Here is a 57,671-nt window from a genome sequence, read left to right on the forward strand (position 1 = left end):
AGTGTTCGAGAAGCTGCAGAACCAGCTGTTCGACGAACTGGCGCTCAACAGCAGCGACAGCCAATTGCTGGGCCAGGCCCGCGAGGTGTTCGAGCTGAACCGCCAGCTGCTGTCGATCCGCTACCTGGTGCGCGGCTTCGTCTTCCAGCAGACCCCCGAATCCGAGCAGCCGGCCCTCGCGGCGCTGGCCACCATGCAGGCCGACCTGCAGAAGGCCATCGCCGGCACCAGCGGCGAGCGCCTGGAAGCCCTGCAGAGTGCGCAGCAGTCCTTCGCCGCCTATCAGGACGCCATCCGCCTGTTCGGCAACGGCGCCGCTGCCAGCCGCCAGGCCAGCGCCACCATGGCCGACCACGCCCAGGTCATGCGCGACCTCAGCCAGGCGCTGTACAGCCAGCAAGTGGACGAGCGCAGCGGTGACGCCAGCGCCGCCAGCGGCCAGTTGCTGGTCACCACCCTGTTCGCCGTGCTCCTGGCCATCGGCGCCGCCTGGGTCATCACCCGGCAGATCATCCAGCCGCTGCGCCAGAGCCTGGCCTTCGCCGAACGCATCGCCCAGGGTGATCTCGGTGGCCAACTGCAGGCCGACCGTCGCGACGAGCTCGGCCAGCTGCAGCGCTCCCTGCAGGCCATGGCCGGCAACCTGCGCCAGTTGATCAGCCACATCGGCGACGGCGTCACCCAGATCGCCAGCGCCGCCGAACAGCTCTCCGCCGTCACCGAGCAGACCAGCGCCGGGGTCAACAGCCAGAAGGTCGAGACCGACCAGGTCGCCACCGCCATGAACGAGATGGCCGCCACCGTGCAGGAAGTCGCGCGCAACGCCGAGGAAGCCTCCGAAGCCGCCCTCGCCGCCGACCGCGAAGCCAATGCCGGCAACCGCATGGTGCTGGAGGCGGTGCAGCAGATGGACCGCCTGGCCACCGAAGTGGCGCGCTCCACCGAATCGGTGCAGCAGCTCAAGCGCGAGAGCGAGAAGATCGGCAGCGTGCTCGACGTGATCAAGGCGGTGGCCGACCAGACCAACCTGCTGGCCCTCAACGCCGCCATCGAGGCCGCCCGCGCAGGCGAAGCCGGCCGTGGCTTCGCCGTGGTCGCCGACGAGGTACGCGGGCTGGCCCAGCGCACGCAGAAATCCACCGAAGAAATCCAGGAGCTGATCGGCGGCCTGCAGAACGGCACCCAGCAGGCCGCGAGCATGATGGAAAGCAGCCGCGCCCTCACCGACAGCACCGTGGAACTGGCGCGCCGCGCCGGTGATTCCCTGGCCAGCATCACCCGCACCGTGTCCACCATCCAGGCGATGAACCAGCAGATCGCCGCGGCCGCCGAGCAGCAGAGCGCAGTGGCCGAGGAGATCAACCGCAGCGTGATCAGCGTGCGCGACGTCTCCGAGCAGACCGCCGCTGCCAGCGAAGAGACCGCCGCCTCCAGCGTCGAGTTGGCGCGCCTGGGCAACGAGCTGCACACCATGGTCGGGCGCTTCCGCGTCTGACAAAACGGAGCCCCGGGGGTAGGATCACGCAGTCATCCTTCCCTCAAGGCCCCCGTCATGCGCCCCCTGACCGTCGACCTCGACGAACTGGCCTTCGCCCTCAACACCGAAGGCCTCGACCACTACCTCGACCTGCTCAGCGGCAAGCTGCTGCTGATCCCCGAGGAAGACCCCGACCCGGAACTGGACGCCCTGCTGCGCGCCGAGCCCGAGCGCTTCCTGCTGGTGGAGCCGCTGACCCCGGGCGAGAGCCTGCGGCTGATGCAGGAATTCCTCCACGAGGTGTCCCACCCCCACGCCTATACCGCCCTGGAACAGGCCCTGGCCGGGCGCAAGCCAGTGCGCACCTTCAACCACGTGCTGATGGAATACCCGGTGCTGCTGCAGGCCTGGCAAGGCTTCGAAGCGGCGCGCCTGCGCGAACTGGCCCAGGACTGGCTGGAAGAGAACGAACTGCAGCCGGCCACGCCGCTGCACTGAGCAAGCCCCCCACGAGACCGCCAGCCGATAGGCCACGCACCTGCCACGCGCCGGGGTGCGTGGTCGCCAGCTTCGTTGCCGCAACGGCAACGACAAACGAGCGCCGCGCAGCCACTCTCCACATCGTGTCGCACCGGGGCCGTTACCGGCAGCCTGGCCGGGTTGCTGGCGGCTGACAAACCGTGCAACAATTGCAATCAATTCTCATTAACTATAAGCCCTGATGACCGCGGGACACCCCCGGCGGCGTGGTGACAAGCCTTTGAGCGCATCTGCCTATCTCACCTCTCCATCGCTGGAAACCCTGTACTGCGACCATCACGGCTGGCTGCAGGTCTGGTTGCGCCGGCACCTGGGGCATGCCAGCGATGCCGCCGATCTGGCCCACGACACCTTCCTGCGCCTGATCGGCGTCGCCAACCCGCCCCGCTTCGCCAGCATGGCCGAGGCTCGCGCCTACCTGCGCACTACCGCCAGGAACCTGTGCATCAATCTGTGGCGGCGCCAGGAGATCGAGCGCGCCTGGCTCGACACCCTGGCAGCTCTACCCGAGGGCGAGTACCCCTCGGCCGAGCGCGAAGCCGTGGTGTTGCAGGCCCTGGAGGAGATCGGCGGGATGTTGCAGGCGTTGCCTGCCAAGGCGGCACGGGCTTTTACCCTCGCCGTGGTATGCGAGATGACCGACGACGAAGTGGGTGCCGAACTGGGGGTTTCCGGGCGCATGGTCCGCAAGTACGTGGCCCAGGCGATGCTTGCCTGCCTGACGCTGCGCGCCAGCGAGACCGCAGCCGCGTTGCGCCAGGAACCGCTCTGCCGATGATGCGCACAGGCAACGACGCGCCCTTGCCGCCGCATGCCGTGCTGGAGCAGGCGGCCTATTGGTACGCCACCCTGCGTGATGGCCAGGCCAGTGCCCAGCAGCGTGCCCGCTGGCAGGCGTGGCTGGGCGCGGACCTGGCCCACGAGCAGGCCTGGCGCTATGTCGAAGGCATCAGCCGTGATTTCGAGCCGCTGCGCGGTCGGCCCGATGCGCGCCTGGCCGCCAATACCCTGGAGATCGCCAGCGGGCGCATGCATTCGCGTCGCCGGGTACTGACCGGGATGGCGGCTATCACCAGCGCCTCCCTGTGCGGCTGGCTGGGCTGGCGCGAGGCGCTGCTGCCATCCAGCCTGATGGCCTGGGGCGCCGATCATCGCACCCGCACGGGCGAGCAGCGCGAGATGACCCTGGCCGATGGCACCCAGGCCTGGCTCAACACCGCCAGTGCCATCGACCTTGCGTTCAGCGACCGCGCGCGCTGCATCACCCTGGTGCGCGGCGAACTGTTCGTCGCCACCGCCAAGGGCGCGAGCCCCTTCTATGTCGACACCGAGCATGGACGCCTGCAGCCGCTGGGGACGCGCTTCAACGTGCGTCGTGATGGCGAGCGCACCTGGCTGGCCGTCTACGAAGGCGCCGTGGAGATTCGCACTACTGCGGGCGCTGCTCGCATCGTCGGCGCCGGCCAGCAGGCCCATTTCGCCGCCGACCGCATCAGCGACCTGCAGACCGCCGACGCCGCCCGCGAGGCCTGGACCCAGGGCACGCTGCTGGCCGACAACATCAGCTTGCGCGAGGTGGTGCAGGAGCTGCGCCGTTATCGCCACGGGCACCTCGGTGTGGCCGACGACGTGGCCGACCTGAAGGTCTACGGCAACTTCCCCGTACAGGACTCCGAGCGCGTGCTGCGCATGCTGGCATCGGCATTGCCGATCCGTATCGAACAGCCTCTGCCCTGGTGGGCGAGCATCGAAGCCCGGCACTGAACGCCTGCCGGCAAAAAAAATATATCGGAAAAGGGTTCCGGGTTTTGCCTGCTCGCTGGTTTACCCAGTGAGAAGACATGAAACCTCGCCGGACCGGTGCCCCGAGCACCCGCGCTGCAGCGCCTGCCGAGGGTCTTCGTTCATCAACCCTTGCTCCCCAGAGGAACGCTGTCCATGCCCCATCGCCGTCACCAGCGCGCTGCCCGCCCGGGTGTTGCTGCACACGTTTTCGCCCTGCGTCCGTTGACCCTGGCGCTTCACCTGGCGCTGCTGGGCGGCGCCCTGAGCCTGGCGAGCTGGTCACCGGTCGCCCTGGCCGAAGACAGCGCCGCGACCGCCTCCGTGCGCAGCTACGACATCCCCGCCGGCCCGCTGGCCAGCGCGCTCACGCGTTTCTCCCATGAGGCGGGCGTGTACCTGGTGGGAGCCGGCAGCCTGGCCGAAGGCGTGACCAGCCCGGGCCTGAAGGGCAACTACTCGGTACCGGCCGGCCTGGCCATGCTGCTTTCCGGCTCGGGCCTGGAAGCGGTCCAGCAGGACGACGGCAGCTATGGACTGCAGATGGCCACTGCCGGCGAGGCGTTCCGCCTCTCGCCCATCCTGGTGAACAGCCAGGCGAAGGTCGATGAAACCTCCAGTTCGATCGTGGCCCAGGAGCTCTGGGTCGGCGGCAAGGTGGCGACCAGCATCCTCAATACACCGGCTTCCGTCTCCGTCGTCACGCAGAAGGAAATCGAGCAGCGCAGCGCCAGTACCACCGAAGAAATCCTGCAATACACCCCGGGCGTCATCACCGACTACTACGGCACCGACGACCGCAACGACTACTTCAACATCCGCGGCTTCCAGGCCACCACCTACCGCGACGGCCTGACCCTGGGCTCGATGCGCGGCGTACGCGAAGAGCCCTTCGCCTATGAGCGCGTGGAAATCCTGCGGGGCGCCAACTCCACGCTGTTTGGCCCGGCAGACCCGGGCGGCTCGGTGAACTTCGTGACCAAGCAGCCGCGCTTCAGCCAGTTCGGCCAGGGCTACGTGACCTACGGCTCGTTCGACCATGTCGAGTCCGGCCTGGACATGGGCGATGCGAACGACGACCAGACCCTGGCCTATCGCTTCACCGGCAAGTTCCAGGACAGCGACCGCGAGTACGACCACTCCCAGGACGACAACAACTTCCTGATGGGGGGCCTGACCTGGGCGCCGACCGCCTTCACCTCGGCCACCCTGGTGGTGGACCACCTGCGCCAGGACAGCACGCCCAACAGCGGCGGCTACCCGCTGGACAAGGAATACGATCGCGACGAGTTCTTCGGCGAGCCGAGCTACAACTTCCACGACGTCGAGCGCACCAGCATCAGCGGCACCTTCACTCACGACTTCGACAACGGCTTCGTGTTGCGCAGCAACCTGCGCCACAGCGACCTGACCGACGACTTCGGCTACGTCTACATCAGTGACTCCGCCGCGCGAACGGGCACCACGGTCAATCGCTACCTGTTCGGCACGGACAAGGAGTCCGAGCAGCTCAACGGCAACCTGATGCTGCAATACGACGCCCGCTTCGAGAACCTCGACAGCAGCACCATCGTCGGCCTGGAATACCTCGACGCCTCCACCGAGGACAGCTCGATCTATGCCCTGACGAGCCCCATCGATATCGCCAACCCGGTCCACACCGGGGTGCCGTCCGGCGTTGCGCCCTACAGCGCCAACGATCAGGACAACACCATCAAGTCCGTCTTCCTGCAGCAGAACCTGTCGCTCTTCGAGCGCTTCATCGTGACGGCGGGCATGCGCAACGACTCGATGGACGTTTCCAGCACCAACATCGCCGGGGTCAAGTCCTCGGACAGCTACTCGGAGAACTCCTTCCGCGGTGCCCTGACCTACATGGTCACCGACGAAGTCTCCACCTACGTCAGCATGGTGGAGTCCGTGGCCCCGCCGGTGGTCGGCACCACGCCCGAACGTGGCAAGCAGTACGAGATCGGCGTGAAGTACTCGCCGCTGGCGATGAACGCGCTGTTCTCGGCCGCGATCTATGACCTGACCCAGGAAGACATCACCATTGCCGTGGTGCAGCCGAGCGGCGCCATCGAGCGGGAGACCGTGGGTGAGTCGCGCGTGCGCGGTCTCGACCTGGAAGCCAAGGCGGAGCTGACGGAGAACCTGAGCCTCGTCGGCGGCTACTCCTACATGGACAGCGAGGTGGTTCGCGGCACGCTGCGCAACGGTACCTCGCTCAAGGGCAATGAGCTGGTCACCGCGCCCAAGCACTCGGCATCGCTGTGGAGCTACTACAGCCTGCCGGGCACGGACGTCAGCGTCGGTCTCGGTGCGCGCTACATTGGCGCCTACTACTTCGATGCGGCCAACAGCGGCCAGAGCGACGGCACCACGCTGTTCGATGCGGCGCTCAACTACAAGATCGCCAAGGGCACCGACCTGGCGCTCAACGTCAGCAACCTGCTCGACGAACAGCACGTGGTGGGCTCCGGTACGGCGGACTACTACAACCCGGGCCGCGAGCTCACCGCCAAGGTGAGTTACAACTGGTAAGCCGGCGTGGCGTTGCCCGGGTAACGCCACCCATGAAAAAGGGCCGCATCGCGGCCCTTTTTTCGTTACAGCACCTGGCGCAGGAAGGATTGCGCGCGCGGGTCCTGTGGCTGGTCGAAGAACTGCACCGGCGGCGCGTCCTCCAGCAACTTGCCGTGGTCGAAGAACAGCACGCGGTCGGCCACTTCGCGGGCGAAGCCCATCTCGTGGGTGACGCAGACCATGGTCATGCCCTCGACGGCCAGCTGCTTCATCACGTCCAGCACCTCGCCGACCATTTCCGGGTCCAGCGCCGAGGTGGGCTCGTCGAACAACATCACCTTGGGTTCCATGCACAGGGCACGGGCGATGGCCACGCGCTGCTGCTGGCCACCGGAGAGGCGCGAGGGGTACTCGTCCACCTTCTGCGAGATGCCGACCTTGGCCAGCAGCGCCCGGGCCTTCTCCTCGCGCTCGGCCTTGCCGCGCTTGCGCACGACCTTCTGCGCCAGGCAGAGGTTCTCCAGCACCGTCATGTGGGGGAACAGGTTGAAGTGCTGGAACACCATGCCCACCTCGCGGCGGTAGGCATTCACGTCGGTCTTCGGGTTGGCGAGGTCGACGCCGTCGATGCTCACCGAGCCGGAGTCCAGCTCTTCCAGGCCATTGAGGCAACGCAGGAAGGTGGACTTGCCGGAACCGGACGGGCCGATCACCACCACCACTTCGCCACGGGCCACCTGGGTGGTGACGTTATCCACCGCGCGCACCTCATGGCCACGGGCATCGAAGACTTTTATCAGCTCACGGACTTCAATCACTTTGCGCAAGCCTCCGTTCCAGGCGGTTGGCGATCTGCGACAGGGGCAGGTTGATCACCAGGTACAGGGCGGCGACGCAGAACCAGATCTCGAAGGTCGAGAAGGAGGTGGTGATCGCCTCGCGGCCGCTCTTGGTCAATTCGGTGATGGCGATGACCGACACCAGCGAGGTGTCCTTGACCAGGCTGATGAACTGCCCGGCCAGGGGCGGCAGCACGCGTTTGAAGGCCTGGGGCAGGATCACGTGGCGCATCGACTGCCCGGAAGACAGGCCGAGGGAACGCGCCGCCTCGTTCTGCCCACGGGCGATGGACTGCACGCCGGCCCGGACGATCTCGCCGACGTAGGCGCCGGTGAACAGCGCCAGCGCCGCCACCCCGGCGAACTCGCGGGACAGGTCGAGCACGGTGCCGATGAAGAAATAGAAGATGAAGATCTGTACCAGCAGCGGCGTGCCGCGCACCAGCTCGACATAGACGGTGGAGAGGTCGCGCAGGGTGGGGTTCGGCGAAAGCCGGCAGAGGCCGGTGAACAGGCCGATGGCCAGGCCGAAGGCACCGGAAAGGACGGATATCCACAGGGTGGTCCAGAGGCCCCAGAGCAGCGGCCCGGCGGCCCAGTGGCGGGTCACGCCAACCACATCGCCCTCGGCGACGTCATCGCCCTGGGAAACCTGCAGGCTGTCCTTGGCGATGACCAGCTGCTGTTCCTCGCCGGCATCGTTGACCAGCGTCACCCGGGCGTTGGCGCCCTCCTCGGCGATGACATCGACCCGCGCGTACTCGGCGGCGCGCTGGGCTTCTTCGGCGTGGTAGGCGAAGTACTGCGGCACGCGGTTCCAGCGCCACTCGTACGAAATCAGGGAGGTTGAATACCAGAGGCCATAGGCGACCACGACCAGGATCAGGCCGGTCAGTACGTGCCAGGGCCAGGTGCGACGTTGTTTTCTAGTCACGGGCTATCTCTTTCATGGCGGGAGGCCATAGAAGGCAAAAAGGCAGGCCCGGCCTCGTGAGCCGGAACCTGCCGTCTGCAGCGTGAAGCGTCAGGGCTTCGCGGCTGCGATTACTCCATATCCTTCAGCCAGGCGGTGTTCTTGAACCATTTGGCATGGATGCGATCGTAGGTGCCGTCCTTCTGGATCTGGTGCAGCCAGTTGTTGATCCAGTTGATGCTGTCGTAGTCACCCTTCTTCAGGCCGAAGGCCAGGGGCTCGTAGGTGAAGGGCTCTTCCAGGTACACCAGCTTGCCGGCGCCGGCCTTGTTCACCGCGACCACGTTGTAGGGGGCGTCGTAGATGAAGGCATCGGCCTTGCCGTTGACCACGTCCATCACCGCTTCCTGCTCGTTGTCGAAGCCGTTGTACTTGGCCTTGGCGATCAGCTTCTTGGCGACCATCTCGCCGGTGGTGCCGATCTTCGAGGTGATGCGGTACTGGGCGTCGTTCAGGTCCTTGTAGGACTTGATCTTGCCTTCCAGCTCCTTGCGGATCAGCAGGGTCTGGCCGACCACGATGAAGGGCTCGGAGAAGTTGAGGCGCAGGTTGCGCTCCTGGGTCAGGGTCATGCCGGAGCCGATCATGTCGAACTTGTCGGTCAGCAGGGCCGGGATGATGCCGTCGTAGCTGGTGGAAACCAGTTCCAGCTTGACGCCCATCGCCTTGGACATGGCCTTGAGCAGGTCGACTTCGAAGCCAATGATCTCGCCACGCTTGTTGGTCATTTCGAAGGGCATGTAGGTCGGGTCCATGCCGACGCGGAGGGTGCCGCGCTTGACCGCATCATCGACGACGCCAGCGTGTGCCAGGCCGGTGACGGCGCAGGCGGAGAGCAACAGGGATGCGAGAAGCTTCTTCATTCTTACTCCTGATTGGGCAGATCGTTTTATTGTTGGCAGCCCACGGACGACGGGCAGGCGGCAGATGCTAACCGCCCGCGCCGTGGATGGCGAGTCAGAAGCAAGAAGTACGCCAGATTCGGACGGGTGGAGCGCGAGGCCTAGCTTTCCAGCAGGAAGGTGACCGGGCCGTCATTCACCAGGTGCACCTGCATGTCGGCGCCGAAGCGGCCGGTCGCCACCTGCGGGTGCTTGAGGCGCGCCTGCGCCACCAGGTAGTCGAACAACTCCTCGCCCAGGGCGGGCGGGGCGGCGCTGGAAAAGCTCGGGCGCAGGCCGCTGCGAGTGTCGGCGGCCAGGGTGAACTGGGACACCAGCAGCAGGCCGCCCCCCACCGCGCCGAGGGAGAGGTTCATCTTGCCCTCGGCATCGGCGAACACACGGTAGTTGAGCAGCTTGTGCAGCAGCTTGTCGGCGCTGGCCTGGCTGTCCTGGGGCTCGACACCCACCAGCACCAGCAGGCCCTGGTCGATGGCACCGACGGTTTCGCCAGCGACGTCCACGCGGGCCGCGGAGACCCGTTGCAGCAAGCCCTTCATCAGGCCTCTTCTTCCGGCGGCAGGTCCAGCAGGCGGCGGGCGATCTGGTCGGTGGCGCGCACCAGCGCATCGGTGATGCCCGGCTCGGACGCGGCGTGGCCGGCATCACGGACGATCTGCAACTCGCTGTTGGGCCAGGCCTGGTGCAGTGCCCAGGCATTGTCCAGCGGGCAGATCACGTCGTAGCGGCCGTGCACGATGATGCCCGGCAGGTGGGCGATCTTGTGCATGTCGCGCAGCAACTGGTTGGGCTCGAGGAAGGCATCGTTGACGAAGTAGTGGCACTCGATGCGGGAGATGGACAGCGCGCGCATCGGCTCGCTGAAGCGCTCCACCACCGGGCCGCTGGGGCGCAGGGTGGCGGTGCGACCTTCCCAGGTGGACCAGGCCTTGGCGGCGTGCATCTGGGCGATCTGGTCGCTGCCGGTCAGGCGCTTGTGGAAGGCCTGCAGCAGGTCGCCCTGCTCGTCGGCCGGGATCGGCGCGACATAGTCTTCCCAGTAGTCGGGGAACAGGCGGCTGGCGCCACCCGCCTGGTAGAACCAGGTGATCTCCTGGGGACGGCAGAGGAAGATGCCACGCAGGATCAGCGCCTGCACACGTTCCGGGTGTGCCTGGGCATAGGCCAGGGACAGGGTCGAGCCCCAGGAGCCACCGAACAGTACCCACTTGTCGATGCCCAGGTGCTCGCGGATGCATTCCAGGTCGGCCACCAGGTCCCAGGTGGTGTTCTTCTCCAGGCTGGCATGGGGCGTCGAACGGCCACAGCCGCGCTGGTCGAAGGTGACGATGCGGTACAGGTTGGGGTCGAAGAAGCGGCGGCTCAGGGCGTCGCAACCGGAGCCCGGGCCGCCGTGGATGAACACCACCGGCAGGCCGTCGGGCGAACCGCTCTCGTCGACGTAGAGCACATGCGGTTCGTCCACCGCCAGCTCGTGACGGGCGTAGGGCTTAATCTCCGGAAACAAAGTCTGCATTCTGGGCTCCGATACTCTGCGTAAGCTCGACCCCTTGCGGGTCTCCGCCACCTGTCCTGCCGGGCATCATAACGAGGAAAAGGGAGTTAGGCATGTCACCTGGGAAGATGATTTTCGCGATCGCATTGATTCTAGTCGCGCTCACCGGGTGCGGCCGCGATGATCCCGCCGCTGCGCTGGATGCCGCGGTACAGCAGCTGCAGGACAACCTCGAAGCGAAGAAGACCAGCGCGGTGATCGACCAGTTGCACCCGCAGTTCAGCGCCCAGCAGGAGTTCGACCGTGAATGGGCCAAACGCACCATGACGCTGTTGTTCCTGCGGCACAAGAATGTGCGCATCCTGGCCCTGGGCAAGGCCAACCGCATCGACCCGACCTACAGTACCAAGGGCTACACCGAGGCCCAGGTGGGGCTGGCCGGCGCCGAGGGGTTGCTCCCCGACGCCGCGCGACACTACGCCGTGAAGCTCGAATGGTGGCTGGAGGACGGCGAATGGAAACTGGCACGGCTCACCTGGGAATAGCCCCCAAGCTGCAACACCGCATCCGCGCCGCCGGCCTGCTGGTGGAGGCCGGGCGCATCCTGCTGGTCAAGCACGTGGTCGGCGACGACACCTACTGGATACCACCGGGCGGCGGCTTCGAATCGGATACCGATGCCTGCACCCGCGACACGGTGAAGCGCGAGTTCTTCGAAGAGACCGGGCTGGTGGTGGAAGTCGGCCCGCTGGTCTACGTCCGCGAGTTCGCCGAACCGGCCATGGGCCGCTTCCATATGGAGCTGTTCTACCGCATCGACGCCCACCACGGCGAACCCACCCTGGCCAACCTCAAGGGCCTGGGCGGCGACGAGTTCGACATCCGCGAGCTGGCCTGGATCAGCCGCGAAGAACTGGCCGCCCTGCCCTTCTACCCCGCCGAGCTGCTGGACGACACCTGGGACCGCATCGCGCCCACCTTGCCCACCATCCGCCATCTCGGGTTGCAGACCTAGCCCGGAACGGCTCCTGTGGGAGCGAATTCATTCGCGAAAAAAACGAACGGTGGGCTGAAGCGGAGCGCCGCCCGGCCCACCCTACGAGAGTGCCGCTCCGGCCATCGATGGGATTCGCTGCGCTCTTCCCATCCTACGAAAGCCCTTCACCGCATGCCCCTGTAGGGGCGAATTCATTGGCTCTGTCTGCGTTAAGTGTTGCTAGAAGAATTGAGCCCAGCTGATTGCCGAGCTCTGGTGATGTCTCTGGTTTCGCCCCCCCGGGCGAGTCTCTTTTGGCAGTCGTCGGGATGCCGAACCACAAAAAAGGAACCAAAAACGCTTGCCCCATCATCCGGCCCGACTGCGTCGGGTTCCCTCACTCCATCGCCGTTACTCGCTACGCTCGCCCTTCGGGCCGCACTGAAGTGCGTTCGCCGCAAGCGTCGTCTGGGGGCCGGCGCGATGGGCCATCCATGGCCTGGCGCGCCTCTCGCGGCATCCATGCCGCTCGTCCCCCGGCGCAACGACTGCGTTCGGCCTCCTGGAGGGGCGTTGGCGGCTGCCCCACCTTTCTTCGTCCAGCGCATCGCCACGTGGTGCGCACGGGCTTTCGTAGGATGGTGTAGAGCGAAGCGAAACCCATGCGGTGGCGGTGGCACGAACCCTTGGGTGCCCGGAAAAGGCCGTGCTTGAGCGCTTGCATTAAAACCACAACAGCTAACGCAAACAGAGCCAATTCATTCGCCCAAGGGCCGCGAAGTGACCCCGGACCGCAACTATTTCCCGTACCGCTCCCGCCCCCAGGCGAGCATTGCCAGCAGCAGTTGGCGGATGACCTTGCGGGTGGGCACGGCGAGGTCTTCGCGGAAGGCGAAGGGTTCGACTTCGTTCATGTAGGTGCGCTGGGCCAGTTCCAGCTGCACGGCGTGGATGTGCTGGTCGGGCTGGCCATAGTGACGGGTGATGTGGCCGCCCTTGAAACGCCCGTTGAGCACATGGCTGTAGCCCTCGGCGCGGGCGCAGACGCTGACCAGCGCATCGGCCAGGCCGGGGTCGCAGCTGGCGCCGGCGTTGGTGCCGAGGTTGAAGTCCGGCAGGTAGCCATCGAACAGGCGCGGGATGAAGGCGCGGATGGAATGGGCGTCGAACAGCAGGGCGTAGCCGAACTCGCGCTTGAGCCGCGCCAGCTCCTCGGCGATGTGGCCGTGATAGGGCCCCCAGATGCCTTCCAGGTAGCCGGCACGCTCCTCGGCCGAAGGCTCCGCGCCGTCACGGAACAGCGGCTGGCCGTCGAACATCACGTCGGGGAACAGACCAGTGGTGGCGGTGGCGTAGAGCGGCTTGTCGTCCGACGGGCGGTTGAGGTCGATGACGTAGCGCGAGTAGTTGGCGGCCAGCAACCCGGCACCCAGTTCGGCGGCGAAGTCGTAGAGCAGCGGGATGTGCCAGTCGGTGTCGATCAGCGAGCGTGCGCCGTCAACCAGGCCGGCTTCCACCGCCGGGGTCAGGCAGGTGCCGGGGTGCGGCATGCTGATCAGCAGCGGCACGCGGCCGGGGGTGAAGTCGAGGACGTTATCCAAGGTCGATCTCCTGTCCGTGGCGCACCACCCGCTTGGGCAGATCGCCACCGAGCCAATAGGCCAGTTGCGCCGGGCGCTCGATGTCCCAGGCGACGAAGTCGGCGAGCTTGCCCGCCTCCAGGCTGCCGCATCGCTCGGCCAGGCCCAGAGCGCGGGCGGCGTTGAGGGTGACGCCGGCCAGGGCCTCTTCCGGGGTCAGGCGGAACGAGGTGCAGGCCATGTTGAGCATCAGGCGCAGCGACAGCGCCGGCGAGGTGCCGGGGTTGAGGTCGCTGGCCACCGCCATGGCCACACCGTGGCGGCGCAGGGCGTCGATGGGCGGCAGCTGGGTCTCGCGCAGCAGGTAGAAGGCGCCGGGCAGCAGCACGGCGACGGTGCCGGCGGCGGCCATGGCGATGGCGTCTTCCTCGGTCATGTACTCCAGGTGGTCGGCCGACAGCGCGCCATAGCGCGCCGCCAGACTGGAGCCGTGCAGCGACGACAGCTGCTCGGCGTGCAGCTTGACCGGCAGGCCCAGCCCGCGCGCGGCCTGGAACACCCGCTCGACCTGGGCCGGGGAGAAGGCCAGGTGCTCGCAGAAGGCATCCACCGCATCCACCAGGCCTTCACCGGCCAGCTGCGGCAGGATCTCGGTGCATACCCGCTCGATGTAGTCATCGGCACGCCCGGCGTATTCCGGCGGCAGCGCATGGGCGGCCAGGCAGGTGGTGGTCACCGTCAGCGGCAGCGTTTCGGCGAGGCGCCGGGCGACCCGCAGCATCTTGCGCTCGCTGGCCAGGTCCAGGCCGTAGCCGGATTTCACCTCCAGGGTGGTGACGCCGTCGCGCAGCAGCTGCCGGGCGCGCGTCACCGCGCTGGCCAGCAGTTCATCCTCGCTGGCCTCGCGGGTGGCGCGCACGGTGCTGGCGATGCCACCGCCCTTGGCGGCGATCTCGGCGTAGCTGACACCCTCCAGGCGCTGTTCGAACTCGGCGCTGCGGTCGCCGCCGAACACCAGGTGGGTGTGGCAGTCGATCAGCCCCGGGGTGACCCAGGCGCCGCCCAGGTCGATGCGCTCGGCGCCCGTGGTGTCGGGCGCCTCGGCCAGCGGACCGACCCAGCGGATCAGCTCGCCGTCGGTGAGCAGGGCCCCGTCCTCGATCATCGAGTAGCGCCCGCCCTGCAGGGTGGCGAGACGGCAGCCGTGCCAGAACCTCTTCATTGCAATCCTCCTGTCCGTGTGGAAACCGTTTCCAGGGCCGGCCCGTCGCGCAGCAGCGTCACGGCCGAACCGATGTCGGGGGCCAGCCAGCGGTCCTCCTCGTAGGCGGGCACCCGCTCACGCAACAGCGCCCGGGCGGCCGCAGTGCCGGCACCGGTGGCCAGCTCGCCGAGAAACTCCTGGGCCTGGGCGGCCAGCAGGTACTCGATGGCCAGTATCTGCCGGCAGTTGCCCAGAGCGCGGCCGAGCTTCAGCGCGGCACTGGTGCCCAGGCTGAGGTGGTCTTCCTGCAGGCCAGAGGTGACGAAGTTGTCCACCACCGCCGGTTGCGCCAGGTGGCGGTTCTCGCCGGCCAGGGCGGCGGCCACGTACTGCAGGATCATCATCCCCGAGTTGACCCCGGGGCGGCTGACGAGGAAGGCCGGCAGGCCGCTGACCAGCGGGTTGACCAGGCGATCCAGGCGCCGCTCGGCGATACCGCCCAGCTCGGCCACGGCTATGGCCAGGAGGTCGGCGGCCATGGCCACGGACTCGCCATGGGGGTTGGCCTGGGAGATCACCCGGTAGTGGTCCGGCGTGCCCAGCACCAGCGGGTTGTCGTTGGCGGAATTGAGTTCGGTCTCCACCTGGCGCGCGGCGTGGTCGAACTGGTCGCGGCAGGCGCCGTGCACCTGGGGGATCGAGCGGATGCTCAGGGCGTCCTGGGTGCGCAGGCCCTGGCTGGCGGCGATCACCTCGCTGCCGGCGAGCAGTGCGCGCAGGTTGGCGCCGACCTGCTGCATGCCTGGGTGCGGCTTGAGTTCGAGTATCGCCGGGTCGAAGGCGGCGAGCTGGCCGCGCAAGGCCTCGAAGCTCATGGCGCCGATCACGTCGGCCCAGCGCAGCAGGTGCTCCAGGTCGGCCAGGGCCAGGCAGGCCAGGCCGGTCATGCAGGGCAGGCCGTTGACCAGGCAGAGCCCGTCCTTGGCGCCCAGCTGCAGCGGTTGCAGCCCTTCGGCGGCCAGCGCCTGGGCGGCCGGCACCACGGCGCCGCGATGGCTCACCTCGCCGACGCCCAGCAGGGCGATGCCGACATGGGCCATGTGGGTCAGGTAGCCCACCGAGCCCTGGGACGGCACGCGCGGGGTGATGCCGCGGTTGAGCAGGTTGAGCAGCCCTTCCACCACCTGCGGCTGCAGCCCGGACTTGCCCTGGCTGTAGTTGGCGATGGCGCAGCAGATGATGGCGCGGGTCTGCTCGTCCTCCAGAACCGGGCCGACGCCGCAGGCGTGGCTGAGCAGGGTGTTGCGCGACAGCGCGGCGAGCTGGTCGCCCTCCAGCAGGATGTCGCTCAGGGCCCCCAGGCCGGTGCTGATGCCATAGGCGCGCTCGCCACGCTCGACGATGCGGCGGACGATGGCGTGGGCGTTGTCGATGCGTGCCCAGGCAGCTGGCGACAACTCCAGGCGGTGGCCGCCTCGGGCCACGGCCACCACGTCGCGCCAGCGCAGCGCGCCGTCACCGAAGACGGTGGTTCCGAGGGCGGCGGGGTTGGTCTTCACGATGTCCATGCCGCCCTCACAGGTTGGCCACGCGGCGCTGGACGAAACGGTCGACGTAGTCGTCAGCGGGCTGGTGGAGGATTTCACGGGGCGCGCCGACCTGGATCAGCTGGCCGTCCTTGAGGATGGCGATGCGGTTGCCGATGCGCACCGCCTCGTCGAGGTCGTGAGTGATGAAGACGATGGTCTTGTTCAGGCCCTTCTGCAGCTCCAGCAACTGGTCCTGCATGTCGGCGCGGATCAGCGGGTCGAGGGCGCTGAAGGCTTCGTCCATGAGAATGATGTCGGTGTCCGCCGCCAGCGCCCGGGCCAGGCCCACGCGCTGGCGCATGCCGCCGGACAGCTGGTGCGGGTAGGACTTCTCGTAGCCGGCCAGGCCGACCGTGGTGATCCAGTGCTGGGCGCGCTCCTGGCACTGCGCCTTGCTCTCGCCGCGCACCTTGAGGCCATAGGCGACATTGTCCAGCACGCTCTTGTGCGGCAGCAGGCCGAAGCTCTGGAACACCATGCTGATCTTGCGCCGACGGAAGTCGCGCAGGGCCTGCATGTCGTAGCGCAGGATGTCCTCGTCATCCACCAGGATCTCGCCGCTGGTGGGGTCGATCAGGCGGTTGAAGTGGCGCACCAGGGTGGATTTTCCCGAGCCGGACAGCCCCATGATGACGAAGATTTCCCCCGCCTCGATGGACAGCGACAGGTCGTTGACCCCCACCACGCAGCCGGTGGCGGCCAGAACCTCGGCCTTGCTGCGCCCCTGGCGGATCAGCGCCATGGCCTCCTCCGCACGCGGGCCGAAGATCTTGTAGACGTTCTTCACCTGGATCTTGCTCATTGGCTGGCCTCATGGCGGGAGCGGCCGTAGGCCTGGGTGATGCGGTCGAAGACCACGGCGAGGATGACGATGGCCAGGCCCGCCTCCAGGCCCTTGCCGACGTTGAGCGTCTGGATGCCGATGAGCACGTCCTCGCCCAGGCCCCGAGCGCCGATCATGGAGGCGATCACCACCATCGACAGCGCCATCATGGTGGTCTGGTTGACCCCGGCCATGATGCTCGGCAGCGCCAGCGGCAATTGCACGCCGAACAGTTGCTGCCAGCGGTTAGCGCCGAAGGCGTTGACCGCCTCCATCACCTCGCCGTCCACCTGGCGGATACCCAGGTCGGTGAGGCGGATCAGCGGCGGTGCGGCGTAGATCACCGTGGCGAAGATGGCCGGTACCTTGCCCAGGCCGAAGAGCATCAGCACCGGGATCAGGTACACGAAGCTGGGCATGGTCTGCATGATGTCCAGCAGCGGCATCAGCAGCGCCCGCAAGCGGTTGCTGCGCGCCGAGAGGATGCCCAGCGGGATGCCGATCAGCACCGAGATGAAGGTGGCCACCAGCATCAGCGCCAGGGTCTGCATGAGCTTGTCCCACAGCCCCACCGCGCCCACCAGGAACAGCAGGCCGGTGATCACCAGGGTCGGCAGGACGCGGCGGGTGGCGTGCCAGGCGATGGCCGCCACCAGCGCCAGCATCAGCCACCAGGGCGTGGCGCGCAGCAGCCACTCCAGGTTGACGATGGCCCACAGCAGGGTGTCGGAGATGTGCCGGAACACATCCCCGTAGTTGGTCACCAGCGCATCGACCCAGCGGTTGACCCAGTCAGCGATGGAAAATGTGAAGCGTTCGGGAAACATGGGGAGCTCTCTCCGGATGGGTGGATGCGGCTGGCGGTTTCAGGCGGTCAGAGCGAGGCGTCGACCTTCTTCGCCGCATCCTCGCTGACCCAGGCGTGCCAGACCTCCGGGTGCTCCTTGAGGAAGGCCTTGGCGAGCTTGTCCGAGGCGATCTTCTCCTTGGCCATGCGTGCCAGGTTCTGGTTCAGCAGGTCGATGGGCAGGTTGACCTTCTTGAGCATTTCCACCAGTTCGGGCGCCTCATCGTGGAAGACCTTCGACAGGCCCACCTGGATGGTCACGCGCTTGTCGACGCCGGGCTTCTCGTCCAGTTTCACCAGGTCGGCCTGGCCCATCAGCGGCGTCGGCGACCAGTAGTAGAAGAGAATAGGCTCGCCACGGCGGTAGCTGGACAGCACCGCGGCATCCAGCGCCGGGCCGGTGCCGGGGCGGAAGTTGGTGAATGTGTCTTCGAGGCCGTAGTCCTTGAGCATCTCGCTGTTTTCCAGCTCGCAGGTCCAGCCGGCCGGGCAGTTGTAGAAGCGGCCCTTGGACGGCTCTTCCGGGTCGCGGAACAGCTCGGCGTACTGGCCCAGGTCGGCGATGGCCTTGAGCTTCGGCGCCTTGGCTTCCAGGCCGCGCTTGGCGTCGCCTTCCACCAGGTAACGCGGCACGTACCAGCCTTCCACGGCGCCGACGATCGGAGCACCCACGCCCACCACCTTGCCGGCCTTCTCGGCCTTGTTCCAGGCGTCGCTACGGCCGATCCACTCCTCGGCGAAGATCTGGATGTCGTTGTTGCCCAGGGCCTGCTCCATGGTGATGGAGTTGCCCGGCAGGCTGTCGCTCTCGCAGCCGTAGCCTTGCTTGAGGATGATCTGCAGCAGGTCGGTGAGCAGCATGCCGCTCTCCCAGTTGAGGCCGGCGAACTTCACCGGTTTGCCGGCTCCGCACCAGCTTTCGGCCTGGGCGGTCCCATGGCCCGCCAGCAGCCCCACGGCACACACCAGGCCCAGCATTTTCTTGATGAATCGCATGTTCCGACGCTCCTTGAACTTGGTAAGGGTTAAGGCAGAGCAAATGCCCGGAGGGCAGGCCATCGGTTTCCGGGCAGGAAACCGGCAAGAGCCGGTTCCCGTACGTCGGCGACGACGAATTATCGTGAATGGCGGGTACGCCCAGGCGCCCCGCTCATCCCGCGTACGACCACTCAGTCATCCAGACTCAACACGGACGGCATCTCCTGCCGCCCCTCACCAGCGCCCGGCCGCACCCAGATGAACCAGGCGATGACCAGCAGGGCGATCCACACCGCGCCTACCTGCAGCGCGGCCTCACAGCGGTCACCGCTCCAGGCGGTGACCTGACGGATTGAAGTCCCCTCTACAGCACCATCGCCGCCACCCAGCCGAAGGCCAGCAAAGGCAGGTTGAAGTGCAGGAAAGTCGGTATGACAGTGCCCCATATGTGATCGTGCTGGCCGTCGGCAGCCAGCCCAGCCGTCGGCCCCAACGTGGAGTCGGAGGCTGGCGACCCCGCATCGCCCAGGGCAGCAGCAGTGCCCACCAGGGACAGGGTCGCCAGAGGCGAGAAGCCGAAGCCTATCGCCAGTGGCACGTAGATGGCGGCGATGATCGGCACGGTGGAAAAGGACGAGCCGATACCCATGGTGATCAGCAGCCCTACCAACAGCATCATGAACGCCGCCAGCGCGCGGTTGCCGCCCACCAGTTCGGCGGAATGGGCCACCAGGGACTGGATTTCACCGGTGGCCTTCATCACCCCGGCGAATCCCGAGGCGGCGATCATGATGAAGCCCACCAGGGCCATCAGCCGCATGCCCTGGAGGAAGACCCCGTCCTGTTCGTTCCAGCGGATCACCCCGCTCATGGACACCAGCGAGAACCCCACCAGGCCGCCAAACACCATCGAGCCGGTCCAGAGCTGCACCACCAGGGCCAGTACCAGCGCCAGCAGCACCATCGTCAACTGCCGGCGAGACAGGCGCGCCGGGGCCTCGCCCTCCTCCCCCGCCACCGGCCGGTCGGCATAGACGCGAGGCTGGCGGTAGCTCCAGAGCAGCGCCAGTAGCAGGCCGAACACCATGCCAAGCGCCGGGATCAGCATGGCAACCGGCGCCATCTCGCGGGACACCAACTGGCCACTGCCGGCACCGTTGATGTTGGCCACCAGGATGTCGTTGAGAAAGATCGAGCCGAAGCCCAACGGCAAGGTCATGTAGGTGGTCGTGATGGCGAAGGTGATCGCGCATGCCACCGCCCGGCGGTCGAGTTGCAGCCGGTTCATCACGTGCAGCAGGGGCGGCACCAGCAGGGGGATGAACGCAATGTGCACCGGCACCAGGGTTTGCGAGGCGACGCCGGCCAGCACCATGGACAGCAGGATGGCCCACTTGATGAAGCGCCCCCCGCCCTCGCCCAGCCGGCTGGTCAGGTTGGTGGACAACCGCTGGGACAGGCCGGTACGGGACAACGCTATGGCGAAGGCCCCCAGCGTCGCGTACGCAAGGGCCACGGGGGCACCGCCACCCAGGCCTTCATTGAAGGACTTCACCACCGTTTCCATCGGCAGGCCGGCGAACAGCCCGCCCACCAGTGCCGAGGCGATCAGGGCGAAGACCACCGAGACCCTCAGCATGCACAAAGCAACCATGACCAGTACGGCCAGGATGATCGCGTTCATAACCACTCCTTGTTCTTGTTCTGTCAGACGGGCCGAGCGCACGGCCCGCTGGGGTGGGGGGTGGGCTCAGAGGCTCGGTAGCAAGCCCGGCGGCACCAGGGCATTGAGGCAGCCGCTGGCCAGCAGCGCGCTGGCGGCCTCGATGTCCGGGGCGAAGAAACGATCCTCCTGGTAGTAGGGCACCTGGCCGCGCAGCAGGGCGCGGGCCTCTTCCAGCTTCGGCGAGCTCTTCAGCCCTTCGCGGAAGTCCAGACCCTGGCAGGCGCCCAGCCACTCCACGGCGAGGATGCCGCGCACGTTCTCGGCCATGGCCCAGAGGCGCTTGCCGGCGTTCGGCGCCATGGAGACGTGGTCTTCCTGGTTGGCCGAGGTGGGCAGGCTGTCGACGCTGTGCGGATGGGCCAGCGCCTTGTTGTCGCTGGCCAGGGCGGCAGCGGTGACCTGGGCGATCATGAAGCCCGAGTTGACCCCGCCGTTGGCTACCAGGAAGGGCGGCAGCTGCGACATGTGCTTGTCCATCATCAGCGAGATGCGCCGCTCGGACAGCGAGCCGATCTCGGCGATGGCCAGGGCCAGGTTGTCGGCGACCAGGGCCACGGGCTCGGCGTGGAAGTTGCCACCGGAGACCACGTCACCCTGCTCGGCGAACACCAGCGGGTTGTCGGATACGGCGTTGGCCTCCACCTCCAGCACCTCGGCGGCCTGGCGCATCTGGGTCAGGCAGGCGCCCATCACCTGCGGCTGGCAGCGCAGGGAGTACGGGTCCTGCACCTTGTCGCACTGGGCGTGGGAGCGGGCCACCTCGCTGCTCTCGGTGAGCAGCGCGCGGTAGGCGGCGGCGGCGTCGATCTGCCCGCGCTGGCCACGGGCGGCATGGATGCGCGCATCGAAGGGCGCCCGCGAGCCAAGCATGGCCTCGACGCTGAGGCCACCACACACGGTGGCGGCGGCGAACAGGTCCTCGGCCTCGAACAGCCCGCGCAGCGCATAGGCGGTGGAAGCCTGAGTGCCGTTGAGCAGGGCCAGGCCCTCCTTGGCGGCCAGGGTCAGCGGCTCCAGCCCGGCGATGGCCAGGGCTTCGGCGGCCGGCAGCCACTGGCCCTTGTGGCGGGCGCGGCTCTCGCCGAGCAACAGCAGGGACATGTGCGCCAGGGGGGCGAGGTCGCCGGAGGCGCCCACCGAGCCCTTGAGCGGAATGTGCGGGTAGACCTCGGCGTTGATCAGGGCGATCAGCGCGTCGATCACCTTGCGACGGATGCCGGAGAAGCCACGGGCCAGGCTGTTGACCTTGAGCAGCATGATCATCCGCACCAGGGCGTCGTCCAGCGGCTCGCCGACACCGGCGGCGTGGGACAGCACTAGGGAGCGCTGCAGCTTCTCCAGGTCCTCGCGGGCGATGCGGGTGGAGGCCAGCAGGCCGAAGCCGGTGTTGATGCCGTAGGCGGTACGGTCCTCGGCGATGATGCGCTCGACGCAGGCGACGCTGGCCTCGATGGGCGCGTCGGCGCTGGCGTCCAGGCTCACGCGTACCGGCCCGAGGTGGACCTTGCGCAGTTGGGCCAGGGTCAGTTGGCCGGGGTGCAGATGGAGGTCGAACATGCTCATTCCCCCTTGCCGATCATCGGCAGGTTGAGGCCCTGCTCGCGGGCGCAGTCGATGGCGATGGGGTAGCCGGCGTCGGCATGGCGCATCACGCCGGTGCCCGGGTCGTTGGTCAGCACGCGGGCGATGCGCGCGGCGGCTTCGTCGGTGCCATCGCAGACGACGACCATCCCCGAGTGCTGGGAGAAGCCCATGCCCACGCCACCGCCGTGGTGCAGCGACACCCAGGTGGCGCCGCTGGCGGTGTTCAGCAAGGCGTTGAGCAGCGGCCAGTCGGACACGGCGTCGGAGCCGTCCTGCATGGCTTCGGTCTCGCGGTTGGGGCTTGCGACCGAGCCGGAATCGAGGTGGTCGCGACCGATGACGATGGGCGCCGACAGCTCGCCGCTGCGCACCATCTCGTTGAACGCCAGGCCCAGCTTGGCGCGCTGGCCCAGGCCGACCCAGCAGATGCGCGCCGGCAGGCCCTGAAAGGCGATGCGTTCGCGGGCCATGTCCAGCCAGCGGTGCAGGTGGGCATCGTCGGGGATCAGCTCCTTCACCTTGGCGTCGGTCTTGTAGATGTCCTGCGGGTCACCGGAGAGCGCCGCCCAACGGAAGGGGCCAACGCCGCGGCAGAACAGCGGGCGGATGTAGGCCGGGACGAAGCCGGGGAAGTCGAAGGCGTTGGCAACGCCCTCTTCCTTGGCCATCTGGCGGATGTTGTTGCCGTAGTCGAAGGTGGGGATGCCCTGCTTCTGGAAGTCGAGCATGGCCTGCACGTGCACGGCCATGGACTGCTTGGCGGCCTTGACCACGGCAGCGGGTTCGCTCTGCGCGCGGTCGCGGTACTCCTCCCAGGTCCAGCCGGCCGGCAGGTAGCCGTTGAGCGGGTCGTGGGCGCTGGTCTGGTCGGTGACCATGTCCGGGCGCACGCCGCGGCGCACCAGCTCGGGGAGGATCTCGGCGGCGTTGCCGTGCAGGGCGATGGAGATGGCGCGGCCTTCGGCGGTGTACTTGGCGATGCGCGCCAGGGCGTCGTCGAGGTCACTGGCCTGCTCGTCGACGTAGCGGGTCTTCAGACGGAAGTCGATGCGGCTCTGCTGGCATTCGATGTTCAGCGAAGAGGCGCCGGCCAGGGTCGCCGCCAGGGGCTGGGCGCCGCCCATGCCGCCGAGGCCGGCGGTGAGTACCCAGCGACCGGCGAGCTTGCCGTCGTAGTGCTGGCGGCCCGCCTCGACGAAGGTTTCATAGGTGCCCTGGACGATGCCCTGGCTGCCGATGTAGATCCAGCTGCCGGCGGTCATCTGGCCGTACATGGCCAGGCCCTTGGCGTCCAGCTCGTTGAAGTGTTCCCAGGTCGCCCAGTGGGGCACCAGGTTGGAGTTGGCGATCAGCACGCGCGGGGCGTTGGCGTGGGTCTTGAACACCCCGACCGGCTTGCCGGACTGCACCAGCAGGGTTTCGTCCTCGTTCAGCTCCTTGAGGGTGCGGACGATGGCGTCGTAGCACTCCCAGTTGCGCGCAGCACGACCGATACCGCCGTACACCACCAGCTCCTTGGGGTTCTCGGCCACTTCCGGGTCCAGGTTGTTCATCAGCATGCGCAGCGGCGCTTCGGTCAGCCAGCTCTTGGCGTTGAGCTGGGTACCGCGGGGAGCGCGGATCTCGACATCACGGAATTTGGTCATGGCAGGCTCCTGGGAGACGTGGAGTGCAGATGGACGGGTTCGTGCCCGGGATATCTACACACATATGAACTTGTACATACAAGCATATGCAAGTGAAAGGCCAGTTCGGAGAAGCGCTCCTCACTGCATCGCAAGGAACCGCTGTACGCCGCGAATGGCGGGGCCCAGAGCAAACGCGAAATGTTCGGGGGTGGACCGCAAGGAAGGTAGCCGACCTGTTACCGGGTCGCTTTCCTGGGGCAAAGAGCCTCCTTCGGCGCACGGTAATGGGGCATTCGGTAACGCGGCGGGGGAAAAGGGGGGGGGGAACACAGGTGGAGCCGGGCGATGTTCCGCCGAGGCACGAAAGCGGGACCAGGCCATGAACCGTTGGGCCTCGCTGCGCTCGGCGCCAACCTACGGCATCGAGTCCAACGTGGAGAACAAGGGGATCAGCGTGGTTGCAGCTCGATCAGGCAGCAATCCACCACGGCCAGCGCATCGAGCACCAGCTCGCGCAGCGTGCCATTCCCTTCCAGGTGCAGGCAGTCATGGCGACCGAGGTGCAGTGTTTCGCCCCCGTCCAGGCGCGCTTCCAGCCCTTCGCCGGCGCTGAACAGCAGCAGGGTGTCGGCGGCGCTGAACAGGCGTAGCGGCCCGTTGACGCGCTGCCACTGCAGGCGGCCGGTGAAGCGCTGCGGGGCATAGATGAGGTTGAAGTCGCGGATGGCGCCGCCCAGCAGCTCGCACTGCACGCGACTGCCGCCGTCGAAGGCGAAGGCGTCACCGGCCGTCAGCTCGCGGGACGGGACGTTGTCCACCACCAGGCGCATGCCGGCGCCCTCCAGCACGGTGATGACGCGCTGGTAACCGGTGAAGGCGGAAAAGGGCCCGGGCTGGCCGACATCGGCGATGGACAGGCGCCAGCCGAAACCGTCGAGGTCGGCGCCGCCGTCGCGGAGGATCTCCTGGGTGGAGCCGGCGCCGTTCTTCCACGGCATGCGCGGGTAATCGGCGGCGCGCAGCACGCGGGGCAGGCTCATGAGCCGAACCGCCCTTCGAGGCGGTAGCGCGAGCCCGGGTAGAGCAGGCGTGCGCTGGTGACGGTATTGCGGCCCGACCAGGTGCGGCGGCGGATCAGCAGGCAGGGTTCGCTGCGCTCGATCAGCAGCAGGCGGCACTCGTCGGCCTCGGCGAGGATCGCCTCGACCACGTGCTCGCCCTCGGTGAGCGGCGCCACCTGGGACAGGTAGGCGTGAGGCGTCTGCTGGGTGAAGTCCTGCTTGAGGTAGTCCGGCGCCACCGTGGCGTTGACGTAGCGGTCCTCGATCTGCACCGGCACGTCGTTCTCGTAATGCACGATGAGCGAATGGAACACCCGCTGCCCCTCGCGCACGTCCAGCGCCAGGGCACGCTCGGAGCCGGCCAGTTCCTCGCCCAGGGCGATCACTTCGCAGCGGTGCGCATGGCCCCGCGCAGTGATTTCCTCGGCGATGTTGTGCACCTCGAACAGTGCCGCCTGGCCCTTGGGCTCGGCGACGAAGGTGCCGACGCCCTGCATCCGCACCAGGTAGCCGTCGGCAGTCAGCTCGCGCAGGGCGCGGTTGACGGTCATGCGGCTGACGCCCAACTCGTTGACCAGCTCGCTCTCGGAGGGCACGCGATGGTGCGGCGGCCAGGTGCCGTCGTCGATCTGCCGGCAGATCATCTGCTTGACCCGTGCGTAGAGCGGCGCAGGCGCCTCGCCGGGCTGGACGGCGAAGGACGGGATATCGACAGGCGGATTGGGCACGGGAACACTCCTTGGCGGCACGCTCGGCTGGTCGGCCGGGGAACAGGGCGAGTTTACGGTCTCGATATACGTCTGTATATGTATATACAAATAACAACCCTCGCAGGTCGCCAATCATGCCAGCCTTCTTCACCGAACGAGCCCTGTTGCCCCAGGGCTGGGCCAGGGACGTCCGTTTCGAGGTGGCCGCGGATGGTCGCCTGAGCCGCGTGGAAGCAGGCGCCACGGCCGATGGCGCCGAGTGTCTGAACGGCCCGGTGGTACCGGGCATGCCCAACCTGCACTCCCACGCCTTCCAGCGCGCCATGGCCGGGCTGGCCGAGGTGGCGGGCGACCCCAACGACAGCTTCTGGACCTGGCGCGACCTGATGTACCGCCTGGTCGGCCGCATGGAGCCGGAGCAGGTGGAGGTGATCGCCCGCCAGCTCTACATCGAGATGCTCAAGGCCGGCTTCACCGGCGTCGCCGAATTCCATTACCTGCACCACGACCGCGACGGACGCCCCTATGCCGACCCGGCGGAGCTCGCCCTGCGCATCAGCCAGGCCGCCAGCCGCACCGGCATCGGCCTGACCCTGCTGCCGGTGCTCTACAGCCACGCCGGCTTCGGCGGCCAGGCGCCCAACGAGGGCCAGCGCCGCTTCATCAACTCCACCGATGGCTACCTCGCCCTGCAGCAGCGCCTGCGCGCAGCACTGCCCGCCGGGCAGGTGCTGGGCACCTGCTTCCACTCGCTGCGGGCGGTGACACCGGAGCAGATCGGCGCCGTGCTGGCGGCGGACCCGGGCGACACACCCATCCACATCCACATCGCCGAGCAGCGCAAGGAAGTGGACGACTGCCTCGCCTGGAGCGGCCGCCGCCCGTTGCAGTGGTTGTACGAGAACGTCGACGTGGATCCGCGCTGGTGCCTGGTCCACGCCACCCACGCGGAAGCCGACGAGGTCGAAGCGATGGCCCGCAGCGGCGCGGTGGCGGGCCTGTGCCTGACCACCGAAGCCAACCTGGGCGACGGCATCTTCCCGGCGGTGGACTACCTGGCCCAGGGCGGACGCTTCGGCATCGGCTCCGACAGCCATGTGTCGGTCAGCCCAGTAGAAGAACTGCGCTGGCTGGAATACGGCCAGCGCCTGCGCGACCAGCGCCGCAACCGTCTGCACCAGGCGAATCAGCCCCGCGTGGGCGACGCCCTCTACCAGGCGGCGCTGAGCGGTGGCGCCCAGGCCCTAGGCCAGCCCACCGGCGCCCTGGCAGCAGGCCAGCGTGCGGACTGGCTGGTGCTGGACGGCAACGACCCCTACCTCGCCACCGCCCAGGACGACGCGCTGCTCAACCGCTGGCTGTTCGCCGGCGGTGATCGCCAGGTGCGGGACGTGATGGTGGCGGGACGCTGGGTGGTGCAGGACGGCCGTCACCCCGAGGAAGAGGCGACGGCGCGGGAGTTCGCCGGCGTGTTGCGATCCCTGTTGGGCTAGGGGATCAACGCGGCATCTTGTCGTCCGGCGTACGCCAGATCAGGCCATCGGTGTCGTAACCCTGGTCGCGGGCCAGCTTCAGCAGGTGCGCGCGAGTGTGTTCCGGCACCTCGGGGGTGCGTGACAGCAACCAGAGGTAGGTGCGGTCCGGGTGGCCCACCAGCGCGGTCTGGTAACCGTCATCCAGGTAGAGCACCCAGTACTGGCCCTTGGTGAGGTCCGGCGCCAGGCGGCTGAACCAGTTATCGAAGCGCACCCAGAGCTTGTCGGTCTGCCCGGCGACCTGGGGCACGGCCTGGCCCTGGGCTTCCTGCCATTCGCCTTCGGCGGTACGGCAACGGTTGAGCACGCCGACCGCGCCATCCGGCTGCAGGCTGTAGTGGGCTTCGGATTGTGCGCAATGGCGCTGGAAGAACATCGGCAACCGCGCCAGTTCGTACCAGGTGCCCTGGTAGCGTTGCAGATCCACCGAGCCCACCGTGCGCGGTGGCGCAGCGGGCTCGCTGGAGCCGGCGCAACCGGCCAGCAGCAGCGCGCCAAGCAGCAGCGCAAGACGGATCATTTCAGGCCCTGCCCTTGGTACATCATCACCTTGTCGCCGGCGAACTGGATGCTGATGAAGGCCTTCTGGTCGCCCCAGGTGCAGCTGGTCAGGCCCACGGCGCCGGAGCACTCGGTGGGTTCGCCGATGATCTGCTCGACCTCGGCCTTGGCCATGCCGGCCTTGATCTTCGAATAGTTCTCCTGGTTGATCTTGTTGCAGGCGACGAGCGCGACGCAGACGGACAGCAGGGCGAGGATGCGCAGTTGCATGAATGACTCCGTGGTGTGGGGAATACCGCGGCAAGCTTGGCACAGCGCCACGGGGAATGCCCATTGGAGTCAGAAGCGCGAGCCGGGTTCCTTGAGGAAAGCGGCTTCCTCGACGCTGGAGGCACGGCCGAGGATGGCGTTGCGATGGGGGAAGCGGCCGAAGCGGGCGATCACCGCGTGGTGGCGCACGGCGTAGTCGAGGAAGTCGTCGAACAGCTCGCGCTCGGCAGGGGAAACGGCATCGCGCAGGGCGGTGTAGCGCTGCACGGCCAGTTCCTGGGTGGCCAAATCCTCGGCGTGCTCGAAGACGATCTCGACGAACACCCGGCGGATCGGCGTGAGCTGCGCATCCAGGCCCCGGGCGATGCCGTCGCGCACCAGTGCCAGGGCACGGCTGTCGCCGGCATAGGCGCGGGGCTGGTCACGGAAGAGCATGCGCGGCAGCTGGTCCAGCAGCAGGATCAGCGCCAGCCAGCCCTCGGGCTGTTCCGCCCAGTCGGCCAGGCCGCCGTCCAGCGCCTGCTCCACCTGGGGGCCGAAGCACTGGCGGGCGTGTTGGTCCTGGCTGTCGCGCTTGCCGAACCACAGGCCCTGGCGCGCGGCAGCCGTCTCGGCAGCGTCGGCGAAATCGCCGAACCACCAGTCGAGCAATGGCTGCCAGGGCTGCATGGCTTATTCCTGGTGGTAGCCGGTAACGCGCTCGACTTCTTCCTTGGAACCCAGGAACACCGGCACGCGCTGGTGCAGGGAGGTGGGCTGGATGTCGAGGATGCGCTGGCGACCATCGGTGGAGGCGCCGCCGGCCTGCTCGATGATGAAGGACATCGGGTTGGCTTCGTACATCAGGCGCAGCTTGCCGGGCTTCTCCGGCTCACGGGCGTCCCAGGGGTACATGAACAGGCCGCCACGGGTGAGGATGCGGTGCACGTCGGCCACCATGGAGGCGATCCAGCGCATGTTGTAGTTCTTGCCCAGCGGGCCTTCCTTGCCGGCCAGCAGCTCGTCCACGTAGCGCTTGACCGGGGCTTCCCAGTGGCGCTGGTTGGACATGTTGATGGCGAATTCAGCGGTGGCGGTCGGCACGCGGATGTCGTCGTGGGTCAGTACGAAGCTGCCCAGCTCGCGGTCCAGGGTGAAGCCCTTGACGCCGTCGCCCAGGGTCAGCAGCAGCATGGTCTGCGGGCCGTAGATGGCGTAGCCGGCGGCCACCTGCTTGGTGCCCGGCTGCAGGAAGGCCTGCTCGTTGAGGCTGTCGTTCTGGGAGAGGTACTCGTCCGGGCAGCGCAGCACCGAGAAGATGGTGCCGACCGAGACGTTGACGTCGATGTTGGAAGAGCCGTCCAGCGGGTCGAATACCAGCAGGTACGCGCCCTTGGGGTACTTGCCGGGGATCTGGTAGGCGTTGTCCATCTCTTCGGAGGCCATGCCGGCCAGGTGGCCGCCCCACTCGTTGGCTTCCAGGAGGATTTCGTTGGAGAGCACGTCGAGCTTCTTCTGTACCTCGCCCTGTACGTTCTCGGTGCCCATGCTGCCGAGCACGCCGCCGAGGGCGCCCTTGGAAACGGCATGGCTGATTTCCTTGCACGCACGCGCCACGATCTCGATGAGGAAGCGCAGATCGGCAGGGGTGTTGTGGCTACGGGTCTGCTCGATCAGATAGCGACTCAGGGTTACGCGGGACATGGAAGAGGCTCCGGAGGGGAAGTAAAAACGCGCGCAGTTTAGCGCGACTCGCGCCGCAATGCTGCAAGCCGCTCGGCAGCCTTCTGCAATGCCCGGAGCAGAGGCGCCGGAGGCCTTCTGGGCGGCACGCAGAAACATCTGACGCAGCAAACGCCAACTGGTTCAGCGACGGCTCAGAGACTCACCCGGGCCAGCGCGCAGACCTGGTTGCGGCCGTTGCGCTTGGCGTCGTACAGCGCGGCATCGGCCACCTGCAGCAGCTCGTCGAGGCTCTGCCCCTGGCTGGGCCAGATGGCCAGGCCGGCGGACAGGGTCACGTGCAGCTTGCCGCCACGGGTGGCCAGGCCGGTATCGGCCAGTTCGCGACGGATGGCTTCCAGGCGCAGGCGCGCCTCTTCGCTGTCGGCCCCGGGCAGGATCAGCAGGAACTCCTCGCCGCCGATGCGGAACACCGCGTCGGTGCTGCGCAGGCTGCATTCCAGGAAGCCGGCGACGCCCTTGAGCACGTCGTCGCCCACCAGGTGGCCGTGGCGGTCGTTGAGCTGCTTGAAGTGATCCAGGTCGATCAGGGCCAGGGCGATGGGGGTTTCCTCACGGAGGCTGCGGGCCTGCTCGCGGGCGAAGAATTCGTTGAGGTAGCGGCGGTTGTAGAGCCCGGTGAGCGGGTCGCAGAGGGCCTGCTCCTGCAACTGCTCATGCAGGCTGGAGATGGTGAGCAGGCGTTGCTCGCTCAGGGCCAGGGCCTCAGCCAGTTGCAGCTCGCTGCGGTGGCGCTCGGTCACCTCGCGCAGGTAGGCCATCCGCCCCAGCACATGGCTACCGGTGCGGGTGACCCGCTCGATGGCCCGGGCGCGCACCTCGAAGTAACGCGGCGGCTCGCCCAGGGTCAGCATCGGCTCGCCACCGGCCTGCGCCTGCAGCAGGCCATGCAGTTCGACGCCGATCACCGGCCAGCCCAGCAGCGCCCTGCCCTGCCAGCCGTTACGCAAGCCCGCCAGGCGCAGCGCGGCGGGGTTGGCCTCGATCACGCGGCCCTTGGCATCGATCACCAGCACCGGATCGGGCAGCTCCTCCAGCAACAGGTGGCGCGCCACCGGCAACAGGTCGAACAGGCGCACACCGAGGATCAGCCAGGAAAATGCCAGCAGGGTGAAGGCGAAGCTGAAGGGCGTCGGGTCGAAGCCGAACAGGGTCCAGCCGAACACCACGTAGCTGATGTTGGCCGACCAGGGCACGCAGGTGACCACGACGAAGGCAAGGTAGTGGCGACGATGCAGGCCGTGGCTGGTGATCACCGCGCGGCTCACCACCGCCAGGCAGAACAGCATCAGCACATAGACGTACACCGCGGTGCCGTGGAACAGCACACCGTGCTCGTACACCACCGGCGCACCCGGCAGGCTGGAAGCCGGCGCCGTGGCCGGGCCATAGAAGGCCTGCCAGGGGTTGAGCAGCGCCAGGCCCCAGACCGCCAGCGGCGCGATCGCCAGGGGCAGGTAGCGCTGCGGCGCCAGAGGCTCGCGGATGCTGTTGACGTATTGCCAGAGGAACACCGCCCAGAGCGTGGGCACGGCGACGATCCCCGGCCAGGCCATGCTGGCCCAGAACACCTTGCACGAGGCGCCCTGGGCGGCCAGTTCGAGGCCGGCGGTGGTCAGCCACCAGAGAATGCAGACATGCAGGACGACGAAGCTGGCGCGGCCCGGGAAGTAGCGCTGGCGGCCGATCCAGCGGGCCAGGAACATGATGCCGACGCTCAGCATCCCGGTGAACAGGACGGGAGTGGTCAGCGCCCAGCCGGAGCCGCTGCACATGCTCATGCCGGGCGCCCCACGGCGAGCCGACGAATGACCGGCCGCCCGAAGAAGGACGGGCCCAAGAGGCGGGCAGCTTGCAGCTGCGAAATGAAGTCGAGCACCGGTCGTACCTGACGCAAAGGAACGTTGCGCGACCCCTGTCGCGCAACGGCGCCAAGATACAGCAAAAAGCCAGTATCTACGTGACAACTTCGCTCAGCGAGCGGCCTCAGGCCCCCTTGCTTTGGCCCTTCAGCAGGCTCAGCGCCATCAGCACCAGAAGCCCCACGCCCAGCAACAGGACGGCCCACAGGCCGATGCGCTTCCAGGCCAATGCCGAGCCCTTCTCCTCGGCCACCACCACCGCCTTGGCCTCGGCCAGGCGCAGGTCGCCATCGGGCTGGGCGCTGCCCATCTTCGCCAGGCTGCCGGGGCCGTAGCCGGGCACCAGGGTGGTCAACGGCAGTTCGGCGCTGGCCGCGCCGGGCTTGCCGACGGCCAGGGTATAGGGCGGCGTGCCCCGGGCCAGGAACACCAGTTGCAGCGCACGCATGCCTACCTGCAGGGTCGGGGCCTTGGCGCCGAAGCCGCCGGCGCGCTGGTCCACGCTCATCTTCAGGTGCTGCACCGGCATCCAGCCGTCCAGTTCGAGCCGGTCGTGCAGCACCTCCTTGCCGTCCTTGGGCAGGCGGTAGAGCAGCCCGGAGGTCAGCGCCTGCCATTGCGCGGTGTCGTTGCTCCGCGCCTGGAGCCGCACCGGCGCCAGGGTATTGGCCTGTTCGAGGGAGAACTTCAGGCTCTCCACCGGCAACGGCAACGGCAGGTCCCAGCTGTACTCGCCGGCCGCCGGGCTGCCAGCGGGCAGCGGGTCGGACCAGACCATCGGCGCCGGGCTGCTTTCCTGGCGGGCACCGGTGACCCGCGCTTCGGTGAGCAACGGCGCTTCGCGGTCCAGCCAGAGCAGGCGCAGGTAGCGCGCCTTGTGCCCGGGCAGGGTCACTTCACGCTGGTAGATATGGTCGTTGCCGAAGCTCAGCCGGGCGATCTGCCCGGTGCCCCAGGACTGCCAGCTCTGCAGGTCGTCGCTGGCCTCGATGGTGAACTGCTGGAAGCCTTCACCCTCCTCGCTCCAGTCGATCACCAGCTTCTCCAGGGGCGCTTTCATCCCGCTGGCATCCAGCAACCAGCCACGCAGGCGCTCGCCGCTGGCGGCCGGGTCTTCCGGCAGGACCTCGACCACGGTGCCGGTGGTGCTGCGCTCCACCCGTACCCGTGGCGCACCCAGGCTGGTATCGGCCGGGCCGCGCAGGGGGAACCACTTGAGTTCCAGCTCCTGCTCGCTGCGGGTGACCTGGGATTCACCCCGGGCCAGCGCATAGGCCAGGGGCTCGCCCTCGGCGTTGAAGATGCGCAGGTCACGCAGGTCGGCATGACGGGCGAGGAAATGCAGCGACATCGGCAGGTCGACGCGGTACCAGGGGCCATTGCCCTCGACCTTGAGCGGTACCCGGGCGGCGAAGTCGTCCAGGCTGTCCTGGGCCTGCACCGGCTGTGTCACGCACAGCAGGCCCAGGCAGATGTTCAGCAAGAGGGGGAAACGGCTCATGCGTTGACCTGCTCCGATTCGGGCGCCGCCCGCTTGGGCGGAAGCGGCGCGAAGTAACCGACGACCAGCAGCAACACGCCGACGCCGATGAAGGAAATGATCCGCTCCAGGCCGCCCCGGTTACCCAGTTCGACGAAGAACAGCTTGGCCACCACCACCGCGATCAGCGCGGCGCCCACCAGCCACAGCTCGCGGTGCACGCGCCTGTGGCCGCCGATCATCAGACCCAGGGCGATGCTGGTCCAGACGATGGACAGGCCGGCCTGCACCAGCATCGAATCCAGCTGCGCATCCAGCACGAAGGGCACGCCGCCCCAGTGGTGGGCGCTGCGGAAGACGATGGCCGTGGCCAGGGCGAACAGCGAGGCGCCCACCACCAGCTGCGGCGCCAGGCGCTGGATACTGGCATCGAAGCCGAACTCGCCGAGGTTCTCGCGCAGCCACAGCCAGACGCCCAGCAGGGCGAACAGCAGGCCCAGCTCCAGCGGGTTGACCAGCGGCAGGTAAGGCAGCGGGTCGGCACTGCCGTCGCTCCAGGCGTTGGCGATCCAGAACCAGGCCAGCATCATCGCCGCCAGGGGCATGGCAGCCCACAGGCGGTATTCGCGCGGGAAGGCGACCACCGGCCAGGGCAGGCGCGACACCCGGGTGACCAGCAGCAGGTAGAGGCTCGGCAGCAAGGCCCAGCCCAGCCAGCGCCAGGCGTTGTAGTGCTCGGACAGCAGCATCAGCAGGTAGCGCAGCTCCAGTGCCAGCACCCCGAGGATCAACCAGCAGCCCAGCACGTGGGCGGCGCTGCGGGGGCCTTCCGGCAACAGGCCGTGAAGCTTGCGCAGGGCCAGCAGGTGCACCGCGAACAGCGCGCCCCAGCCCAGCCAGCCGAAGTCCGCCGCCGGGTGGTAATGCGGGTTCCAGGCAAGCATCAGCACCACCAGCGCACCCGGCACCAGCAGCAGGCAAAGCAGCGCCAGGGTGCGCCACTGGGTGCGCAGCGCCAGCAGCATCCACAGCGCCACGGTCACCGCCGCCGCCAGCAGCACCAGGGGCACCTGCAGTTCCGGCGCGGCGAAGCGGGCGATCTCGGCGACCCAGGTCAGGGTCCACCAGCCCGCGCTCCACACCAGCAGCAGTTGCGACAGGTGCCCCAGGCTCAGGCCTTGCAGGCGCGGGTCTTCGCGACGGGTCTCGTGGTGCAGGCGCCAGGCGCCGGCCAGGGCGGCCAGGGACAGCACCAGCGGCGTCCAGAAGCCGGCGTGGGCCAGCGGGCGCAAGCCCTCGGTGCTTAACTGGCCGAGCAGCAACGGGCTCACCGCGAGGAAGCTCAGGCCCGCGATCACCTGCAGCGCCAGGCCGAAGACGAAGCTGGCGCGCAGCTGCAGGTGCAGGCTGAGCCAGACGATCAGCAGGCCGCTGCCGCCCCATACCGCGCTGGCCGTACGCCAGGGCAGGACGAAGAGCACCGCCAGGTTGATGAACACCAGGCCCACCAGCAGCACCAGGGACATGCTGTGCAGCAGGCGCTTGTCGTTGCGCACCATGTCGTCGCGGGCCGCCACCAGCATGCCGCCGATCAGCGCCAGGCCGATCAGCGAGGCGGTGACCAGGCCACTCCAGCCCAACGCACTGCCGCTGCCCAGCCCGCTGCGGTCCATGCCCAGGAGGAACACGGCGCCACCGAGCAGCTGCACGGCGAAGGCGCTGAAGAGGAAGGTGCGCGAGGCCAGGCGCAGGCCGACGTAGAGGGTCGCCAGGCCGGCCAGGGCCCAGACGATGGCGGTGCCTTCGGCGCGCAGGCACAGCGGCGCGATCAGGTAGAGGAAGGCCAGCCCGCTGCAGGCCAGCACCGGCAAGCCGCTGCGCTCCCAGGCGGACGCCTCTTCCTCCTGCGCACCGCGCAGCTGCCAGAAGCTGAACAGCAGCGCCACGCCGAGCATCAGCGCGCCCAGCGCCGCACCGTCCAGCAGGCTGTCGACGCCCACACGCAGGCTGCCGAGGAAGGCCAGGGCCGCCCCCACCTGCAACAGCAGGGCGAAGGCGCGGGCCAGCGGCCGGCGCTGACGTAGGCCCAACCAGAAGATGCCGGCGCCTTCCACGGCCCAGGCAGCGGAGGTCCAGCGCGCATCCAGGCCCAGCGGAATGGCCAGGGTGCCGAACACCACGCCGAGGGCCATGCAGGTTTCCACCAGCAACAAGGCGCGGCCCGGTGCGCGACCGGCCAGGACCCGGGCGATGAACATGTACAGCAGGCCCATGGCCAGGGCGCTGAAGGCGGCGCCGAACTCGATGTGGTGGATCACCGCGTACTGCAGGCCGAAACCGACCAGGGGCGGGCCGAACAGCACGGTGCCGTCGATGTAGTCGCCCTGGCGCGCCGACCAGCGCAGCAGCGCATCACGCTCGCCATCCGGCGCGGCCGCCGCTTCACGCAGCTTGCGCCGGGCGAACAGCAGGCCGATGGCCAGGTACATGAGGAAGAACAGCACCAGGAAGGGCTCGGTGCTGGCGAACAGCTCCGGCTTGTAGGAGCGCAGGCCCCAGGCGAAGCCGATGCCGAAGGTGCCGACGAAGCCGATCAGGTTGAGCAGACGCCAGGCCTTGAACCAGGCGATGGCGAAGATGCCGGCGTTGAGCAGGGCGAAATAGGAGAACAGCGCAACATGGTTGCCGCTGCCGGTGGAGGTGAGGATCGGCGCGGCGAAACCACCCAGTGCCGCAGCGGCGGCCAGGCCCAGGGCGTCCTGCAGCACCGCGAGGATGGCCGAGCAGAGGGTGACCACGATCAGCAGGATCAGCGCCATCTTCGGGTCCAGCAGCGGATGCAGGCGCATCGCCGCGAACACCGTCAGGTAGAGCACCGCAATACCCGCACCCTGCAGCATCAGGCCGTAGTTGGGGTTGCGCTTGCGCAGCCACCAGCCCAGCCCCAGCAGGGCGATGGCCGCAGCGGCGACACCCGCGTAGCGCACCTCGATGGGCACCACCATGCCTTCGGTGGCGTAGCGCAGGAGGAAGGCCAGGCCGAGGAACAGCAGCAGCACGCCGACCCGCAGCACGGTATTGCCACCGAACAGCCAGTTGCGCGCGGCCTCGAAGCCCCGCTCGAACAGCGAGGGCTCGCGGGGCGGCGGTGGTGGGGGCGGGGTGACCGGGGCACGGGCGACCATGGGTTCCGGCTGGCGCGGTGGCAGCGGCTCGGCCAGGGGCTCGGGGAGAGGTTCCAGGGTCCAGTCGCTGACATCCGGCTGGCGCGGTGGGGGGGTGACCACCAGGGGCTCCGGCTCGAGCTCCGCAGGCAGTTCCCAGACCAGCTCGCTGTCGTCCACCGGTTGCTCCGGCTTCTCCGGCGCGGCGGCCTGGGCATGGGCGACGGGCGCTTCCGGCACCGGCACGGGCGCCTCGATGGGCGGCGCGGCGGGAGCGACGGGTTGCACCCCGCTGCGCTCGACCTTGAGCAGCCGCTCATGGATGGCCTGGGTGCCCACATCGAAACGAGCCGCGAACTCGCGCAGCTGCTTCTGCAGGGCGGCGTTTTCCGTACTCAGCCCGTGCAGGCGGATCGCCTGTCCGAGGCCCAATCCGAGGAGGCCGCCCAGCAGGGCTCCGGTGATCGATTCACCGGCTGCCGCTCCCATGGCCAGACCCACCAGCATGAAGATCCATTGCATGCACTGAATTCCCAAGTGATTGAGAAGAAACGCCAGATCCCTGCACGTTCAACGCCGCCGCCCGGCGTAAATGGCGACGCGCCAGTATATCGAGCGAAACGGAACACTCCCTACAGACGAATGCTGGCCATCTCACAGACACAGAAAATTCATCCGATTGCGCACAGAGAGTAGAAATCGTCTCGCCGGCCGGCGGCAAACTGTTCACAAATTCGCCAATCCCGCTATGATGCGCGCCCTCCCAGCCCCAAGCCCGCGCCCAAGCCATGAAGACCATGCTCATCGTCGGTGCCGATATCGATCGCACCGAAACCTGGATCCGTTACGAAAAGAGCATGTGCCACGCCTGCGTCTCCAGCTGCTGCACCATGCCGGTGGAGGCCCGCATCAGCGATCTGATCCGCATGGAGCTGGTGGCCGACTTCGAGCGCGGCGAGCCGCCGAAGAATATCGCCAAGCGCCTGATGAAGGACGGCCTGGTGGAACGCTTCAACCAGAAGTCGGGCATCTTCACCCTGGCCCGCATGGCCAACAACGACTGTTACTTCCTCGACCGCAAGTCGCGCCTGTGCACCATCTACGACAAGCGCCCGGAAACCTGCCGCAACCACCCCAGGATCGGCCCGCGCCCCGGCTACTGCGCCTTCAAGCCCAACGCCTGATCCCGCGACCTCGACCAAGGCGGGTTTCACCCGCCCTACCCACCTCGGCAAGTAGCGCCCACCCAGGATGCTGCCTTGTGGGAGCGGATTCATCCGCGATGCCCCGGCCCCCGGGCTGAAGCCCGGGCTACGGTCCGAGCGGTAATACGAGCCCCTGAAAACGAAAACGCCCCGCGGGCGATGCCAGCGGGGCGTTTTTCATGGGCGGCTATCAGCCCTTGGCGAACAGCTTCTTCGCCAGGCTCACCACCACCAGCACCAGCGCACCGGCGACGATGCCGACCACGCCGTTGATCAGGGTCGGCACCACCACGCCAGCGGCGCCCGCCGCTTCGGCCAGGTGATGGATGGGCTCATGGGCCGCAGGGATGCCGTGGGTGAGGATGCCGCCGCCCACCAGGAACATCGCGGCGGTGCCGATCACCGACAACCCTTTCATCATGTAGGGCGCGGCACTCAGGATGGCGCGGCCGATGCTCTGCGCGGCCTGGCTGGCCTTGCGACTGAGGTAGAGGCCCAGGTCGTCCAGTTTGACGATGCCGGCCACCAGGCCGTACACGCCGACGGTCATGATCGCGGCGATGCCCACCAGCACGGCCACCTGCACCCCGAAGGAGGACTCGGCGACCGTGCCCAGGGTGATGGCGATGATTTCGGCGGAGAGGATGAAGTCGGTGCGGACGGCACCCTTGACCTTGTCCTTCTCGAAGGCCACGACATCGACGTCGGTCTTGGCCAGCGCCTCGACATGGGCCGCGTGGCTCTGCTCGTCTTCCTCGGCGCTGTGCAGCCACTTGTGGGCGAGCTTCTCGAAGCCCTCGAAGCACAGGTAGGCGCCGCCCACCATCAACAGCGGGGTCACCGCCCAGGGCGCGAAGGCGCTGATCAGTAGCGCGGCCGGCACCAGGATCGCCTTGTTCACCGCCGAGCCCTTGGCCACTGCCCAGACCACCGGCAGCTCGCGCTCGGCCTGCACGCCGGAAACCTGCTGGGCGTTGAGGGCCAGGTCGTCCCCCAGTACGCCGGCGGTTTTCTTCGCGGCGACCTTGGTCATCAGGGAAACGTCGTCGAGGACGCTGGCGATATCGTCTAGCAGGGTGAGCAGGCTGGCTCCGGCCATGTGGAAATCCTTGAGTGGGGGAAGGCGTTGCAGGGGCGGAATGATGCAACAGCCTACGGCGCCATTCCATCGGCCCGTCGGATTTCCAAGCAAAAAGCTGACAGACAGACGCCCCGGCACAGTCAAGGCCGGGGCCGGACGCTATCTCACCTCAACCACGGGTGCTGGGCGGGCCGCTCTGCAGGGGCTGGTCGCCCTCCTTTGCCACTTCCACCGGTTTGGCGGCGGCCTTGGGTTTGGGCTTGATCAGGCTGAAGTCGATCATGGTCTTCGGCGTGTAGGGGTTGCCGATCATCAACGGGCGCGCCTTGAAGTCGGCACTGACCAGGCTACGGGTGGGGTCGAGCGTGTCGAAACGCAGGCCGGCGAGGTCTGCCCAGGTGTGCACCAGCCCGGCACTGCTGAAGGGGCGGTCGAAGGTACCGGCGAAATTACGCGGGTGGCTCTGCTGCCAGGCGGGGCTGGTCCAGACCATGAAGGGGATGGTGTACATCGGCGCGGTGGGCGCCGCCTCGTTGCGCCCCAGCACCTGCGGGTGCTCGGGGTCGAACACCGCCTCGCCGTGGTCGGACAGGTAGAGCAGGAAGCCGTTCGGGTCGGTGGCCTTGAAGCGCTCGATCAGGGTGGAGACCACGTGGTCGTTGAACAGCACGGCGTTGTCGTAGCTGTTGTAGGTGGGCAACTGGTCGTCGGTGACGTTGGGCGGCACGCCCTGGCGATCGGTGAAGCGCTCGTACTCCGGCGGGTAGCGGTACTGGTAGCTCATGTGGGTGCCCAGCAGGTGCACCACGATGAATTTGCGCGGCGCCTGGTCGGCGAGGACCTTGGCGAAGGGCTCGAACACATCGTCGTCGTACTGGCGAGCATTCTGGTTGCGGTTGTTGTTCAGGTAGAACTGCTCGTCGGCCTGCTTGGAGAAGGTGGTGAGCATGGTGTTGCGCTTGGTCAGGGTCTGCTGGTTGGTGATCCAGAAGGTCTTGTAGCCCGCCTGTTTCATCATGTTCAGCAGCGAGGGCTTGCTCAGGTAGGCGTCCGGGTTGCTCTCGTCGGCGAAGCTCAGCACCTGTTGCAGCGCCTCGATGGTGTAGGGGCGCGGGGTGACCACGTTGTCGAACACCTGCAGCTCGCCGCGCAGCTTGTCGAGGTTCGGCGTGGTCGAGCGTGGGTAGCCATACAGGCTCATGCGCTGGCGGTTGGTGGATTCGCCGATGACCAGCACCAGGGTCGACGGCTGGTTGCCGTTGATGTCGTGCAGGTTGGCCAGGGGCGCGATGCGGGCGTTGCCTTCCAGCAGGTCCTGCATGTTGGACAGCTGCTGGCGGTATTGCCGGTAGCCCACCGCCAGTTGCCAGGGCACCGCCGGCTCCAGGCGCTTGTCGATGCCGTCCATGGCCTGCTCGAAGCTGTCGTTGACCATCATCTGCTTGGTCACCGGGTAGCCGAGCAGCGCCACCAGCAAGGCCGCGCTGATCGCCAGCGCCTTGCCACGGGGCAGGTACACCGGGCGCAGGCGCCGCCAGATCAGCCAGGCGACGGCGGCGTAGGCCAGCAGCACCAGGGGGATCCACCAGGTCATGTACTGGGTCAGGTACTCGCCGGCTTCGGCGGTATTGGACTCGAACATGATGAAGATGACGCTCTGGGAAAACTCCTGGCCGTACACCAGGAAGTAGAACAGCGCCGGCAACGAGGCCAGCCAGAGCATCACGCCGATCACCGCAGCGAGTGTGCGGGTGCGCGCCGGGAACAGCAGCACCGGGATCAGCCACAGGCCGCTGAGCAGGAAGGCCTGGCGAAAGCCGGTGAAGCCACTGGTATCGGTGGTCAGGATCAGCACCTGGGTGAAGCCGGAGAAGCACCAGAAGAACAGAAACAACCAGCCCAGACCGGCCCAGTCGAATTTCCTGGCCCCTTGATCACGCGCATGCGACGGCATAAGAACTCCATCAGTCGGATACAGGCTGCCGAGCGAACCGGCAGGAACTGCACGAACTCTGCACAAGCACGTGTGAAAACTTCGTCAAGAAAGGCGATACGGCCCGGGAGTGCGCGCTCACGCGCAACGCATCCCAATGGCGCGGGGTAAAGTCGCTACACTCCGCCACCACCCATGCTCCAGCAGGACACGGAATGTCGATGACCACCCCGCACGCACGCCTCCGCCAGCTCCTCGTTTATTGGCTGTATGCCGCCGCTTTCGGCCATCTCTGTGCCGGCCTCGCGCTCACCTGGTTCAACCACCTGCCGCTGTTCGAGGCCTATCAGCAGGGCGTCGAGCACGCCTTCTGGACCGGCGCAGTGCCGGAGGGCGCACGTGATCAGCAGCTGTGGTGGCAGGCCCTGTTCGGCGCCACGATGCAAAGCTACGCGGTGTTCATGTTCGCCCTGGTGCGCATCGGCGACCGTGGGCGCAACGCTTCGGCCTGGGGCTGGATGATGGTCGGCATCCTGCTGTGGGCCCCGCAGGACATGCTGCTCTCCGCGCAGCGGGGCATCTGGGCGCACCTGTGGGTCGACGGTTTTGCCCTGCTCGCCCTGCTGCCACCGCTCGCCTGGCTCTATCGACACGATCGCCGCACACCTTCCGACTGACCAGTCGTCGGCAGCTCCCGCAGGCCTTGGGTGATCCGACCGAAGGCCGAGGGCTTCGCTTCTCCGTCACCCCCACCTCCTTTCCCTCGCTTCGCCGTTGCCAGCGCCCGTTTGCGGTTGCCGGCGCAACCTCCCGTTTTTCGGGCCCTGCAGCCCTGAATCCCGAGCTGGACTCCACCGGGAGAGCCCATCCGTCATCGCCACGGCACTCGGGCAAGCGCAACGGCCAGCAATTGACACCCTGTCAATTCGCGACAAATAGCAGCCTTATTGCCGAAATTTGCAGCAAATATCGCGATTATTTATGCACCCGAGCGTTGATATCCCCTTCCTGGCGTCTATACCTTCCTCCTTATCGCCACCCCAACCGGCCATCCGCCGGGCACCGGCGATACCTCGCTCCTAGAGCGCCCACAAGGCCACTGGAGCACCACGGAGATACCCTCCGACCATCACCAAGGAGCTACAGAATGCAAAGGAAGTTCATAGGAAAAACGCTGATCCTGGCCACTCTCGCCTCTCCCGCGATAGGACTCGCGGCCGAGCTGGTGGACGTAGCCAAGTTGCCGTCACGGGCAGGAATAGCCGGTGGCAGCGACATCCACTCCGACCTGGGCCTGGCACCCGAGGAGCTCGACAAGGGCACCAGCGCCAAGCTGCCGAACGGCACCCAGGTCACCCGCTACCAGCAGTACTACAAGGGCGTGCGGGTCTGGGGCGAAGCCATCACCGAAAGCCGCAACGGCGCCACCAAGCGCACCGGCCGCATGCTGGTGGGCATCGAGCAGGACCTCGTGCGTGACGCCACCCCTACCCTGACCAAGGAACAGGCCCTGCAACAGGCCAAGGCCCTGGTCGCCAGCAGCCAGCCGGTGAGCAACGAGCAAAGCGAGCTGGTGGTACGGCTGAACGAGCAGAAGCAGGCACAGCTCGCCTATGTGGTGTCGTTCTTCGTCGGCGGTGACGAGCCGTCCCGTCCGCACTTCATGATCGAGGCCAACACCGGCCAGGTCCTGCAGCGCTGGGAAGGCCTCAACCACGCCGAAGCCACCGGCCCCGGCGGCAACGCCAAGACCGGCAAATACCTCTACGGCACCCAGTACGGTCCGCTGATCGTCAACAACCGCTGCGAGATGAACAGCGGTGACGTGATCACCGTCAACCTCAACAACAGCACCAACAACACCAGCGTCAAAGCCTTCCGCTTCGCCTGCCCGTACAACGAGTACAAGCTCACCAACGGCGCCTACTCGCCCCTCAACGATGCCCACTACTTCGGCAACGTGGTGTTTCAGATGTACGGCAACTGGTTCGGCGGGCTGCGTCCGCTCAACGAGAAGAAGCTGTACATGAAGGTGCACTACGGCAACGGCTACGAGAACGCCTTCTGGGACGGTCAGGCCATGACCTTCGGCGACGGCAAGAGCCGTTTCTACCCGCTGGTTTCCCTCGACGTGTCGGCCCACGAGGTCAGCCACGGCTTTACCGAGCTGAACTCCGGCCTGGTTTACGAGGGGCAATCCGGCGGCATGAACGAAGCCTTCTCGGACATGGCCGGCGAAGCCGCCGAGTACTTCATGAAGGGGCAGAACGACTGGAAGGTGGGTGCCGATATCTTCAAGGGCAACGGTTCGCTGCGCTACATGGACCAGCCCAGCCGTGACGGCAGCTCCATCGACCGGGCCAGCGACTACTACGAGGGCATCGACGTGCACCACTCCAGCGGGGTGTACAACCGCGCCTTCTACCTGCTCGCCAAGTCGACCGGCTGGAACACCCGCAAGGCCTTCGAAGTCTTCGTCGACGCCAACCGCTTCTACTGGACCGAGACCAGCACCTTCGACCAGGGCGCCTGCGGCGTGATCAAGTCGGCACAGAACCGCAGCCTGCCGACGGCGGACGTGATTAACGCGTTCAAGGCCGTGGGCGTGAGCTGCAAGACGGCGCTGTAACCAGGGCACTGCCCGTATCAAGCCCCCTGTCGGCGCGAGCTTGCAGGGGGTCATCAAGCACTACGCTAGAAAGTCTCTATGCCGGGCTGCCCCTTTGGCCATTCCTCTACTATCTCCTCGTGCCTCAAGGCCGAGTCTCATCCCCAGAGAGCCGGCACCGCAGCGACGAAGAGCGCAAGAGCCTCAATAAGCGGTCCAGATATTTCGCCCCCTGCCCGCCGGCAGTGCGCGAGCTCTATCCCGACGCGCCTTATTAAGAAGGCTCAAACGACGCAGTAGGTAACGAGCACGCCAGCGCAGAGGCTTTTCGATGGCTTCGAGCAACATTGGGACATCTTCAACAAAATCCACATCGTCAGTTTCATCATGCACGTCGATGAACAGCCGCTGCTCCATGGATTCGCCATCAAGAGGCAGACCAGCCATGAGTCGGTAGAAGTTCCAGAAACTCTGATCATTGGTGCGCTGATGGTGGAGAACCATGCGGGCGAGCGCATCAAGAGCAGCGCTACGATCCTCGGATGCGATGCGAATCGCAAAGAGTTCACCATAATTTTTGAAGGTGTAAGCGCTACGCCCGCTGCGCCCAAGAAAGCGGGTTCCGCTGATGCTCAACAATGATTTGAATGCAGCCTCCGAGTAGTAGACGTCGCTATACAAAACCAGCAAATCGCCGTTGACCCAGAGCGACTCCGCTGCAAGCAGACTGTGGGCTTTGGTTTCGCTATTCAGCGGGCACCAACTGATAGCAGGCAAGGCGGCAAACGCAGAACTGGCAGTGACGAGCCATGGCATGGTTATGCCTTGCTCAGACAACAAACGAAGGGTACGCCCTATGAGCGTTTCACCTTGCACCTCGATGAACTGCTTGGGGAGCGCACCCCGTTCCCAGCGTTCAAGCTTCTGTCCAGTTTCTGCAGCAAGTATCAATACGGTAATGCCAGTCATTGGCGTAGAACTCCTTGGCCAGAATCCAAATCCCTGGCCTCTACATTTCCTGATTTCACAAATTCTTCACAAATAGTGGCGGCTGGCCACCTTATAGATAAAAAAATCAACTGCAATGATGCAGATCACAGCAACGACAGACGGTAAAACCACTTGAGTGGTGCAAGATGCCGACGTAGAGGAGAACTAGAGAGCCAGAATCGGTAGAGCTGAGAGCGCCTCCGATCTATTGAACGCGCCGGGCACAGACTCCCAATCATCAGAAGGCGCGCGGTGCATAAGCGTCCCCGCACCTGCCATACCGGACTATCGACAACAATCTCTGCCGGTTGTCTAGCCACACCACCTGACGGCTTCGCATCCGACCTAGGACCTCCCCTCAGTCAAGAACGAATCAAAACGCCGGCAATACCAGCGAAAGCTAGAGCGACAAAATGGCCTCCCAAGACATGCTTGGCAGCAGTTGAACGGCCGGTTCGTGATGCTGCTGAATAGGACGCAGAGCGTTCCGCGCCAAAGACGGCCTAGCCACTTGCCACTCAAGTTCTGTCAGAGTATTCCGAAACAAAAGTAAGCCACTGCAAGAGCGGCTGGACTCTCCACTCGGATGGAACTGAACCGATGTCATCGCTGCGCTCCGTCAGCCTGCAGACCAAGATTCTGCTGGCCTTCACCCTGGTCAACCTGATCAGCATCGCCACCTTCATCAGCTACGCGCAGTACGTGAAGTCCCTGGACATCCGCGAGCAGATGGACAACCGCCTGCGCGCGGCGGCCCATGCGGTGCCGCGCCTGCTGGGTAACGACTACCTGGAGCGGGCGCGGACGGCCGATGGCCTGCGCGAGGGCGAGTATCTGGAACAGGTGCGCAACCTCGGCGAGTACGCCGGCGAGGTGGACTTGAAGTTCGCTTACACCCTGATGGTCGACAGCGGCGGCCGGGTGTTCTACCTCTCCGACGGCGCCAGCGGCAGCGAGATCGCCAGCGACAGCTACGCCAAGCACCTGGAGGAGTACACCGACGCCAGCCCGGCGGTGATCCAGGCCGCGCGCAGCAACCAGGCGCAGTTCGACGAGTACACCGACAGCTACGGGACCTTCCGCTCGATCTTCCTGCCCATGCGCACCAGCGGCGGCCAGCCCTACGTGGTGGGCGTGGACGTCACCCTGAGCAGCCTCGACCAGGCCATCGCCGATAGCCTGCGCAGCCTGCTGCTCATCGGCGCGGTGACGCTGGGCATCGGCCTGCTGCTGTCCTGGCTGGCCACGCGCATGCTGGTCCACGCCATCCGCCAGCTCACCGGGCAGCTCAACCGCATCGCCCAGGAGCGCGACCTCTCGCACTCCCTGGCAGTCACCAGCAACGACGAACTCGGGCAGATGGGTACGCGCCTGTCCGGCCTGCTGCAGGACCTGCGGCAAACCCTTTCCGGCGCCCTCGGCATGGCCGACAGCAACCAGCAGCTGGCGGAAACCTTCCTGCACCGCGCCGACGACATCACCCAGCAGATCCAGCAGGCGGCGCACCAACTGGCCGACGTCGACCAACACGGACAATCGATCCAGCAGGCCGCCGGGCAATCCCACAGCCTGGCCGGCGCGGTGCGCAGCAACCTCGAACGCACCAGCGCCGAACTCAGCCGCGCCCACCAGGAGCTGCAACAGCTGATCGCCGATGTGCACGGCAGCACCTCCTCCAACATCGAACTGGCCACCGACCTCGACGGCCTCAGCCGTGAGGCCGAGCAGATCGGCCAGGTGCTGCAGATGATTGCGGGTATCTCCGAGCAGACCAACCTGCTGGCCCTCAACGCCGCCATCGAAGCCGCGCGCGCCGGCGAAGCGGGCCGTGGCTTCGCCGTGGTCGCCGACGAGGTGCGCAAGCTGGCAGGGCAGACCAAGAGCGTGCTGGCCGATGCGCACAAGGTGATCGACCAGGTCACCGGCGCCATCCGCCAGATCGCCCAGCGCATGGGCAGCACCGCCGAGCGCTCGCGCGCCCTGGCGGGCAACGCCGACGAAGCGCTGGAAGCCCTCGACACCCTGGTGCGGCAGATGGGCGAGGTGAACGCCAATGTCGAGCAGGCGCTGACCAGCAGCGAGCACATCCAGCATGCGGTGGCCGATATGTCCGGCCGCCTGGGCGATATGCGCGGCGCCTTCGAGCACACCCGCCAGGATGTGGACGCCATCAACCACTCCGCCGCTGAACTGGGCGAGACGGCACGTGCCTTGAAAAGCGGGCTGGGGGCCTTCCGCACCTGACAGGTGCAGGCGCGGAAGCTGACCACTCGCACAAGTTCGTCAGCGCCCCTATAATCCGCGCCCCCGCAGGAGAGCGAGGCGCCATGCGCCTCCGCCGAAGGCGCAAACTCCCATAATCGCTCAGGCAGAAGTCACTGCGGGTTCCATGATCGCCAACTGGAGAGCGGCCGCCCGCGAGCGGCCCACCGAAGGGGCAAGCGGCCCACGCCGCGCAAACTCTCAGGTACACAGGACAGGGGGAGGGGCAGCACAACGCAGGAGTTCTGTGTGCTCACCTACGTCTACCTGATTGCAATCGTCGCCGAAGCCATGTCCGGTGCCCTCGCCGCCGGCCGGCGCAATATGGACCTGTTCGGCGTCAGCCTCATCGCCTTCCTCACCGCCCTCGGCGGCGGCACCGTCCGCGACATCCTCCTCGGCCACTACCCGGTGAGCTGGACCCAGCACCCCGAATACATCTTCCTCACCATCGGCGCCGGCCTCTCGGCCATGCTCCTGGCCAGGTTCATGCACCACCTGCGGCAGCTGTTCCTGGTGCTCGACGCCATGGGCCTGATCGCCTTCACCGTGATCGGCTGCAACGTCGCCCTGGGCCTGGACTACGCCCTGCCGGTGGTGGCCATGGCCGGGATCATCACCGGCATCTTCGGCGGCATCCTCCGCGACATCCTCTGCAACCGCACCCCGCAGGTCCTACGCCAGGAGCTCTACGCCAGCGTCTCCCTGCTGGTCGCCCTGCTCTACCTCGGCCTGCGCCAGCAAGGCGTCGACGACGACCTCAACCTGCTCGCCTCCTTCAGCGTCGGCCTGCTGCTGCGACTTTCGGCGATCCGTTTCAGCTGGTCGCTGCCGATGTTTTCCTATGCGCCGGGGCGCTGGGAGCATTGAAAGTCTCCGCACCCACCCACCGAGCCCGGCTCGGTTCGGTGCGCCCCATCTCCAGCCTGCCAGCGCAGCCCCGGGCCCGCGGTGTCGCCCGATCCCGGAGCGCACAAATGGTGGCACCTCGCCGTTTCGGCCTTGGTTTCACCTTGCCCGAAGGGTAAAATCCACACGTTTTCCCGGGCTTTTCTACGGGCCTGTGACGGCCCTGGCCAAAGCCCGCTCGCTCACCACGACGATGCGTCGCCCGTAGGACCCGCTGCAAGGATCGCAGTCGCCTTGAGCGCTAGACCCATCGGGACATGACCCATGCCGTTCGGGCCGCCCCCCAAGCTCAACCTGCGCAGCCTCATCCTGCTGTTCGCACTCGCCGCGACCCTGGCGACGCTGGCCAACAACCTGCTGGTGACCTATGGCATCCAGCGCCAGGCACTGGTGCAGAACGCCCTGGAGGCCAACCGCGCCTATGCGGCCAAGCTCGCCGCCAGCATCAACGAGAACCTGGCCGGTGACCTGGAGCGCCTGCGCTTCAGCGCCACCCTGCTGGGCAACGTGCCGGGGGACACGAAACAGATGGCGCTGGAGGCCGAGCGCCTGCTGATGCAGGACCACAGCTTCAACACCGTGCTGGTGGCCGATGCCGAGGGCACCGTGGTGGCTTCCAAGCCCGACAGCCTGGGCATCAACGGCCAGGCCCTGCGCTCGCGGGAGGCCCTGCAGCAGCGCCGGGCGATGGTCAGCCCGGCGTTCCGCTCCCTGGCGGGCAACCTCATCGTCTTCGTTTCCCACCCCATCTGGGGCCCCGATGGCCAGTACCGGGGGCTGATCGGCGGCACCATCTACCTGGGCAAGCCCAATGCCCTGGATTCGCTGGTCAGCCAGCACTTCCACCATGACGCGTCCAACGTCTACCTGGTGGACCCGGACCGCAAGGTGCTGTTCCACCCCGACACCAGCCGCGTTGGCGAGCGCCTGGGCGCCAACCCCATCGTCGATGCGGTGCTCAAGGGCGAGAGCGGCGCCATGCAGGCGGTCAACACACGGGGCGTGGAGATGCTGGCCGGCTACGCCAGCGTGCCGCTGAGTGGCTGGGGCGTGGTGGCGCAGCAGCCCCTGGCTGCAGCCCAGGCGGCGCTGGAGGAGTTGATGAAGCGCCTGCTCGCCGGCCTGCTGCCCATGAGCCTGCTGGGCATCGGGCTGATCCTGTGGATTTCCGCGCGCATCAGCCGCCCGCTGCGGCAACTGGCCGAGAGCGCCGCGCAGCCCGAGCGGGCGGAGAAGGCCCTGCGGGTGAAAGCCTGGTATGCCGAGGCCTGGATGATCAAGCAGGCGCTGCTGGCCGGGCTGGAGGTCACCCGGGCCAAGCTTGGCCAACTGGACCAGCAGGCCAAGAGCGATCCGCTCACCGGGCTGGCCAACCGCCGCGCCATGGAGGAGCGCTTGCAGGCCTGGCAGCGCCTGGGCACGCCGTTCTCCGTGATCAGCCTGGACATCGACCACTTCAAGCGGGTCAACGACACCTTCGGCCACGACACGGGTGACGATGTGCTACGCCAGTTCGCCGACCTGCTGCGCCAGAGCTGTCGGGAGCGGGACCTGCCGTGCCGTGTCGGCGGCGAGGAGTTCATCCTGCTGCTGCCCGAGGCGCCCCTGCGCACGGCAGCAGAGGTGGCCGAGCGCTTCCGCGCCCGGCAGGAGGCCACCCCGATCGACCCGGTGGGGCAGATCACCGTTTCCCTCGGTGTGGTGCACTGGTCACCCCGAGGCGGGCGCAGTGTGCAGGACGTGCTCAAGCGCGCGGACGAGCTGCTCTACCAGGCCAAGCAGGCCGGGCGCAACCGGGTGATGGCGGACGAGATACGGGCATTCGAGTCAATCAGCTGACGCCAAAAATTCATGATGTAAAAAATTCCTGACAGCCAATTCCTAGGTAAAAGTCGCCGTGATATACAGCGGCGGCTTTCTCGAGCCCTTCTTGCCGTCAAAGGACTGCTGTCATGAATCGAGCCTTCTCGCTGGTCTGGAATCCCCGTCTGCGCGCCTGGTGTGTCGCCGATGAGCATACCCGGAGACGCAAGGCGGGCTCCGGCGCGGTCCTGGCGTGTGCGCTGCTGGCCCCGGTGGCGGGCCTGGCGGCCGACCTGCCGACCGGCGGCCAGGTGGTTTCCGGCAGTGGCGCCATCAGCCAGCCCAACGCCCAGCAGATGGTCATCGACCAGTCCAGCAACAAGCTGGCGATCAACTGGCAGAGCTTCGACATCGGCGCCGGCAAGCGGGTGACCTTCAACCAGCCCGGCAGTGATTCCATCGCCCTCAACCGCGTGGTGGGCAGCGACGGCTCGAAGATCATGGGCCAGCTGGATGCCAACGGCCGGGTCTTCCTGGTCAACCCCAATGGCGTGCTGTTCGGCAGCGGTGCCCAGGTCCAGGTCGGCGGCCTGGTGGCCTCGACCCTCGACATCGACCCGCAGGATTTCGAACGCGGCAACTACCGTTTCAAGGGCGACGGCACGCCGGCGGCCGTGGTCAACCAGGGCACCCTCACCGCAGCCGACGGCGGCGCCGTGGCGCTGCTGGGGGGCACCGTCAGCAACCAGGGGGTGATCGTCGCCCAGCAGGGCAGCGTGGCCCTGGCGGCCGGCAATGCCGTGACCCTGGACTTTGCCGGCGACGGCCTGCTCAACGTCCAGGTGGACGGGGCCGCTGCGGATGCGCTGGTGGAGAATCACAAGCTGATCCGCGCCGACGGCGGCAAGGTGCTGCTCACCGCCGATGCCGGCGATGCGCTGCTCAAGACCGTGGTCAACAACACCGGCGTGATCGAGGCCCGCACCCTGGGCCAGAAGAACGGCAAGATCATGCTCATGGGCGATTTCGACGGCGGCGTGGTCAAGGTGGCCGGCACCCTCGATGCCAGTGCCCCGAACGGCGGCAATGGTGGCTTCATCGAGACCAGCGGTGCCCACGTGCAGGTTGCCGATGACGTGAAGGTCACCACCCTGGCCAAGCCCGGCAAGGGCAAGACCGGCGAATGGCTGATCGACCCCTACAACGTGACCATTTCCACTGCCAGCAGCACCGGCATGGGTGGCTTCAACGGCAACGCCAACGACAGCGTGCTCAACGTCAACACCCTGACCAACGCCCTGGCCAGCACCGGGGTGACGGTGACCACCGGGGTCGGTGGCAGTCAGGCCGGCAACATCACCGTGGATGCGCCCATCAGCTGGAGCGCCGACACCACCCTGACGCTGAACGCCGCCGGCAGCGTCATCATCAACAAGGACATCACCGCCACCGGCACCAACGCGGGGCTCTCGCTGGTCTACGGCAACGGCTACCGGCTGGGCAGCGGCGCCCGCGTCACCCTGTCGGGCAGCAACGCCAGCCTCAGCCTGGGGGGCACCAGCTACACCCTGATCCATGACCTCGCCGGTTTGCAGGGTGTCGGCGCCAGTGGCAACTACGCCCTCGCCACCGACCTGGACGCCAGCGCCACGCGCACCTGGAACGGCGGCCAGGGCTTCGCGCCGCTGCAAGGTTTCAGCGGCACCTTTACCGGCCTCGGTCACGCCGTGGATGGCCTGACCATCGCCCGTGGTTCCGAGAACAACGTGGGCCTGTTCCAGGCCGTCAGCGGGCAGGTGCGCGACCTGACCCTGTCCAATGCCGCCATCACCGGCAACATCACCGTCGGCGCCATCAGCGGGTCCCTCAGCGGCACGCTGTCGGGCATCCACGTCACCGGCTCGGTGCTGGGCAACGGCTCCAACGTCGGCGGCCTGGTCGGCCAGGTCACCAATGGCACGCTGCAGGGGGCGTCCTCGACCGCCAGCGTGACGGGCCTGAGCAACGTGGGCGGCCTGGCCGGCACCCTGCAGAACGGCACGCTGGCCGATGCCTATTCCACGGGGTCGGTGACCGGCACCATCAGCAACAGCAGCGCCTTCGCCGGCGGGCTGGTGGGCAATGTCTTCGACTCGGCAACCCTGACCAACACCTACGCCAGCGGCCGGGTCCAGGGCTACACCGCCACGGGTGGCCTGATCGGCGGCACCTTCCTGTCCACCATCACCTTCGCCAACAGCTACTGGGACGTGAACAGCACCGGGCAGGCCAGCAGCGCCAGCGGTGGCACCGCCATCACTTCGGCCAATGCCCGCAACCAGTCCACCTACAACGGCTTCGACTTCACCAACACCTGGGTGATGTTCGAGGGTGATACCCGGCCGATGCTGCGCAGCGAGTACTCCACCGCGGTGTACACCCCCCATGCCTTGCAACTGATCGGCATGAACCTGGCCGGCAACTACCGGCTCGGCACCTCCCTCGACCTTGGCGCCGCGCTTGCTGCAGGCGGCAACGGTTACTACGCCGATGTCTGGGGCGCATCGGGCTTCAAGCCCCTGGGCAGCGACACCGGCAGCTTCACCGGCAGCTTCAATGGACAGGGCTTCGGCCTCAGCGGCCTGACCATCAACCGAGCGAGCACCAACTACGTGGGCCTGTTCGGCTACACCTCCGGCGCAACCCTGGCCAACGTCAAGCTGGTGGGCGGCAGTGTCACCGGCAGCGACGGTGTCGGCGCGCTGGTCGGCTACATGACGGGCGGGACCCTTGGCAGCGCATCAGCCAGCACCACCGTCAGCGGCACCAGCACTGGCGAGGCTAATACCGGTGGGCTGGTGGGCACCAACGACGGCGGCGCCATCGCCGATGCCTCCGCCAGTGGCAACGTCACCGGCGCCGGCTACCAGATCGGCGGCCTGGTCGGCATCAATTTCAACGGCGGCAGCATCACGCGCGCCTATGCCACCGGCAATGTGACCGGCACCAACCCGAACAACGGCCTCGGCTATGTCGGTGGGCTGGTCGGAGCCAACGGCTACAGCGGCAATGGCGGTTCCATCAGCCAGTCCTACGCCACTGGCACGGTGAGGGCGGCGGCGGGGCCCATCGGCGGTTTCGTCGGCCATAACGAAGGCAGCATCACCGACTCCTACGCCACCGGCGCGGTAATCGGCCAAGGCTCCGCCAGCAACATCGGCGGCTTCGTCGGGGTCAACTTCGTCAACGGCACCATCGGCAACAGCTACTCCACCGGCTACGTCGCCGGCGGCAGCCAGATGGGCGGCTTCGCCGGCTACAACAACGGTGGCAGCAGTGCCATCACCAACGCCTACTGGGACATCCAGACCAGCGGCCAGACGCTGGGCAGCGCCGGCGGGGTGGCGGCTGGAATCACCGGACGCACCACCGCCCAGTTGCAAGGCAGCCTGCCGGCCGGTTTCGCCTCCCCGATCTGGGGCATCGGCACCAACCTCTATCCGTATCTGCAATGGCGCTACAGCACCACACCCAACGCCGTGAGCGGCCGGGTGTTCAGCGACGCCGGCAGCACGGCACTCGCTGGCGCCACCGTCAGTGCCGTGTCGGGTGGGCAACTGATCGGCAGCGCCTCCACCGGGGCGAACGGCTACTACTACGTCCTTGGCGAAGCCAGCCGGTTCGACGGCAATGGCACGCTCACCTACCTGGAGAGTGGTTCCAGCCAGGGTGCCGCGTTCAGTGATCGTGTCGGCTACCTCGGTATCCAGGGCCTGGATATCTATGCCTCGGCCATGCGCCTGGTGACTGGGCAGGGCAGCCTCACGGCAACCCGCAGCCGCTACCTGGCCGCTCGGGGCAGCTACGCCGACAGCGATCTCGGCTTCCTCGCGCTCTCCGACTTCGGCGGTCTCACCGATACCGGCTATGGCCTCTACCTGAGCGCCACTCCCGCCAGCTACAGCCTGGACACCGACCTCGGCTCCGGCGGGCTGTTGAGCCTCGACAGCGGCGGCGCCTTCGGCATCAGCGGTACCCGCCAGCTGTCGGCAGCCGGCAACCTCAGCGTGGCCGACCGTCTGACCTGGGGCGACAACGCCGGGCTGACCCTCAGCACCAGCAACAGCGGCAACATCCTCTTGGGTGATGGCATCGACGCCGCCAACGGCAGCCTGACCCTGTCTGCTGCCGGCACCGTGACCAGCAACGGGAGCGTCAACCTCGGTGTGCTGAATCTCACCGGCGGCACCTGGAGCCAGGTCGCGGCCAGCCTGCCGAGTTTCAACGTCACCGACTTCCGCCTCAGCCCCAGCGCCACCTTCATACGGGCCCTGGCCGGGGACGGCAGCGCCGCCACCCCGTACCGCATCGCCGATGTCTATGGGCTCCAGGGGCTGGCCTCCACCAGCCTGGCGGGCAGCCGCTTCGTTCTGGCGAACGATATCGACGCCTCCAGCAGTGCGCTGTGGAACAGCGGCACCGGCTTCCTCTCCATCGGCAGCCTGGCCAACCCCTTCACCGGCCGGTTCGACGGGCAGGGGCACCGCATCAGCGGCCTGGCCATCAACCGCCCCGGCAGCACCTACAGCGGCCTGTTCGGCTACAACGCCGGTTATGTCGGCAACCTCAACCTGGTGGGCGGCAGCGTGGTCGGCGGTACTTACACCGGCGCCCTGGTGGGCTACAACGCTTCGGCGGGTGTGATCGAGCGGGTCAGCAGCGACACCAGCGCCACCGGTACGGGCAACGTCGGCGCCCTGGTCGGCACCAACGCCGGCACCCTCAGCGAGTCCCTGGCCACGGGCAGCGCCAGCGGCGGCCTGAATGGCGGCGGCCTGGCTGGCAGCAACGCCAGCACCGGCACCATCCGCGACAGCTACACCACCGGCAGCGCCCAGGGCAGCGCCATGGCAGGCGGCCTGGTCGGGTTCAACGACGGCAGCCTGCTGCGTGTTTATTCCACGGGTACCGCCAGTTCCAGTGTCGGTGCGGTCGGCGGCCTGGTGGGCAGCAATGCCGGCACTGCCACCGGCAGTTTCTGGAACACCACCACCAGCGGCCTGGCACAGGGCGTCGGGGCCGGCAATGCCTCGGGCGTATCGGGGTTGACCAGCACCCAGCTCACCACCCTGGCGCCCTTCGTGGCGGCCGGCTGGAGCATCGACGACGCCGGCGGCACAGGTGCCACCTGGCGCATGTACGAGGGCCACAGCGCACCACTGCTGCGCACCTTCATGACCGCCCTCAGCGTCAACGTCGGCAACGCCAGCAAGACCTACGACGGCAACGCCACCAGCAGCACCGGTGCCTTGGTGTTCCCCATCGGCTACGACCCGGCCCTGGTTTCCGGCAGTGCTGTCTACACCGCCAACAGTGCCAACGCCGGCACCTACAGCGGTGCCAACCTGCGCGCGAGCGGGCTCTATTCCAGCCAGTTCGGCTATGACATCGAGATGCTCGCCGGCACCCTGACCATCGACAAGGCGGCCCTGACCATCACCGCCAGCAATGCCAGCAAGACCTACGGCCAGACGGCCTCGCTGAGCGGCTTCACCACCTCGGGCCTGATCACGGGTGACCAGGTCAGCGGTGTGGATCTCACCAGCCTGGGGTCGGTGTTCAATGCTGGCGTCGGCAACTACGCCATTGCTGCCAGCAACGCCCAGGGCAGCGGGCTGGGCAACTACGACATCACCTACGGCAGCGGCACCCTGACCATCGACAAGGCTGCGCTGGCCATTACCGCCAGCAATGCCAGCAAGACCGCCGGCCAGGTGGCGAGCCTCAGTGGCTTCTCCAGTGCCGGTCTGGTGGCCGGCGACCAGATCAGCGGCGTCAGCCTGAACAGCGGTGGGGCCGGGACCGGGGCCACGGCGGGCAACTACGCCATCGTCGCCAGCAACGCCCAGGGCACCGGCCTGGGCAACTACGACATCACCTACGTTGACGGCATGCTCACCGTCACCGAGACGCTGTCCGTCGGCACCGTCACCGACCCGCGCGTGCCTGCCGCGCAGATGACCGGTAAGCAACCCGGCAGCGAAACCGAGCGACCGCTGGTGGTGGTCACCCCGGCTCTATTCGCACCGGCCGAGTTCGGCGCGCAGCTCAACCTCGTCAACAACGGCATTCGTCTTCCCGAAGGAATCTGAAGATGCGTTCGACTCCCGTGCTGGCCGGCCTTGCCGCCTCGCTGCTCAGCCTGTCCGTCTCCGCCGCCACCGCTCCGGATGCCGGCCAGGTGCAGCAAGGCCTCGACCAGCAGCCCCTGCAACTGAGTCCCCGGCAGTCCCTGCCGATCAACCTCCCGGACACGCCCGCCGACCCGTCGGCCGAGGCCGGTCCGCGCCTGCAGGTCAACGGTTTCACCCTGGAAGGCAATAGCGCACTGGGCAGCGAAGAGCTGCTGGGCCTGCTGGCCGACCTGCCCGGCAAGGAACTCAGCGTCGGCCAGCTGCAGGCGGCCGCCAACCGCATCACCCGGCGTTACCGCGAACAGGGCTACCCCCTGGCGCGTGCCTACCTACCGGCCCAGGAGATCGATGGCGGGTTGGTGAAGATCGCCGTGCTGGAAGGGCGCTACGGCGAGGTCCGCGTCGACAACCCGGTAGGCCTGGGTGGCAGCGCACTGGCGCCGCTGGCCGCGCTGAAAACCGGCGATGCGGTGCAGGGCCAGCCCCTGGAGCGCAGCCTGCTGCTGCTGCAGGACACCCCCGGCGTGGAGGTGAAGTCCACCCTGCGACCCGGTGCCAGCACCGGCACCACCGACCTGCTGGTGGGCCTGCAGAAGGCGCCCCTGGTCACCGGCTCGGTGGACATGGACAACTACGGCAACCGCTTCGTCGGCCAGTACCGCCTGGGCGGTACCATGAACCTGAACAACCCGCTCAACCTCGGCGACCGCCTCAGCCTGCGGGCCATGGGCAGTGACGAGGACCAGCACTACGGCCGCGTGGCCTACCAGTTGCCGCTCGGCCCCTGGGCCACCCAGTTCGGCGTCGCCTACTCGGACATGGACTACGAGCTGGGCAAGGACTTCGAGGACCTGCGCGCCCACGGCAACGCGCGCATCGCCAGCGTCTACGCTATCCAGCCCCTGGTGCGCTCGCGGGACTTCAGCCTGTTCACCCAGTTGCAGCTCGACGACAAGCGCCTGAAGGACGACATCGACCTGTTCGATGAGAAGAGCGACAAGCACGCCCGCGTCGTGACCCTCACCCTCAACGGCAACAGCCGTGACGACCTCCTCGGCGGCGGCATCAACAGCTTCGCCCTCGGCTGGAGCCAGGGCAGCCTGACCCTCGACGGCGCCCAGGCCCGGCGCACCGACGACGCCACCGCCGGCACCCGTGGCCGCTTCCACAAGCTCAACCCCAGCCTGGTGCGCCTGCAGCGCCTCAGCGACCGCTTCAGCCTCTACACCCAGCTCCAGGGCCAGTGGGCAGACGGCAACCTGGACAGCTCCGAGAAACTCTACCTAGGCGGCGCCTACGGCGTTCGCGCCTACCCCCAGGGCGAGGCCTCGGGCGATCAGGGCTGGCTGGCCAACGTCGAGCTGCGCTACGCCCTCACCGAGGCCTGGCAGCTGTCCACCTTCGTCGACCACGGCGAAGTGCGCCTGAACAAGGACGCCTGGACCTCGGACGACAACCACCGCAGCCTCTCCGGCGCCGGTTTCGGTGCCCTGTGGGCGGCCCATGGCTGGCAGGTCAACGCCGTGGCGGCCTGGAAGCTGGGCAGCGCCGCAGCCGAGAGCGACGTGGAGCGCACGCCGCGCGTCTGGGCCCAAGTGGTGCGCGCCTTCTGAGTCCGTGCCCCTGCCTGATGGGCAGGGGCATGGCGGGGTTTGCCGGTGCTACGGGCACAGCCTGGAGACAGGCCGCCCAACAGGTCGCAATCAATGATCCGACTGCTGGCCCGACCGTCGCAGTCACTGCAGCGCCTTCCGAGTGGATCGAGAAAGCCACCCCTGTTGGGCGCCAGCCTCATCGCACGGTGGTGAGCCGAACCCCACCTCCGGGTGCCTCTTCATCCCCGTCGGTGTCGGCCTCGGTAATGACCCTGACCAGGCTCAAGCGCTCCTTGCGGATCAGCACTCGATACCGACCATCCACTGGGTCTTGTCAGCGTTGCTGCGGTCCAGATCGGCACGACGGACGAGCGGTTCCGTACATCCCCGAGGCTTGATGTACTCCTCCGCTGCGCGCGCCGCCTCATCGATCGACATGGGGCGGCGGTCATCCCGCTGCACGGTGATATAGAAGGGCTTCTGGAACATCACGATGTAGGCATCCAGCGTGTAGCGCTGGCCCACGATCTCGAGGTTGGCGTGGTACTCGTCGAAGCGAGTGAGATGGCGGGTGTCGACCTCACGGGACGAAGCGCATCCCTGGGCCAGTAATACGAAGCCCGCCAAGCAGGCCAACGAAGTCATTTTCATGTGTCTCTCCAAATGGAGGCTCCACTCGAGTGCGGAGCCCTCCAGTAAAAACGCCGGATTGCTCCGGCAGGGGCCCGTTCAATTACTAACTGGGGATCAGCCTATCGACGCTCTTCGTTGTTAAACAGGATGAGTACATTGCCATCACCCAGTGCATTCTTGATGATCGCCTCCACCGTTGGCAGTAAACTCGCAGCACTCTTGTCGTTAAGGTCAACTAAAAATAAACAGCTTGCACGCATGCCGTACTCAAGTGCGATTTCTACCAAAACAGAATCAGAGTAAGTAGTAGGATTTTTTAAGTCATCAATACTAGAAATTAGGAATTTTTCCGCAAAAAATCCTGGTACTGCACGGCCAGCAAGTCAAGTATCCCTTTGACATCTTCGGCGGTACGTGATGAGTAGCAAAATAGAGAAATAGCCAACTCAGTTTCCTCCGAATTTAATGACAGTTGGCGCCCCCGATTTGTCGATGATGATGACTTGCTTAAGACCGAAAACCGGGTAATTGGTTAGTTGCTCTTTAAGTACGCCGGGGGTAGTCGGGGTGCCAGCCAAATTGACTACAACGTTATCTGCTTGCCCTTTTTCGACTTTTTTACCGATTTCAGTCCATGCATCTCGAACACTGCCAGTCGAGGGTGCATAGTTGTCAAACACCTGTCCATTGATGATGTAGTCAGGA

General features: G+C 66.9%; 44 protein-coding genes, 1 pseudogene and 1 riboswitch (2 of these 46 running past the window's edge). Of the genes and pseudogenes, 17 read left to right on the forward strand and 28 right to left on the reverse strand.

The window, feature by feature from the left end:
- From RTW82_RS32205 to RTW82_RS15500, 6 genes and pseudogenes are all read left to right on the forward strand, one after another.
- A pseudogene (locus RTW82_RS32205) lies at window positions 1–640 on the forward strand (methyl-accepting chemotaxis protein); its annotated part reaches 350 nt to the left of the window's first position; the annotation flags it as partial.
- A 141-nt stretch (window positions 641–781) separates the two neighbouring features.
- Window positions 782–1,495: a methyl-accepting chemotaxis protein gene (locus RTW82_RS32210; protein WP_410478808.1), complete on the forward strand. Its 714-nt coding sequence runs from the start codon at window positions 782–784 to the stop codon at window positions 1,493–1,495.
- 57 nt (window positions 1,496–1,552) lie between these two features.
- The gene (locus RTW82_RS15485; protein WP_316925629.1) at window positions 1,553–1,975 is read left to right on the forward strand and encodes a UPF0158 family protein; all 423 of its coding nucleotides are present in this window, start codon (window positions 1,553–1,555) and stop codon (window positions 1,973–1,975) included.
- Between the two features lie 262 nt (window positions 1,976–2,237).
- The gene (locus RTW82_RS15490; protein ID WP_316925630.1) at window positions 2,238–2,795 is read left to right on the forward strand and encodes a sigma-70 family RNA polymerase sigma factor; all 558 of its coding nucleotides are present in this window, start codon (window positions 2,238–2,240) and stop codon (window positions 2,793–2,795) included.
- A complete protein-coding gene (locus RTW82_RS15495; protein ID WP_316925631.1) occupies window positions 2,792–3,781 on the forward strand; it encodes a FecR domain-containing protein in 990 nt (329 codons plus the stop codon). The genes RTW82_RS15490 and RTW82_RS15495 overlap by 4 nt, the downstream gene beginning before the upstream one ends.
- Before the next feature lie 174 nt (window positions 3,782–3,955).
- A complete protein-coding gene (locus tag RTW82_RS15500; RefSeq protein WP_316925632.1) occupies window positions 3,956–6,343 on the forward strand; it encodes a TonB-dependent siderophore receptor in 2,388 nt (795 codons plus the stop codon).
- 65 nt (window positions 6,344–6,408) lie between these two features.
- On the opposite strand, the gene RTW82_RS15505 is transcribed toward RTW82_RS15500, so the two are convergent.
- The 5 genes from RTW82_RS15505 to pip form a co-directional block, all read right to left on the reverse strand.
- Window positions 6,409–7,143: an amino acid ABC transporter ATP-binding protein gene (locus RTW82_RS15505; RefSeq protein ID WP_316925697.1), complete on the reverse strand. Its 735-nt coding sequence runs from the start codon at window positions 7,141–7,143 to the stop codon at window positions 6,409–6,411.
- Window positions 7,136–8,098 carry an amino acid ABC transporter permease gene (locus RTW82_RS15510; protein WP_316925633.1) on the reverse strand — a complete coding sequence of 321 codons (963 nt, stop codon included), beginning with the start codon at window positions 8,096–8,098 and terminating at the stop codon, window positions 7,136–7,138. Before RTW82_RS15510 ends, RTW82_RS15505 begins: the two co-directional genes overlap by 8 nt.
- Before the next feature lie 110 nt (window positions 8,099–8,208).
- On the reverse strand, window positions 8,209–9,000 hold the full coding sequence (locus RTW82_RS15515; protein ID WP_021221376.1) for a transporter substrate-binding domain-containing protein: 792 nt from the start codon (window positions 8,998–9,000) through the stop codon (window positions 8,209–8,211).
- Between the two features lie 140 nt (window positions 9,001–9,140).
- Window positions 9,141–9,578 (reverse strand): D-aminoacyl-tRNA deacylase, encoded by a 438-nt coding sequence (gene dtd / locus RTW82_RS15520; RefSeq protein ID WP_184489699.1) that lies wholly within the window; start codon window positions 9,576–9,578, stop codon window positions 9,141–9,143.
- Window positions 9,578–10,555 carry a prolyl aminopeptidase gene (gene pip, locus RTW82_RS15525; protein WP_184489700.1) on the reverse strand — a complete coding sequence of 326 codons (978 nt, stop codon included), beginning with the start codon at window positions 10,553–10,555 and terminating at the stop codon, window positions 9,578–9,580. Before pip ends, dtd begins: the two co-directional genes overlap by 1 nt.
- Before the next feature lie 92 nt (window positions 10,556–10,647).
- Between pip and RTW82_RS15530 the strand changes: the two genes are divergently transcribed.
- A complete protein-coding gene (locus RTW82_RS15530) occupies window positions 10,648–11,079 on the forward strand; it encodes a hypothetical protein (RefSeq protein ID WP_031288443.1) in 432 nt (143 codons plus the stop codon).
- Window positions 11,076–11,549: an NUDIX hydrolase gene (locus RTW82_RS15535; protein WP_316925698.1), complete on the forward strand. Its 474-nt coding sequence runs from the start codon at window positions 11,076–11,078 to the stop codon at window positions 11,547–11,549. The genes RTW82_RS15530 and RTW82_RS15535 overlap by 4 nt, the downstream gene beginning before the upstream one ends.
- A 758-nt stretch (window positions 11,550–12,307) precedes the next feature.
- Here RTW82_RS15535 and hutG read toward each other — a convergent pair.
- From hutG to hutC, 11 genes are all read right to left on the reverse strand, one after another.
- Entirely contained in the window at window positions 12,308–13,111 is an 804-nt protein-coding gene (hutG, locus tag RTW82_RS15540) for an N-formylglutamate deformylase (RefSeq protein WP_316925634.1), read from the reverse strand.
- A complete protein-coding gene (gene hutI, locus RTW82_RS15545) occupies window positions 13,104–14,312 on the reverse strand; it encodes an imidazolonepropionase (RefSeq protein WP_316925635.1) in 1,209 nt (402 codons plus the stop codon). Before hutI ends, hutG begins: the two co-directional genes overlap by 8 nt.
- On the reverse strand, window positions 14,309–15,862 hold the full coding sequence (hutH, locus tag RTW82_RS15550) for a histidine ammonia-lyase (protein ID WP_316925636.1): 1,554 nt from the start codon (window positions 15,860–15,862) through the stop codon (window positions 14,309–14,311). Before hutH (RTW82_RS15550) ends, hutI begins: the two co-directional genes overlap by 4 nt.
- Before the next feature lie 7 nt (window positions 15,863–15,869).
- The gene (locus tag RTW82_RS15555; RefSeq protein WP_021221195.1) at window positions 15,870–16,685 is read right to left on the reverse strand and encodes a glycine betaine/L-proline ABC transporter ATP-binding protein; all 816 of its coding nucleotides are present in this window, start codon (window positions 16,683–16,685) and stop codon (window positions 15,870–15,872) included.
- Complete coding sequence (locus tag RTW82_RS15560) at window positions 16,682–17,533, reverse strand: ABC transporter permease (RefSeq protein ID WP_271659272.1); 852 nt, start codon at window positions 17,531–17,533, stop codon at window positions 16,682–16,684. Before RTW82_RS15560 ends, RTW82_RS15555 begins: the two co-directional genes overlap by 4 nt.
- A gap of 47 nt (window positions 17,534–17,580) precedes the next feature.
- Complete coding sequence (locus tag RTW82_RS15565) at window positions 17,581–18,549, reverse strand: ABC transporter substrate-binding protein (protein ID WP_316925637.1); 969 nt, start codon at window positions 18,547–18,549, stop codon at window positions 17,581–17,583.
- Between the two features lie 346 nt (window positions 18,550–18,895).
- Window positions 18,896–20,215 carry a Na+/H+ antiporter family protein gene (locus RTW82_RS15570; protein WP_271659275.1) on the reverse strand — a complete coding sequence of 440 codons (1,320 nt, stop codon included), beginning with the start codon at window positions 20,213–20,215 and terminating at the stop codon, window positions 18,896–18,898.
- A gap of 66 nt (window positions 20,216–20,281) precedes the next feature.
- On the reverse strand, window positions 20,282–21,814 hold the full coding sequence (gene hutH, locus RTW82_RS15575; RefSeq protein ID WP_316925638.1) for a histidine ammonia-lyase: 1,533 nt from the start codon (window positions 21,812–21,814) through the stop codon (window positions 20,282–20,284).
- A gap of 2 nt (window positions 21,815–21,816) precedes the next feature.
- Window positions 21,817–23,487 carry a urocanate hydratase gene (gene hutU / locus RTW82_RS15580; protein ID WP_316925639.1) on the reverse strand — a complete coding sequence of 557 codons (1,671 nt, stop codon included), beginning with the start codon at window positions 23,485–23,487 and terminating at the stop codon, window positions 21,817–21,819.
- Between the two features lie 431 nt (window positions 23,488–23,918).
- On the reverse strand, window positions 23,919–24,509 hold the full coding sequence (locus RTW82_RS15585; protein ID WP_316925640.1) for a HutD family protein: 591 nt from the start codon (window positions 24,507–24,509) through the stop codon (window positions 23,919–23,921).
- Window positions 24,506–25,258 (reverse strand): histidine utilization repressor, encoded by a 753-nt coding sequence (hutC, locus tag RTW82_RS15590; RefSeq protein WP_316925641.1) that lies wholly within the window; start codon window positions 25,256–25,258, stop codon window positions 24,506–24,508. Before hutC ends, RTW82_RS15585 begins: the two co-directional genes overlap by 4 nt.
- A 116-nt stretch (window positions 25,259–25,374) precedes the next feature.
- Between hutC and RTW82_RS15595 the strand changes: the two genes are divergently transcribed.
- Window positions 25,375–26,733, forward strand: coding sequence for a formimidoylglutamate deiminase (locus tag RTW82_RS15595; RefSeq protein ID WP_316925642.1), 1,359 nt, complete (start codon window positions 25,375–25,377; stop codon window positions 26,731–26,733).
- 4 nt (window positions 26,734–26,737) lie between these two features.
- Here the strand turns inward: RTW82_RS15595 and RTW82_RS15600 are convergent, their stop codons facing one another.
- The 7 genes from RTW82_RS15600 to RTW82_RS15630 all read right to left on the reverse strand — a co-directional run bounded on the left by RTW82_RS15600 (window position 26,738) and on the right by RTW82_RS15630 (window position 36,263).
- Complete coding sequence (locus tag RTW82_RS15600; protein WP_021221205.1) at window positions 26,738–27,295, reverse strand: lipocalin family protein; 558 nt, start codon at window positions 27,293–27,295, stop codon at window positions 26,738–26,740.
- Complete coding sequence (locus RTW82_RS15605) at window positions 27,292–27,546, reverse strand: hypothetical protein (protein ID WP_021221206.1); 255 nt, start codon at window positions 27,544–27,546, stop codon at window positions 27,292–27,294. The genes RTW82_RS15600 and RTW82_RS15605 overlap by 4 nt, the downstream gene beginning before the upstream one ends.
- A 69-nt stretch (window positions 27,547–27,615) precedes the next feature.
- Window positions 27,616–28,215, reverse strand: coding sequence for a DUF924 family protein (locus tag RTW82_RS15610; protein ID WP_316925643.1), 600 nt, complete (start codon window positions 28,213–28,215; stop codon window positions 27,616–27,618).
- A 3-nt stretch (window positions 28,216–28,218) separates the two neighbouring features.
- Entirely contained in the window at window positions 28,219–29,229 is a 1,011-nt protein-coding gene (locus tag RTW82_RS15615; RefSeq protein ID WP_021221208.1) for a class 1 fructose-bisphosphatase, read from the reverse strand.
- Between the two features lie 173 nt (window positions 29,230–29,402).
- Complete coding sequence (locus RTW82_RS15620; RefSeq protein ID WP_316925644.1) at window positions 29,403–31,049, reverse strand: histidine kinase N-terminal 7TM domain-containing protein; 1,647 nt, start codon at window positions 31,047–31,049, stop codon at window positions 29,403–29,405.
- Window positions 31,050–31,254: 205 nt separating this feature from the next.
- On the reverse strand, window positions 31,255–32,631 hold the full coding sequence (locus tag RTW82_RS15625) for a DUF3999 domain-containing protein (RefSeq protein ID WP_316925645.1): 1,377 nt from the start codon (window positions 32,629–32,631) through the stop codon (window positions 31,255–31,257).
- Window positions 32,628–36,263, reverse strand: a complete 3,636-nt coding sequence (locus tag RTW82_RS15630; protein ID WP_410478809.1) for a DUF2339 domain-containing protein — start codon at window positions 36,261–36,263, stop codon at window positions 32,628–32,630. Before RTW82_RS15630 ends, RTW82_RS15625 begins: the two co-directional genes overlap by 4 nt.
- Before the next feature lie 299 nt (window positions 36,264–36,562).
- Here RTW82_RS15630 and RTW82_RS15635 point away from each other — a divergent pair, with 299 nt between their 5' ends.
- The gene (locus RTW82_RS15635; protein WP_043240585.1) at window positions 36,563–36,958 is read left to right on the forward strand and encodes a YkgJ family cysteine cluster protein; all 396 of its coding nucleotides are present in this window, start codon (window positions 36,563–36,565) and stop codon (window positions 36,956–36,958) included.
- A 211-nt stretch (window positions 36,959–37,169) separates the two neighbouring features.
- Here RTW82_RS15635 and RTW82_RS15640 read toward each other — a convergent pair whose 3' ends face one another.
- Both RTW82_RS15640 and RTW82_RS15645 read right to left on the reverse strand, forming a co-directional pair.
- The gene (locus RTW82_RS15640; protein WP_316925647.1) at window positions 37,170–38,078 is read right to left on the reverse strand and encodes a DUF808 domain-containing protein; all 909 of its coding nucleotides are present in this window, start codon (window positions 38,076–38,078) and stop codon (window positions 37,170–37,172) included.
- Between the two features lie 151 nt (window positions 38,079–38,229).
- The gene (locus RTW82_RS15645; RefSeq protein WP_316925648.1) at window positions 38,230–40,014 is read right to left on the reverse strand and encodes a phosphoethanolamine transferase CptA; all 1,785 of its coding nucleotides are present in this window, start codon (window positions 40,012–40,014) and stop codon (window positions 38,230–38,232) included.
- Window positions 40,015–40,214: 200 nt separating this feature from the next.
- Between RTW82_RS15645 and RTW82_RS15650 the strand changes: the two genes are divergently transcribed.
- Window positions 40,215–40,670: a cell division protein gene (locus RTW82_RS15650; RefSeq protein ID WP_316925699.1), complete on the forward strand. Its 456-nt coding sequence runs from the start codon at window positions 40,215–40,217 to the stop codon at window positions 40,668–40,670.
- Window positions 40,671–41,140: 470 nt separating this feature from the next.
- Complete coding sequence (locus RTW82_RS15655; RefSeq protein WP_021221216.1) at window positions 41,141–42,622, forward strand: M4 family metallopeptidase; 1,482 nt, start codon at window positions 41,141–41,143, stop codon at window positions 42,620–42,622.
- 183 nt (window positions 42,623–42,805) lie between these two features.
- Here the strand turns inward: RTW82_RS15655 and RTW82_RS15660 are convergent, their stop codons facing one another.
- Window positions 42,806–43,570 (reverse strand): hypothetical protein, encoded by a 765-nt coding sequence (locus RTW82_RS15660; RefSeq protein WP_236209477.1) that lies wholly within the window; start codon window positions 43,568–43,570, stop codon window positions 42,806–42,808.
- Window positions 43,571–44,191: 621 nt separating this feature from the next.
- Between RTW82_RS15660 and RTW82_RS15665 the strand changes: the two genes are divergently transcribed.
- The 5 genes from RTW82_RS15665 (at window position 44,192) to RTW82_RS15685 (ending at window position 56,351) form a co-directional block, all read left to right on the forward strand.
- On the forward strand, window positions 44,192–45,835 hold the full coding sequence (locus RTW82_RS15665) for a methyl-accepting chemotaxis protein (RefSeq protein ID WP_316925649.1): 1,644 nt from the start codon (window positions 44,192–44,194) through the stop codon (window positions 45,833–45,835).
- Between the two features lie 56 nt (window positions 45,836–45,891).
- Window positions 45,892–45,982, forward strand: a riboswitch (glycine riboswitch).
- Between the two features lie 120 nt (window positions 45,983–46,102).
- Window positions 46,103–46,723, forward strand: a complete 621-nt coding sequence (locus tag RTW82_RS15670; protein WP_021221218.1) for a trimeric intracellular cation channel family protein — start codon at window positions 46,103–46,105, stop codon at window positions 46,721–46,723.
- 303 nt (window positions 46,724–47,026) lie between these two features.
- Window positions 47,027–48,601, forward strand: a complete 1,575-nt coding sequence (locus RTW82_RS15675) for a sensor domain-containing diguanylate cyclase (RefSeq protein ID WP_316925650.1) — start codon at window positions 47,027–47,029, stop codon at window positions 48,599–48,601.
- Window positions 48,602–48,714: 113 nt separating this feature from the next.
- The gene (locus tag RTW82_RS15680) at window positions 48,715–54,696 is read left to right on the forward strand and encodes a filamentous hemagglutinin N-terminal domain-containing protein (RefSeq protein ID WP_316925651.1); all 5,982 of its coding nucleotides are present in this window, start codon (window positions 48,715–48,717) and stop codon (window positions 54,694–54,696) included.
- Between the two features lie 2 nt (window positions 54,697–54,698).
- Complete coding sequence (locus RTW82_RS15685) at window positions 54,699–56,351, forward strand: ShlB/FhaC/HecB family hemolysin secretion/activation protein (protein WP_316925652.1); 1,653 nt, start codon at window positions 54,699–54,701, stop codon at window positions 56,349–56,351.
- A gap of 282 nt (window positions 56,352–56,633) precedes the next feature.
- On the opposite strand, the gene RTW82_RS15690 is transcribed toward RTW82_RS15685, so the two are convergent.
- Both RTW82_RS15690 and RTW82_RS15695 read right to left on the reverse strand, forming a co-directional pair.
- Complete coding sequence (locus tag RTW82_RS15690) at window positions 56,634–56,984, reverse strand: hypothetical protein (RefSeq protein ID WP_316925653.1); 351 nt, start codon at window positions 56,982–56,984, stop codon at window positions 56,634–56,636.
- Between the two features lie 428 nt (window positions 56,985–57,412).
- Window positions 57,413–57,671: the 3' portion of a hypothetical protein gene (locus RTW82_RS15695; protein ID WP_316925654.1), read on the reverse strand. The gene runs 38 nt beyond the window's last position; the window shows 259 of its 297 coding nt (coding positions 39–297); the start codon falls outside the window, past its right edge — the gene reads right to left on this strand; the stop codon is at window positions 57,413–57,415.

Source organism: Pseudomonas sp. zfem005 (genome assembly GCF_032621735.1).
Classification (GTDB): Bacteria; Pseudomonadota; Gammaproteobacteria; order Pseudomonadales; family Pseudomonadaceae; genus Metapseudomonas; species Metapseudomonas solani.

Bases quoted from the DNA above. Each gene is read 5' to 3' on its own strand.
- RTW82_RS32210 (WP_410478808.1), top strand. From the start codon at position 782: ATGAACGAGATGGCCGCCACCGTGCAGGAAGTCGCGCGCAACGCCGAG.
- RTW82_RS15485 (WP_316925629.1), top strand. From the start codon at position 1,553: ATGCGCCCCCTGACCGTCGACCTCGACGAACTGGCCTTCGCCCTCAAC.
- RTW82_RS15495 (WP_316925631.1), top strand. From the start codon at position 2,792: ATGATGCGCACAGGCAACGACGCGCCCTTGCCGCCGCATGCCGTGCTG.
- RTW82_RS15500 (WP_316925632.1), top strand. From the start codon at position 3,956: ATGCCCCATCGCCGTCACCAGCGCGCTGCCCGCCCGGGTGTTGCTGCA.
- RTW82_RS15515 (WP_021221376.1), bottom strand. From the start codon at position 9,000: ATGAAGAAGCTTCTCGCATCCCTGTTGCTCTCCGCCTGCGCCGTCACC.
- dtd (WP_184489699.1), bottom strand. From the start codon at position 9,578: ATGAAGGGCTTGCTGCAACGGGTCTCCGCGGCCCGCGTGGACGTCGCT.
- pip (WP_184489700.1), bottom strand. From the start codon at position 10,555: ATGCAGACTTTGTTTCCGGAGATTAAGCCCTACGCCCGTCACGAGCTG.
- RTW82_RS15530 (WP_031288443.1), top strand. From the start codon at position 10,648: ATGTCACCTGGGAAGATGATTTTCGCGATCGCATTGATTCTAGTCGCG.
- hutI (WP_316925635.1), bottom strand. From the start codon at position 14,312: ATGAAGAGGTTCTGGCACGGCTGCCGTCTCGCCACCCTGCAGGGCGGG.
- hutH (WP_316925636.1), bottom strand. From the start codon at position 15,862: ATGGACATCGTGAAGACCAACCCCGCCGCCCTCGGAACCACCGTCTTC.
- RTW82_RS15555 (WP_021221195.1), bottom strand. From the start codon at position 16,685: ATGAGCAAGATCCAGGTGAAGAACGTCTACAAGATCTTCGGCCCGCGT.
- RTW82_RS15560 (WP_271659272.1), bottom strand. From the start codon at position 17,533: ATGTTTCCCGAACGCTTCACATTTTCCATCGCTGACTGGGTCAACCGC.
- RTW82_RS15565 (WP_316925637.1), bottom strand. From the start codon at position 18,549: ATGCGATTCATCAAGAAAATGCTGGGCCTGGTGTGTGCCGTGGGGCTG.
- RTW82_RS15570 (WP_271659275.1), bottom strand. From the start codon at position 20,215: ATGAACGCGATCATCCTGGCCGTACTGGTCATGGTTGCTTTGTGCATG.
- hutH (WP_316925638.1), bottom strand. From the start codon at position 21,814: ATGTTCGACCTCCATCTGCACCCCGGCCAACTGACCCTGGCCCAACTG.
- hutU (WP_316925639.1), bottom strand. From the start codon at position 23,487: ATGACCAAATTCCGTGATGTCGAGATCCGCGCTCCCCGCGGTACCCAG.
- RTW82_RS15585 (WP_316925640.1), bottom strand. From the start codon at position 24,509: ATGAGCCTGCCCCGCGTGCTGCGCGCCGCCGATTACCCGCGCATGCCG.
- RTW82_RS15595 (WP_316925642.1), top strand. From the start codon at position 25,375: ATGCCAGCCTTCTTCACCGAACGAGCCCTGTTGCCCCAGGGCTGGGCC.
- RTW82_RS15600 (WP_021221205.1), bottom strand. From the start codon at position 27,295: ATGATCCGTCTTGCGCTGCTGCTTGGCGCGCTGCTGCTGGCCGGTTGC.
- RTW82_RS15605 (WP_021221206.1), bottom strand. From the start codon at position 27,546: ATGCAACTGCGCATCCTCGCCCTGCTGTCCGTCTGCGTCGCGCTCGTC.
- RTW82_RS15610 (WP_316925643.1), bottom strand. From the start codon at position 28,215: ATGCAGCCCTGGCAGCCATTGCTCGACTGGTGGTTCGGCGATTTCGCC.
- RTW82_RS15615 (WP_021221208.1), bottom strand. From the start codon at position 29,229: ATGTCCCGCGTAACCCTGAGTCGCTATCTGATCGAGCAGACCCGTAGC.
- RTW82_RS15620 (WP_316925644.1), bottom strand. From the start codon at position 31,049: ATGAGCATGTGCAGCGGCTCCGGCTGGGCGCTGACCACTCCCGTCCTG.
- RTW82_RS15625 (WP_316925645.1), bottom strand. From the start codon at position 32,631: ATGAGCCGTTTCCCCCTCTTGCTGAACATCTGCCTGGGCCTGCTGTGC.
- RTW82_RS15630 (WP_410478809.1), bottom strand. From the start codon at position 36,263: ATGGGAGCGGCAGCCGGTGAATCGATCACCGGAGCCCTGCTGGGCGGC.
- RTW82_RS15635 (WP_043240585.1), top strand. From the start codon at position 36,563: ATGAAGACCATGCTCATCGTCGGTGCCGATATCGATCGCACCGAAACC.
- RTW82_RS15640 (WP_316925647.1), bottom strand. From the start codon at position 38,078: ATGGCCGGAGCCAGCCTGCTCACCCTGCTAGACGATATCGCCAGCGTC.
- RTW82_RS15645 (WP_316925648.1), bottom strand. From the start codon at position 40,014: ATGCCGTCGCATGCGCGTGATCAAGGGGCCAGGAAATTCGACTGGGCC.
- RTW82_RS15650 (WP_316925699.1), top strand. From the start codon at position 40,215: ATGACCACCCCGCACGCACGCCTCCGCCAGCTCCTCGTTTATTGGCTG.
- RTW82_RS15655 (WP_021221216.1), top strand. From the start codon at position 41,141: ATGCAAAGGAAGTTCATAGGAAAAACGCTGATCCTGGCCACTCTCGCC.
- RTW82_RS15660 (WP_236209477.1), bottom strand. From the start codon at position 43,570: ATGACTGGCATTACCGTATTGATACTTGCTGCAGAAACTGGACAGAAG.
- RTW82_RS15665 (WP_316925649.1), top strand. From the start codon at position 44,192: ATGTCATCGCTGCGCTCCGTCAGCCTGCAGACCAAGATTCTGCTGGCC.
- RTW82_RS15675 (WP_316925650.1), top strand. From the start codon at position 47,027: ATGCCGTTCGGGCCGCCCCCCAAGCTCAACCTGCGCAGCCTCATCCTG.
- RTW82_RS15680 (WP_316925651.1), top strand. From the start codon at position 48,715: ATGAATCGAGCCTTCTCGCTGGTCTGGAATCCCCGTCTGCGCGCCTGG.
- RTW82_RS15685 (WP_316925652.1), top strand. From the start codon at position 54,699: ATGCGTTCGACTCCCGTGCTGGCCGGCCTTGCCGCCTCGCTGCTCAGC.
- RTW82_RS15690 (WP_316925653.1), bottom strand. From the start codon at position 56,984: ATGAAAATGACTTCGTTGGCCTGCTTGGCGGGCTTCGTATTACTGGCC.